General features: G+C 67.3%; 51 protein-coding genes (2 of these 51 only partly in view). 22 read left to right on the top strand and 29 right to left on the bottom strand.

Annotated features, from left to right (window positions below; translation table 11 throughout):
- Positions 1-1,087, top strand: partial view of a DUF4105 domain-containing protein gene (locus tag ACLD0W_RS14555; RefSeq protein WP_410308204.1) — the 3' portion only. The gene continues 728 nt to the left of window position 1, outside the view; 1,087 of the gene's 1,815 nt are visible here — the last part of the coding sequence; the start codon falls outside the window, past its left edge; its stop codon occupies positions 1,085-1,087.
- A gap of 42 nt (positions 1,088-1,129) precedes the next feature.
- Positions 1,130-2,092, top strand: coding sequence for an alpha/beta hydrolase (locus ACLD0W_RS14550; RefSeq protein ID WP_410308203.1), 963 nt, complete (start codon positions 1,130-1,132; stop codon positions 2,090-2,092).
- 15 nt (positions 2,093-2,107) lie between these two features.
- Here ACLD0W_RS14550 and tatC read toward each other — a convergent pair whose 3' ends face one another.
- From tatC to ACLD0W_RS14475, 15 genes are all read right to left on the bottom strand, one after another.
- The gene (gene tatC, locus ACLD0W_RS14545; RefSeq protein ID WP_410308202.1) at positions 2,108-2,893 is read right to left on the bottom strand and encodes a twin-arginine translocase subunit TatC; all 786 of its coding nucleotides are present in this window, start codon (positions 2,891-2,893) and stop codon (positions 2,108-2,110) included.
- On the bottom strand, positions 2,886-3,287 hold the full coding sequence (gene tatB, locus ACLD0W_RS14540) for a Sec-independent protein translocase protein TatB (RefSeq protein WP_410308201.1): 402 nt from the start codon (positions 3,285-3,287) through the stop codon (positions 2,886-2,888). The genes tatC and tatB overlap by 8 nt, the downstream gene beginning before the upstream one ends.
- 63 nt (positions 3,288-3,350) lie before the next feature.
- Complete coding sequence (gene tatA, locus ACLD0W_RS14535) at positions 3,351-3,584, bottom strand: Sec-independent protein translocase subunit TatA (RefSeq protein ID WP_410308200.1); 234 nt, start codon at positions 3,582-3,584, stop codon at positions 3,351-3,353.
- A gap of 2 nt (positions 3,585-3,586) precedes the next feature.
- Entirely contained in the window at positions 3,587-3,925 is a 339-nt protein-coding gene (locus ACLD0W_RS14530) for a phosphoribosyl-ATP diphosphatase (protein WP_138773008.1), read from the bottom strand.
- 84 nt (positions 3,926-4,009) lie between these two features.
- Positions 4,010-5,626: an AarF/UbiB family protein gene (locus ACLD0W_RS14525; RefSeq protein ID WP_410308199.1), complete on the bottom strand. Its 1,617-nt coding sequence runs from the start codon at positions 5,624-5,626 to the stop codon at positions 4,010-4,012.
- Positions 5,626-6,255: an SCP2 domain-containing protein gene (locus tag ACLD0W_RS14520; protein WP_410308198.1), complete on the bottom strand. Its 630-nt coding sequence runs from the start codon at positions 6,253-6,255 to the stop codon at positions 5,626-5,628. Before ACLD0W_RS14520 ends, ACLD0W_RS14525 begins: the two co-directional genes overlap by 1 nt.
- Positions 6,255-7,043, bottom strand: coding sequence for a bifunctional demethylmenaquinone methyltransferase/2-methoxy-6-polyprenyl-1,4-benzoquinol methylase UbiE (ubiE, locus tag ACLD0W_RS14515; RefSeq protein WP_410308361.1), 789 nt, complete (start codon positions 7,041-7,043; stop codon positions 6,255-6,257). The genes ACLD0W_RS14520 and ubiE overlap by 1 nt, the downstream gene beginning before the upstream one ends.
- A gap of 11 nt (positions 7,044-7,054) precedes the next feature.
- Positions 7,055-7,753, bottom strand: coding sequence for an FFLEELY motif protein (locus ACLD0W_RS14510; protein WP_410308197.1), 699 nt, complete (start codon positions 7,751-7,753; stop codon positions 7,055-7,057).
- 72 nt (positions 7,754-7,825) lie between these two features.
- Positions 7,826-9,175, bottom strand: a complete 1,350-nt coding sequence (hslU, locus tag ACLD0W_RS14505; RefSeq protein WP_410308196.1) for an ATP-dependent protease ATPase subunit HslU — start codon at positions 9,173-9,175, stop codon at positions 7,826-7,828.
- Positions 9,175-9,714, bottom strand: a complete 540-nt coding sequence (gene hslV, locus ACLD0W_RS14500; protein ID WP_204427715.1) for an ATP-dependent protease subunit HslV — start codon at positions 9,712-9,714, stop codon at positions 9,175-9,177. Before hslV ends, hslU begins: the two co-directional genes overlap by 1 nt.
- Positions 9,715-9,796: 82 nt before the next feature.
- Positions 9,797-10,447, bottom strand: coding sequence for an SPOR domain-containing protein (locus tag ACLD0W_RS14495; RefSeq protein ID WP_410308195.1), 651 nt, complete (start codon positions 10,445-10,447; stop codon positions 9,797-9,799).
- Positions 10,447-12,210: an arginine--tRNA ligase gene (argS, locus tag ACLD0W_RS14490; protein ID WP_410308194.1), complete on the bottom strand. Its 1,764-nt coding sequence runs from the start codon at positions 12,208-12,210 to the stop codon at positions 10,447-10,449. The genes ACLD0W_RS14495 and argS overlap by 1 nt, the downstream gene beginning before the upstream one ends.
- Positions 12,211-12,282: 72 nt before the next feature.
- A complete protein-coding gene (locus ACLD0W_RS14485; RefSeq protein ID WP_410308193.1) occupies positions 12,283-13,419 on the bottom strand; it encodes an HlyD family secretion protein in 1,137 nt (378 codons plus the stop codon).
- A 33-nt stretch (positions 13,420-13,452) separates the two neighbouring features.
- Entirely contained in the window at positions 13,453-15,009 is a 1,557-nt protein-coding gene (locus ACLD0W_RS14480; protein WP_410308192.1) for a DHA2 family efflux MFS transporter permease subunit, read from the bottom strand.
- Positions 15,010-15,118: 109 nt separating this feature from the next.
- On the bottom strand, positions 15,119-17,305 hold the full coding sequence (locus tag ACLD0W_RS14475; protein WP_410308191.1) for a primosomal protein N': 2,187 nt from the start codon (positions 17,303-17,305) through the stop codon (positions 15,119-15,121).
- Between the two features lie 128 nt (positions 17,306-17,433).
- Here ACLD0W_RS14475 and rpmE point away from each other — a divergent pair, with 128 nt between their 5' ends.
- Positions 17,434-17,655: a 50S ribosomal protein L31 gene (gene rpmE / locus ACLD0W_RS14470; RefSeq protein WP_410308190.1), complete on the top strand. Its 222-nt coding sequence runs from the start codon at positions 17,434-17,436 to the stop codon at positions 17,653-17,655.
- Between the two features lie 101 nt (positions 17,656-17,756).
- Complete coding sequence (locus tag ACLD0W_RS14465) at positions 17,757-19,031, top strand: malic enzyme-like NAD(P)-binding protein (protein WP_410308189.1); 1,275 nt, start codon at positions 17,757-17,759, stop codon at positions 19,029-19,031.
- Between the two features lie 93 nt (positions 19,032-19,124).
- Here the strand turns inward: ACLD0W_RS14465 and ACLD0W_RS14460 are convergent, their stop codons facing one another.
- On the bottom strand, positions 19,125-21,662 hold the full coding sequence (locus tag ACLD0W_RS14460; RefSeq protein WP_410308188.1) for a penicillin-binding protein 1A: 2,538 nt from the start codon (positions 21,660-21,662) through the stop codon (positions 19,125-19,127).
- Positions 21,663-21,859: 197 nt separating this feature from the next.
- On the opposite strand from ACLD0W_RS14460, the gene ACLD0W_RS14455 reads away from it, so the two are divergent.
- From ACLD0W_RS14455 to hemE, 11 genes are all read left to right on the top strand, one after another.
- Positions 21,860-22,927, top strand: a complete 1,068-nt coding sequence (locus ACLD0W_RS14455) for a pilus assembly protein PilM (RefSeq protein ID WP_410308187.1) — start codon at positions 21,860-21,862, stop codon at positions 22,925-22,927.
- A complete protein-coding gene (locus tag ACLD0W_RS14450; RefSeq protein WP_410308186.1) occupies positions 22,924-23,514 on the top strand; it encodes a PilN domain-containing protein in 591 nt (196 codons plus the stop codon). Before ACLD0W_RS14455 ends, ACLD0W_RS14450 begins: the two co-directional genes overlap by 4 nt.
- A complete protein-coding gene (locus ACLD0W_RS14445; RefSeq protein ID WP_410308185.1) occupies positions 23,511-24,191 on the top strand; it encodes a type 4a pilus biogenesis protein PilO in 681 nt (226 codons plus the stop codon). The genes ACLD0W_RS14450 and ACLD0W_RS14445 overlap by 4 nt, the downstream gene beginning before the upstream one ends.
- Positions 24,192-24,202: 11 nt before the next feature.
- Positions 24,203-24,739, top strand: a complete 537-nt coding sequence (locus tag ACLD0W_RS14440; protein ID WP_204427703.1) for a pilus assembly protein PilP — start codon at positions 24,203-24,205, stop codon at positions 24,737-24,739.
- A gap of 21 nt (positions 24,740-24,760) precedes the next feature.
- Complete coding sequence (gene pilQ, locus ACLD0W_RS14435) at positions 24,761-26,899, top strand: type IV pilus secretin PilQ (protein ID WP_410308184.1); 2,139 nt, start codon at positions 24,761-24,763, stop codon at positions 26,897-26,899.
- Entirely contained in the window at positions 26,896-27,429 is a 534-nt protein-coding gene (aroK, locus tag ACLD0W_RS14430; protein ID WP_410308183.1) for a shikimate kinase AroK, read from the top strand. The genes pilQ and aroK overlap by 4 nt, the downstream gene beginning before the upstream one ends.
- A gap of 33 nt (positions 27,430-27,462) precedes the next feature.
- A complete protein-coding gene (gene aroB / locus ACLD0W_RS14425; RefSeq protein WP_410308182.1) occupies positions 27,463-28,542 on the top strand; it encodes a 3-dehydroquinate synthase in 1,080 nt (359 codons plus the stop codon).
- Positions 28,532-30,025, top strand: coding sequence for an SPOR domain-containing protein (locus ACLD0W_RS14420; RefSeq protein WP_410308181.1), 1,494 nt, complete (start codon positions 28,532-28,534; stop codon positions 30,023-30,025). The genes aroB and ACLD0W_RS14420 overlap by 11 nt, the downstream gene beginning before the upstream one ends.
- Before the next feature lie 172 nt (positions 30,026-30,197).
- On the top strand, positions 30,198-34,661 hold the full coding sequence (gene gltB / locus ACLD0W_RS14415; protein WP_410308180.1) for a glutamate synthase large subunit: 4,464 nt from the start codon (positions 30,198-30,200) through the stop codon (positions 34,659-34,661).
- Between the two features lie 11 nt (positions 34,662-34,672).
- Positions 34,673-36,094 (top strand): FAD-dependent oxidoreductase, encoded by a 1,422-nt coding sequence (locus ACLD0W_RS14410; RefSeq protein WP_410308179.1) that lies wholly within the window; start codon positions 34,673-34,675, stop codon positions 36,092-36,094.
- 110 nt (positions 36,095-36,204) lie between these two features.
- A complete protein-coding gene (gene hemE, locus ACLD0W_RS14405; RefSeq protein WP_410308178.1) occupies positions 36,205-37,266 on the top strand; it encodes a uroporphyrinogen decarboxylase in 1,062 nt (353 codons plus the stop codon).
- A gap of 10 nt (positions 37,267-37,276) precedes the next feature.
- Here the strand turns inward: hemE and ACLD0W_RS14400 are convergent, their stop codons facing one another.
- The 5 genes from ACLD0W_RS14400 to ACLD0W_RS14380 form a co-directional block, all read right to left on the bottom strand.
- Positions 37,277-39,403 carry an IgaA/UmoB family intracellular growth attenuator gene (locus ACLD0W_RS14400; RefSeq protein ID WP_410308177.1) on the bottom strand — a complete coding sequence of 709 codons (2,127 nt, stop codon included), beginning with the start codon at positions 39,401-39,403 and terminating at the stop codon, positions 37,277-37,279.
- A gap of 347 nt (positions 39,404-39,750) precedes the next feature.
- Complete coding sequence (locus tag ACLD0W_RS14395) at positions 39,751-40,209, bottom strand: YiiD C-terminal domain-containing protein (protein ID WP_410308176.1); 459 nt, start codon at positions 40,207-40,209, stop codon at positions 39,751-39,753.
- Positions 40,210-40,224: 15 nt separating this feature from the next.
- Positions 40,225-40,875, bottom strand: a complete 651-nt coding sequence (locus ACLD0W_RS14390; RefSeq protein WP_410308175.1) for a hypothetical protein — start codon at positions 40,873-40,875, stop codon at positions 40,225-40,227.
- A complete protein-coding gene (locus tag ACLD0W_RS14385) occupies positions 40,875-41,216 on the bottom strand; it encodes a 4a-hydroxytetrahydrobiopterin dehydratase (RefSeq protein WP_410308174.1) in 342 nt (113 codons plus the stop codon). The genes ACLD0W_RS14390 and ACLD0W_RS14385 overlap by 1 nt, the downstream gene beginning before the upstream one ends.
- A 65-nt stretch (positions 41,217-41,281) precedes the next feature.
- Positions 41,282-42,544 carry an acyl-CoA dehydrogenase family protein gene (locus ACLD0W_RS14380; RefSeq protein WP_410308173.1) on the bottom strand — a complete coding sequence of 421 codons (1,263 nt, stop codon included), beginning with the start codon at positions 42,542-42,544 and terminating at the stop codon, positions 41,282-41,284.
- 107 nt (positions 42,545-42,651) lie between these two features.
- On the opposite strand from ACLD0W_RS14380, the gene ACLD0W_RS14375 reads away from it, so the two are divergent.
- Entirely contained in the window at positions 42,652-43,368 is a 717-nt protein-coding gene (locus tag ACLD0W_RS14375) for a 2-phosphosulfolactate phosphatase (protein ID WP_410308172.1), read from the top strand.
- A gap of 4 nt (positions 43,369-43,372) precedes the next feature.
- Here ACLD0W_RS14375 and ACLD0W_RS14370 read toward each other — a convergent pair whose 3' ends face one another.
- Positions 43,373-44,074 (bottom strand): phosphoribosyltransferase family protein, encoded by a 702-nt coding sequence (locus tag ACLD0W_RS14370; protein ID WP_410308171.1) that lies wholly within the window; start codon positions 44,072-44,074, stop codon positions 43,373-43,375.
- 85 nt (positions 44,075-44,159) lie between these two features.
- On the opposite strand from ACLD0W_RS14370, the gene bioB reads away from it, so the two are divergent.
- Genes bioB through bioD form a run of 5 tightly spaced genes read left to right on the top strand, consistent with a single transcriptional unit; the run spans position 44,160 to position 48,735 of the window.
- On the top strand, positions 44,160-45,329 hold the full coding sequence (gene bioB, locus ACLD0W_RS14365) for a biotin synthase BioB (protein WP_410308170.1): 1,170 nt from the start codon (positions 44,160-44,162) through the stop codon (positions 45,327-45,329).
- Between the two features lie 14 nt (positions 45,330-45,343).
- The gene (bioF, locus tag ACLD0W_RS14360; protein WP_410308169.1) at positions 45,344-46,501 is read left to right on the top strand and encodes an 8-amino-7-oxononanoate synthase; all 1,158 of its coding nucleotides are present in this window, start codon (positions 45,344-45,346) and stop codon (positions 46,499-46,501) included.
- On the top strand, positions 46,489-47,307 hold the full coding sequence (gene bioH, locus ACLD0W_RS14355; protein WP_410308168.1) for a pimeloyl-ACP methyl ester esterase BioH: 819 nt from the start codon (positions 46,489-46,491) through the stop codon (positions 47,305-47,307). Before bioF ends, bioH begins: the two co-directional genes overlap by 13 nt.
- Positions 47,270-48,097, top strand: coding sequence for a methyltransferase domain-containing protein (locus ACLD0W_RS14350; RefSeq protein WP_410308167.1), 828 nt, complete (start codon positions 47,270-47,272; stop codon positions 48,095-48,097). The genes bioH and ACLD0W_RS14350 overlap by 38 nt, the downstream gene beginning before the upstream one ends.
- The gene (gene bioD, locus ACLD0W_RS14345) at positions 48,094-48,735 is read left to right on the top strand and encodes a dethiobiotin synthase (RefSeq protein WP_410308166.1); all 642 of its coding nucleotides are present in this window, start codon (positions 48,094-48,096) and stop codon (positions 48,733-48,735) included. Before ACLD0W_RS14350 ends, bioD begins: the two co-directional genes overlap by 4 nt.
- A 99-nt stretch (positions 48,736-48,834) precedes the next feature.
- On the opposite strand, the gene ACLD0W_RS14340 is transcribed toward bioD, so the two are convergent.
- From ACLD0W_RS14340 to ACLD0W_RS14330, 3 genes are all read right to left on the bottom strand, one after another.
- The gene (locus ACLD0W_RS14340; protein WP_410308165.1) at positions 48,835-49,455 is read right to left on the bottom strand and encodes a YbhB/YbcL family Raf kinase inhibitor-like protein; all 621 of its coding nucleotides are present in this window, start codon (positions 49,453-49,455) and stop codon (positions 48,835-48,837) included.
- A gap of 28 nt (positions 49,456-49,483) precedes the next feature.
- On the bottom strand, positions 49,484-49,945 hold the full coding sequence (locus ACLD0W_RS14335; RefSeq protein WP_410308164.1) for a flavodoxin family protein: 462 nt from the start codon (positions 49,943-49,945) through the stop codon (positions 49,484-49,486).
- Positions 49,946-50,027: 82 nt separating this feature from the next.
- Positions 50,028-50,516 (bottom strand): Lrp/AsnC family transcriptional regulator, encoded by a 489-nt coding sequence (locus ACLD0W_RS14330; protein WP_410308163.1) that lies wholly within the window; start codon positions 50,514-50,516, stop codon positions 50,028-50,030.
- Between the two features lie 276 nt (positions 50,517-50,792).
- Here ACLD0W_RS14330 and ACLD0W_RS14325 point away from each other — a divergent pair, with 276 nt between their 5' ends.
- A complete protein-coding gene (locus ACLD0W_RS14325) occupies positions 50,793-52,478 on the top strand; it encodes a 2-isopropylmalate synthase (RefSeq protein ID WP_410308162.1) in 1,686 nt (561 codons plus the stop codon).
- A gap of 539 nt (positions 52,479-53,017) precedes the next feature.
- Here the strand turns inward: ACLD0W_RS14325 and ACLD0W_RS14320 are convergent.
- From ACLD0W_RS14320 to ACLD0W_RS14305, 4 genes are all read right to left on the bottom strand, one after another.
- Positions 53,018-53,719 (bottom strand): type 1 glutamine amidotransferase, encoded by a 702-nt coding sequence (locus ACLD0W_RS14320; RefSeq protein WP_410308161.1) that lies wholly within the window; start codon positions 53,717-53,719, stop codon positions 53,018-53,020.
- A gap of 21 nt (positions 53,720-53,740) precedes the next feature.
- Positions 53,741-54,802 carry an META domain-containing protein gene (locus ACLD0W_RS14315; protein ID WP_410308160.1) on the bottom strand — a complete coding sequence of 354 codons (1,062 nt, stop codon included), beginning with the start codon at positions 54,800-54,802 and terminating at the stop codon, positions 53,741-53,743.
- Between the two features lie 75 nt (positions 54,803-54,877).
- Complete coding sequence (mtgA, locus tag ACLD0W_RS14310; RefSeq protein WP_410308159.1) at positions 54,878-55,549, bottom strand: monofunctional biosynthetic peptidoglycan transglycosylase; 672 nt, start codon at positions 55,547-55,549, stop codon at positions 54,878-54,880.
- A 58-nt stretch (positions 55,550-55,607) separates the two neighbouring features.
- A protein-coding gene (locus ACLD0W_RS14305; protein WP_410308158.1) for a SulP family inorganic anion transporter crosses the window boundary here: on the bottom strand, positions 55,608-56,815 show its 3' portion. The gene runs 484 nt beyond the window's last position; 1,208 of the gene's 1,692 nt are visible here — the last part of the coding sequence; the start codon falls outside the window, past its right edge; its stop codon occupies positions 55,608-55,610.

Below are 56,815 nucleotides of genomic sequence, written 5' to 3'. Positions count from 1 at the left end.
GAACTGCTCGTTCCGCCTGCTGGAGCTGGTGGAGGTGGCGCGGCCGGGCAGCGGCCTGCTCGATGAGCTGCGGTTCGCCGAACTGCCGGTGAACACGGTGCGTGCCCTGGATCGGGAGGGCCTGGTCACCGAGCGACATTACCGGCCTTCCAAGGAGCAGGAGATGAAGGCGTTCAGCGACCGGCTGGATGACCGGGAACGGGCCCTGGCGCGGGCCCTGGCGGACGATCCTTCGGTGGCGGAGCAGGCGGACTTCCAGAGCTATGCGCCGGCGCGCCAGGCGCTGATGGCGCACACCGCTTACCGCTATGTGCGCTTCGTGAACCGCAAGGCGCAGCGTTCCGAGGACGTGGCCGGCCGCTCCTTCGCGTTGCTCAGCCTGATGAACCGGCTGCCGACGGTGGTGGACCCGACGCCGGCGGAGCGGGTGCCGCCGGAGCAGGGCCACGGTTCGCAGATGCTGGCGGCCGCCGGTGGGCAACGGGGCAGTGACGATTTTGGCGAGTTCACCTACCGGCTCACTTACCATGACCTGTTGGACAATAACCGGGGCTTTCTGTCCGGCGCGCAGATCCAGGGTCTGGGCATCACCCTGCGCAGGACCGAATCACAGGCCGTGGACCTGGAAGCCCTGGACGTGGTCAGCATTCGTTCCCTGGCACCCCGCGACCGCTTTTCCAAGCCGTTGAGCTGGTACGTGGAAGGGGGGCTGGAACGGGCCTGGGCCGGGCGCCGGCGCCTGGTGCGCTATGTGCAGGGCGGCGCCGGCGGCAGCTGGCGGCTGGGGAATCTGCAGCCCTATCTGCTGGCCAGCGCCCGGGCCGAGAATAACAGTGATTTCGCTCCGGTGATCACCACCGGTGGCGGCGCCGAGGCGGGAATCCTGTATCATGCCGGGCGCTGGCAGTGGCAGGCCGGCGGCGCCGGCCACTACTTCGCCAATGACGTCTACCGCCATCGGTCCACCCTGGCGGTGCAGTACGCACTCACCCGCCAGCAGGGTCTGCGCGCCGAAGTGGAGCGCGAAGGCTGGCGCGGCGACAGTGAAACCGAATTCAAACTGCAGTGGCGCTGGTATTACGACTGATTGCCGCTCCTACAGCAAATCAGCGGGGAAACGGGGACAGCATTGAAAGCTCTTGGGTTGATTCTCAGCGTCGTGTTGCTGGCGGTTCTGTCCGGCTGCAGCGGTCTGTTCTTCTATCCGGCCAAACCCTGGGTGCAGAACCCGGCCCGGCAGGGGCTGGCCTACGAGGATGTGGTGCTGATCCATCCGGACGGGCTGCGGCTGCACGGCTGGTGGCTGCCGGCCCAGGGGTTTGAACGGGGCACCGTCTACTTCCTGCACGGTAACGCGGAGAACATCAGCACCCATCTGATGAACGTGCACTGGCTGCCGGAACGGGGCTATAACGTTTTCCTGCTGGATTACCGGGGCTACGGTCTGTCCGAGGGCGACCCGGACCTGCCCGGCGCGCTGGCGGATGTGCAGCTCGGGCTCGATTGGTTGACCGCTTCCGGGCGCCTGGACGGCAAGCCGCTGGTGCTGTTCGGCCAGAGCCTGGGCGGTGCCCTGGGCACCGGCGTGCTGGCCCGGGACGACAACCGGGGGCGCGTGGATTGCGTGATGCTGGAGGCCAGCTTCGCCAGTTATCGTGGCATCGCCGACGACGTCATGCGGCGCAGCTGGCTGCTGTGGCCATTGCGCTGGATGGTGCTGCCGACGCTGCCGGAACGGGACCTGGACCCGGAGCGGCACATCGCCGCGCTGGCACCGCGTCCGCTGCTGATCCTGCACAGCCGGGAAGATCCGGTGATTCCGTTCCGTCAGGGGGAGGCCCTGTTCCAGGCCGCCGCCGAGCCTAAGACCTTCCAGGCGCTCAAGGGCGGGCACGGGCAAGGCACCCGCGACCCGGCGGTGCGTGACCGGTTGCTGGCGTTCATGGAGCAAAACGGCTGCATGGCCAGCGCGCCCTCCGCGCCGCTTCCGGTCACCCGGGCGCGACCGGCGCCGGTGTCCCGGGAGGCGGTGGAGGCCGATGAGCCGGCCGGCGAGATCGGCATCACGCCGGTGGGCGCCTACCGCTTCTGATCCTGTTAAGGCGGCTCAGTCGCCGTCGGCGCCGTCGGCGCCGTCGGTGGCCGGGTCGTCCTGTTCCCGCTGGCGCCGCTGCACGGCGCGGCCGAACAGCAGGCCGATCTCGAACAGCAGCCACATGGGCACCGCCAGCAGGGTCTGGCTGACGATGTCCGGCGGCGTCAGCAGCATGCCGATCACGAAACAACCCACCACCACATAGGCCCGCGAGGCGGACAGTTTCTCCACCGTGACCAGGCCGGTGGCCACCAGCAGCACGATGGCGATGGGCAATTCGAAGGCGAAGCCGAACGCCAGGAACAGGGCCAGCACGAAGTCCAGGTAGCTGCTGATGTCGGTGGTCACCGCCACCCCTTCCGGGGCCACCGTGGTGAAGAACTGGAACATCAGCGGGAACACCACGAAGTAGGCAAAGGCGGCGCCGGCGTAGAACAGCAGCACGCTGCTCACCAGCAGCGGCACCGCCAGCCGTTTCTCGTGCTTGTACAGCCCCGGGGCCACGAACGCCCAGGCCTGGTGCAGGATGAACGGCATGGCGCCGAAGATGCTCAGGTACAGGGTCAGTTTGAACGGCGCCAGGAACGGCGAGGCCACGCCGGTGGCGATCATCTGGGTGCCCACCGGCATGGCGTCCATCAAGGGCCGCGCCACCAGGGTGTACAGCTCCCGGGAAAAGTAGAACAGGCAGAGAAAGACCACCAGCACGGCGATCACCGCCTTGAGCAGGCGGTTGCGCAGTTCCAGCAGGTGGGAGATCAGCGTTTGCGGGGTATCCTCCCCGTGTTCCTCAGTCATTCGATTTCTTCTCGGACTCGGGGTGTTCCGCGCCGGGCGGTGGCTTATCGCCGGTGTCGTGTTCCAGGGTCTCGTGTTCCAGTGGCTCATGTTCCTGGGTCTGAGGCCGGCGGCGGGCGCGGGCCACTTCCTGTTCGGACAGCAGGTTGTCGCGGGCCTCGCGGATGCTGTCCTCGTCCAGCCCCATCTCGCGCATCTGGCTTTCCATGCGCTCACGCATGTCCTGGTTCAGCGCTTCGCGCTCCAGCTCGTTGCGCAGATGGTTGAAGGTGGAGCGGGCGCGGCCCATCCAGTAGCCCACCGTGCGGGCCGCCTTGGGCAGGCGCTCGGGGCCCAGCACCACCAGGCCGATCACGAAAATCAGCGTCAGCTCGGAAAAGCCGATATCAAACATGCGGCGGGACCCTCTTAATAAAACCGGGCTCAATAAAACCTGGCCGTGTCCGGCCGGGGTGCGTTATGCCTGATCCTTGTGCTTTTCCTGCTGTTCCCGGGTCTGTACTTCGCCGTCCTGGTCGTCGGCGATGCGCTTCTGATCCTGTTCCTTCTCGCCGTCCTTGACCGAGTCCTTGAAGCCTTTCACCGCGCCGCCCAGATCACTGCCGATGTTGCGCAGCTTCTTGGTGCCGAACAGCAGCACCACGATGGCCAGAACGATAAGCAATTGCCAGATACTGATACCGCCAAGCATAGTTACTCTCCTCGCGCTTTCCGCGCGGCTTTTTCATCGTGTCCGGACAGGCCGAAGCGTTGCTCCAGCCTGGCCAGAACCTGTTCCGGGCCGAGGCCCAGGTGGGCCAGCATGACCATGGAGTGGAACCACAGATCGGCGGTTTCGCCGATCAGGGCCTCCGGGTCGCCGCCGGCTTCGGTATCGCGGGCGGCGAGCAGGGTTTCCACCGCTTCCTCGCCGACCTTTTCGAGAATCTTGTTGAGGCCCTTGCCGTACAGGCTCGCCACGTAGGACGAGTCCGGGTCGGCCCCCTTGCGGGCTTCCAGGACCTGATGGAGCTGATTGAGGATATCGGACATGGGGGTCGGATTCACGGCGATTCGGGTTGCAATGATGGTGTCAGTCTAGCACCGGCGCCGGCGATACCCCAGCGGTGCCGGCGCCTATCGGCGCCAGGCCCAGATCAGCAGGACAGCGCCACCGGCGGCCAGCCAGGGCGCGGCGGCGGCGCCGGCGAACAGGGCGTCGCCGGCGGCCAGGCCGGCCAGGGCCAGGCCGCCCAGGCCACCCAGCAGGGTGTGGCGGTGGCGGCGCAGGCCGTCCTCGAAGCGGCGCGCGGTCTCGCGCTGCTGCTGGGGCTGGTGGCGCAGGTTCTCCAGGGCGTCGCGCAGCAGGTCCGGCATCTCCGGCAGCTGGGCGGTCCATTCAGGCAGGCGGTTGCGCAGCTTGCGGGCGGTGGCGGTGGGGCCGTATTCCTCCAGCATCCAGCGCTCCAGCAGCGGCCGGCCGGTGGTCCAGATGTCCAGCTGCGGGTAGATGCTGCGGCCCAGGCCCTCGATGTGCACCAGGGTCTTCATCAGCAGGATGTACTGCACCGGCGCTTCGATGTGGTAGGCGCGGGCCAGATCGAACAGCTTGAGGATCAGCGGCGCGAACTCCAGCGCCTCCAGGGAGGCGCCGCGCACCGGTTCGATCAGCTCGGTGACCGCCTGTTCGAAGCGGTGCCGGTCGATGGGGCCGCGTGCCCAGCCGGCACGGATCACCAGATCCACCAGGCCCGGGTAGTCCTCGCGCATCACCGCCAGCACCATGCGCCCGAGCACATTCAGGTCCTGCTTGGACAGGCGCCCGGCGATGGCGCAGTCCACCGCCATGTACTGGGGCGATTCCGGGTGCTCCGGATTGACGAAGATGTTGCCCGGGTGCATGTCGGCGTGGAAGAAATTGTGCCGGAACACCTGGGTGAAGAAGATTTCCACGCCGCGCTCGGCCAGCTGGCGGCGGTCGATGCCGGCGGCCTCGATGCGCGCCGTGTCGTTCACCGGGATGCCGTAGATGCGGTCGGAGACCATCACCCGCCGGGACGACAGGGTCAGGTGCACGGCGGGGATGTACAGCAGCGGGCTGAACAGGAAGTGGCGGCGCATGGTTTCGCTGTTGCGGGCTTCCCGCTCCAGGTCCAGCTCGGCGCGGATCACGTGCTGGTAGTCGCGCACCACCCGCACCGGGTGAAAGTAGCGGGCGTCGGCCCACAGCCGCTCCAGCAGGCGGGCGCCGAAGTCCATCACCTTCAGGTCCCGCTCCACCCGTTGCTCAATGCCCGGGCGCAGCACCTTGACCACCACCTCGCCGCCCTCGGCCAGGGTGGCCGGGTGCACCTGGGCCACCGAAGCGGAGGCCAGCGGGGTATCGTCGAATTCACTGAACACCTGATCGATGGGCGCCGGCAGAGCGGCTTCCACCAGGGCGCGGGCCTCGGCGCCGTCGAACGGCGCCACCTTGTCCTGCAGGCGCGCCAGGGCCTCGGTCCATTCCGGCGGCAGCATGTCGCGGCGGGTGGCCATCAGCTGGCCGAATTTGATGAAGATCGGGCCCAGCCGCTCCAGGGCCAGGCGCAGCCGGTCGCCGTCGCTCAGGTCGCCGGTGCCGCGCCAGCTGGAGGGGACCAGGTACTGCAGGCCCACCAGCAGCGGGCGGGCCGGGTGAGCGGGCAGCAGGGAAAACAGGCGGTAGCGGCAGGCCACGTGGACCACCACCAGCAAACGGATAACGGGAGGCATCAGGGGCGCGGGCTCCGCTGGGTCAGGTGTTGCACGCGGGCGTCCAGACGGTCCACGTCGCCGCGCAGTTCATCCACGTCCTGGTAGAACTCGTACAGGTCCCGGCGCAGCGCCAGCAGGCCGGCCTCGCTGCCCAGATAGTCGCCCACCTGGTCGCCGAGCCGGTCCAGGGTGGCGCGGGCCCAGCCGAACAGACGGCGGGCGCCCAGGTCCACCTGCTGGGCCAGTTCGCCGCCGATCAGGGGTTCCAGCAGGGCGCCCCAGTCCAGGCGCAGGTCGCCGGCCAGGTCGCGCAGATCCTGCAGCAGTTCCCGGTTGCCTTCCACCCGTACCGGGCCGCCGATCACGCCGGGCTGGCGGCGCCAGTCCATCAGCAGGGCGGCCAGATCCACCGGGTTGCCGGTGACGGTCACGTCCGGCTCGGCCTCGCTGCGCAGGTACAGTTCCACGCCGTCTTCCACGATCAGCGCGTAGAAGGCGGTGGCGGGCAGGGTCAGGCGCACCGCCAGCAGCCGGCCGGCGTGGCGATTGAGGCGCGCGGCGGTGGCCGGGTCGCCGCGCAGGGCGGCGTTGATAGCGCGCTCGGCGGTGGCGACGGCGGTGGTGGAGAGCAGGCCGGGCTGACGCATCAGAGTTTGAAACCCCGGTGCAGGGCGACGATGCCGCCGATCATGTTGAAGTACTCGGTGCGGCCGTAGCCGGCGTCGTCCATCATCGCCTTGAGGGTGTCCTGGTCCGGGTGCATGCGGATCGATTCGGCCAGGTACTGATAGCTCTGCGCGTCGTTGACCACCAGCTTGCCCAGGCGCGGCCAGACCGCGAAGGAATAGGTGTCGTAGGCCTTGCCGAGCAGCGGGTTGACCGGTTTGGAAAACTCCAGCACCAGCAGCCGGCCGCCGGGTTTGAGCACGCGCAGCATGGAGCGCAGGGCGGCGTCCTTGTCGGTGATGTTGCGCAGGCCGAAGGCGATGGTCACGCAGTCGAAGCTGTTGTCGGCGAACGGCAGGCATTCGCCGTTGACCTGGGCGACCCGGGTGTTATGGCCGCAGCCGGCGTCGATCAGACGGTCGCGACCCACCGCCAGCATGGCGTCGTTGATGTCCGCCAGCACCACCTCGCCGGTGTCGCCCACCAGCCGCGAGAATTTGATCGCCAGGTCGCCGGTGCCGCCGGCCAGGTCCAGCACCCGCTGGCCCGGGCGCACCCCGGCCAGTTCGATGGTCATGCGCTTGAGCACCCGATGGCTGCCCATGGAGATCAGGTCGTTCATGACGTCGTAGCGGGCGGCCACCGAGCGGAACACGCCGGCCACTTTCTGCTGCTTCTCCCGCCACGGCACCTGCTGGTAGCCGAAGTGGGTGACCTTGTCACTGCGGGTGTCGGCGCGGGTGGCGTCGGGTTGGTGCGGGTCGGTCATGTCGGGATCGGTCATGGAACGTCCTTGAAGGGAGCGGGGTGAGCGGCCAGAACCCGGTCCAGGATGACGGTCTCCCGGTGGGCCACCTGTTCCAGCAGCCGGCCCACGCTGGGCACCGGCTTCATCACCCGGAAACTGCGGTCCATGAAATCATACAGGTTCGTGAAGCCCGCCGCATGGGCGGGGCGGCGCACCAGCCGGAAGGTGGTTTGCAGGGTGCGCGAGCGCACATAGCGGTCGATATGGTGGCCCAGTCCGGCCACCAGCGCGAGCTGGCGGCGGCGTGCCGTTTCGTCGCCCGCCCGGTAGGCGACGATATAGTCCGCCTCGGCCAGGGGCTGGTCCAGGCGCCGGTCCAGGTCCCGCGCCAGCGCCTCATCCAGTTCCTGGGTGAGGATGGCGGCTTCCAGGGCGCTGGCGGAGGTCACCATCACCCGGTCGGGCAGCAGGCGCATGGCCTTGGGCAGGGCGCGGCGGATTTCCCGGGCCACCGGCGGCAGATCGCGACCCCCGTAGACGTCGTCCAGCAAAAAGCCGATGCCCGGCCGCAGGCGCGGGTCGTCGAACAGGTCCCGGTGGGTGGCCAGGAAACGGTCCCGCTGAAACGCGCGCAGCCGCGCCAGACGAGCCAGAAAGACGTCGTCGTCCTGGTGCTGTCGCAGCTGGAAAAAGCGGTTCAGGGAGTCTTGAAGATGTTCGCCGGCGCTCATGGGTCCTCCGGCGAGGGATGATAGCAGGAAACGTCATGTAGGAGCGGTCGAACGACCGCTCCTACGTGAACGTTAAAGAATGTACCGGCTCAAATCCTCGTCGTTGGCCAGTTCGCCGAGATAGCGGTCCACCGCTTCCGCGTCCAGCACCAGCGGCTTGTCGTGGTACTGGGTGGCCAGGTCGTCGGCGTCGTAGCTGATCTCTTCCAGCAGTTTTTCCAGCACCGTGTGCAGTCGGCGGGCGCCGATGTTCTCGGTGCGTTCGTTGACCTGCCAGGCCACCTCGGCGATGCGGCGGATGCACTCGCCGGTCAGCTCAAGTTTCAGGCCCTCGGTTTCCAGCAGGGCGCGGTACTGTTCGGTGAGCGAGCATTTCGGCTCGGTGAGAATGCGCTCGAAGTCATCCGGGGTGAGCGCGTCCAGCTCCACGCGGATCGGCAGGCGGCCCTGCAGCTCCGGGATCAGGTCGCTGGGCTTGGCCAGGTGGAAGGCACCGGAGGCGATGAACAGGATGTGGTCGGTGTGCACCATGCCGTACTTGGTGCTCACCGTGGAGCCCTCGATCAGCGGCAGCAGGTCGCGCTGCACGCCCTCCCGGGACACGTCGGTGCCGCCGGTCTCGGAGCGCTTGGCCACCTTGTCGATTTCATCGATAAAGACGATGCCGTGGTTTTCCACCAGGTCCACCGCCTGCGCCTTCAGTTCGTCCTCGTTGACGAAGCGGGCCGCTTCCTCGTCGCGCAGAATGCGCAGGGCGTCACGCACCTTGAGCTTCTGGGTTTTCTTGCGCCCGTTGTTGCCCATGCGCGAGAACATCTGCTGCAGCTGGCTGGTCATCTCTTCCATGCCCGGCGGGGCCATGATCTCCACGCCCTGGGGCTGGGCGGTGACCTCCACCTCGATTTCCTTGTCGTCCAGTTCGCCTTCGCGCAGTTTTTTGCGGAACACCTGGCGGGTGCTGGTCTCCCGGGATTCGGCCCAGTCCGAGTCCGCCTGGCCGCCGCGGGCGGCGGGCAGCAGGGCGTCCAGCACCCGTTCCTCGGCGGCGTCCTCGGCTTTGTCCCGGTTGCGGGCTATTTCCTTCTCGCGGAGCAGTTTCATCCCCACTTCCATCAGGTCGCGGATGATCGATTCCACGTCGCGGCCCACGTAGCCCACCTCGGTGAACTTGGTGGCCTCGATCTTCAGGAAGGGGGCGTCCGCCAGCTTGGCCAGGCGGCGGGCGATTTCGGTCTTGCCGACCCCGGTGGGGCCGATCATGAGAATGTTCTTGGGCGCCACTTCGGCACGCATTTCCGCCGGCAGCTGCATGCGGCGCCAGCGATTGCGCAGGGCCAGGGCCACCGCTTTCTTGGCGTCTTCCTGGCCGACGATGTGCCGGTTGAGTTCGCTGACGATCTCGCGGGGAGTCAGGGAAGCCACTATTCAAGCTCCTCGAAGGTGTGAGACTGGTTGGTATAGATGCAGATGTCGCCGGCGATTTTCAGGCTCTGGGCGACGATCTCGCGGGCCGGCATGTCGGTGTTGCGCAGCAGGGCCGAGGCCGCCGCCTGGGCAAAGGGTCCGCCGGAACCGATGGCGATCAGGCCGCCTTCCTCCGGCTCCACCACGTCGCCGTTGCCGGTGATGATCAGGGAGTTTTCCTTGTCGGCCACCGCCAGCAGGGCTTCCAGGCGGCGCAGGGCGCGGTCGGTGCGCCAGTCCTTGGCCAGTTCCACGGCGGCGCGCACCAGGTGGCCCTGGTGTTTTTCCAGCTGAGCTTCGAACCGTTCGAACAGGGTGAAAGCGTCGGCGGTGCCGCCGGCGAATCCGGCGATCACCTTGCCGTGGTAGAGGCGCCGCACCTTGCGGGCGTTGCCTTTCATGACTGTGTTGCCCAGGGTCACCTGGCCGTCGCCGCCGATCACGACATTGTTGCCGCGCCGCACGGAGACGATGGTGGTGCCGTGATATTGCTCCACGGAGGTCTCCTTATCCCGATTTGAACAGGTCCTGATTTGAACAGGATGTGCGGGTCGTGCCTCCGGAATTCAAGCGTGCCGGTTATTCCTTAAGCTGGATGGGCAGGGTTTCCACGCCGTTGGCGGCCAGCTTGTCCTGGGCGCGGTGCAGGGCGTTGATGTTGTTGTAGGGGCCGATCATGACCCGGTGCCAGGTGTCGCCGTTGTCCAACTTGACCGGCTGGATGCGCACCTCGTAGCCCTTGAGGATCAGCTCGGCCCGGCGGCGGTCGGCGTCACCCTGGCTGCGGAAACTGCCGGCCTGCAGCACGAAGCGCTTGTCGTTGCGGCCGGCCACCGGGGCGTCGTCGTCCTGCTGCTTCTGTTCGGAGGGCCGGGCCGGCTGCGCTTCCTTCACCGGACGGGACGGGCCGTCCTCGTCCTCACCTTTGGGGACGATCACTTCCATTTTCGGCAGCACCGCGTAGAAGTCGAACTTGGGCTGGTCGTCGTCCTTGCCCGCCTTCTGGTCGGAGTGTTCCTGGTCGCCGTTCCGGGCCGGCGGTTCGTCGGTGCCGGCGTTGCCGTTCGAGGCGCGGCCCTGTTCCATCTGCACCTGGGTCAGGTGCACCAGGAAGGCCACGAACAGGCCGGCGGCCAGACCGGTGAACAGCCAGACCCAGCCCGGGACCTGGCCACGGCTTTTCTTGCTCTGCCCACGGCTGGCACCGCGGCGGGGGGTATTCTTCGCCATTACATGCGCTCCAGGGGATCCAGGCCCAGCAGGGTCAGGCCGCGGCCCAGGGTGCGGGCGGTCAGCGCGGCCAGTTTGAGACGGCTGGTTTTCACCGCCTGGTCGTCGGCGGCGAGAATCGGGCAGTGTTCATAGAAGGCCGAGAACAGGCCGGCCAGGTCGAACAGGTAGGCGCACAGGAAGTGCGGCTGACCCTTGCTGGCCACCTGCTCCACCACCTCGCCGAACTGCACCAGACGGGCGGCCAGGGCCTGCTCCGCGTCCTGGTTCAGCTGGAAGGCGCCGTTCAGCTCGCCGACCCGGTCCAGGCTCAGCCCGGCCTTGCGGAACACGCTGACCACCCGGGTGTAGGCGTACAGCAGGTAGGGCGCGGTGTTGCCCTCGAAGCTGAGCATCTGGTTGAAATCGAAGATGTAATCGCTGGTGCGGTTCTTGCTCAGGTCGGCGTACTTGACCGCGCCGATGCCCACCGCCCGGGCGATGGTGCGCAGCTCGTCCTCGGCCAGATCGCCGTTCTTGGATTTGACCAGGTCGTAGGCGCGCTGCTCGGCTTCATCGAGCAGGTCGATCAGCTTCACGGTGCCGCCGTCGCGGGTCTTGAACGGGCGGCCATCGGCGCCGTTCATGGTGCCGAAGCCCATGTGCTCCATCTCCACATGAGCGTCCACGAAGCCGGCCTTGCGGGCGACGGTGAAGATCTGCTGGAAATGCAGGGCCTGGCGCTGGTCCACGAAATACAGCAGCCGGTCGCCGCCCAGGGCGCCGGCGCGATAACGCACCGCCGCCAGGTCGGTGGTGGCGTACAGATAGCCACCACCGGCCTTGCGCACGATCACCGGCAGCGGGTCGCCGTCCTTGTTGCTGAATTCGTCCAGGAACACGCACAGGGCGCCCTGGTCCTCGGTGAGCAGGCCGGCGGCGTCCAGGTCCGCCACCACCTTGGGCAGGTCGTCGTTGTAGGCGCTTTCGCCGCGCACGTCGTCCGGGCCCAGGCGCACGCCCAGGCGTTGGTAGACGGCGAAGCAATGGCTCAGCGACACCTGGTTGAACTCGCGCCACAGTTTCAGGCAGTAGTCGTCGCCGGACTGCAGCTCCACCACCAGGGCGCGGGCCCGGTCGGCGAAGTCGGCGGATTCGTCGAAACGCCGTTTGGCCGCCCGGTAGAAGTTTTCCAGGTCGGACAGCTCGCGGCTCAGGGCCTGGTCGCCGTCCTCGTCCTTACGCTCTTCCAGATAGGCCAGCAGCATGCCGAACTGGGTGCCCCAGTCGCCCACGTGATTCTGCGGCACCACCTTGTGGCCCAGGAAATCCAGGGTGCGCACCACCGCGTCGCCGATGATGGTGGAGCGCAGATGGCCCACGTGCATCTCCTTCGCCAGGTTGGGCGAGGAGTAGTCGATCACCACGGTCCGTGCCCGGGCCGGGCGCGGCACCGCCAGGTGCGGGTCCGCCAGGGCGGTCTCCAACTGGTCGGTGAGCCAGCTTTCCGCCTGGAAGAAATTGATGAAGCCGGGGCCGGCGATCTCGGTGCGCGCCACCGCCGGGTCCTCGGGCAGGGCCGCCACCAGCGCCTCGGCCAGGTCGCGGGGCTTGATGCCCGCCGGCTTGGCCAGCATCAGCGCGATGTTGGTGGCGAAGTCGCCGTGGCTTTTGTCCTTGGTGCGGTCGATCTGCACCGGTCGCCGGGCGTCGGCGGTCAGGGTGCCGTTGGCGGTCAGCGTCTCGAGCGCTTGCTCGATCAGGGCGACAAGACGGTCTTTCATGGTCTTCCGGGGCCGTGGATGGGCCGCCGATTGTACGGCAAAGCGGGCCGGAATGCCGCCCCCCGGGGCGGCTCAATCGCCGCTGATATCGATATCCACTTCCACCATCATGCCCGGGCCGATGCGGTCCACGGGGCCTTCGGTGAGAGCGATGCGCACCGGGATGCGCTGGGTGATCTTGGTGAAGTTGCCGGAGGGGTTGGGGTCGGGCAGCAGCGCGAACTGGCTGGTGGCGGCGCGGCCGACAATGCGCACCTCGCCAGCGAAATGCTGGTCCGGGTAGGCGTCCACGGTGATCGCCACCGGCTGGCCCGGGTGCAGTTCGCCGATGTCGGTTTCCTTGATATTGGCCTCCACCCACAGGTCGTCCGGGTCGTGCATCATCAGTAGCGGCTGGCCGGCGCTCACGTACTCGCCCTGATCCACCAGCGTTTTGTTGACCACCCCGGCGATCGGGCTGGGCACCTGCAGGTCGCGCATGCGCACCCGCTCCTCTTCCAGGTCGGCGCGGGCGCGGGCCAGCTCGTTCTCCGCCACCTTGATGCGCGAGCGCATCACCTCCGGCGGGGGCAGCGGTACCTGGACGCCGTTCAGAAAGCCCACATGGGCGTTGTTGGCCTGGGACTGGCTCACCGCCACTTCCTGCTTGGCGCGTTGGTACTCGGCGCGGGCGGTCTGGTAGGCGTAGTAGTCCTGGTCGCGGCGCTGCTTGGAGATGGAGCCTTTTTTGAACAGCGCCTCGGTGCGCTTGTAGTCTTCCCGGGCGCTGGTCAGGCGCGAGCCGGCCGCTTGCTCGGCGGCCTTGGCGGAGTCCAGTTCCTGGCCGGTGATGGTCAGGCCGCCCTGGAACTGCTGTTCGCCCAGCGCCAGCCGGGTGCGCTCATAGTCCACCTTGGCCTGTTGGGTGGCCACCTCGGCTTCCAGGGACGCCAGCCGCCGCTGCTCCGGCTCGCTGTACAGCCGGGCCACGGTGTCGCCCTGTTTGAGCCGGTCCCCCTCGGTGATGGCGAAATCGGTGACCCAGCCGTCCAGGCGGCTGCTGACGGTGACCTGGCTGGCCATGATGCGGGCGTCCTGGGCGCTCACATGGGTGAGCCGGTGGGCAATGGCGAACGCCATCCACACCAGGCACAGCAGCACCAGGATCGCCAGCAGGGCGAGCTTGAGCCGCCGCGATGGACGGCGCGGGGAGTCGGAGGAGGAGGTCATGGTGCGTTCCTTGATTCGGTCACGTGAATGAACTCAGCGGGCGCTGGCGGTGCCGCCCAGCCGGCTGAGCAGCAGCGAGGGAATCGCCACCACCACCAGGCTGGCCACCAGGATCCAGAAGCCGTCCTGGTAGGCCAGGATCGAGGCCCAGATGGCTTCCACCCGGCCCATCAGATGGCCGGCGACGGCGCCTTGCTGGGTGTCCGGCACGCCCAGTCGGCCGGCCAGTTCGGCGAGCTGCCCCAGTTGCTGTTGCGCCAGGCTGTTGCCGGCGTGCACCCCGGCGTTGAGGTGCTGGCCGTGGCTGGCGGTGCGGCGGTCGAGCAGGATCACCAGGGCGGCGGTGCCCATGGCGCCGCCCAGCTGCATGGCGAAATTGATGGCGCCGGAGCCGTGGCCGGTGAGCCGTGGCGGCAGCGCGGCGATGGCCTTGGACAGGGTCGGTGGCGGAAAGGCCGCCATGCCGATGGACAGCACCGCCATGGCCACCGCCAGGTAGGCGAAGCTGGTGTTCCAATCCATGTGCGTCATCAGCCAAACCGCCGCCAGGGTGCAGGCCAGCCCGGGCAGGGTGATCCAGTGCGGCGGGTAGCGGTCGCTGAGCCGGCCCACCATGGGCACCAGCACCGCCAGCACCGCGGTGGAGGGCAGGAAGATCTGACCGGCGGTGATCGGGCTGTAATGCAGGATCGACTGCACGAACTGCGGCAGCAGATACATGATGCCGTAGAAGGTGCCGCCGAACAGCAGCATGGCCAGGGTGCCGATCACGAAGGTGCGGTTCTCGAAAATGGCCAGATCCAGCAACGGATGGGCGGTGCGTTTCTGCCACACCACGAAGGTGACCGCGCACAACAGGCCGGTCAGCAGCAGGGCGGGCACATAGGGGTCGTCCCAGCCCCAGCGCTGGCCATTGGACAGGGCCGCCAGCACCGTGAACACGGCGGTGAACAGCAGCACCACGCCGGCCCAGTCGAACGGCGGGCGGGGGCCCTTCTGCTCGCGGGGTGGCAGGAAGAAAAAGCCCATCACCACCGCCGCCACGCAGATCGGCAAGGTAATGAAGAACACATAGCGCCAGGTGAAGTGCTCCACCAGCCAGCCGCCGATCACCGTGGCCAGGGTCAGCGGCAACCCCAGGCACATGCCGTACATGGCGGTGGCCATGCCCCGGTTCTGCGGTGGGTAGGCGGCGAACAGGGCTTCCATGGCCACCGGACGGATCAGGCCGGTCATGCCGCCCTGGATCACCCGGGCGGCGATCAGCATGCCCATGCTCTGGCCCAGACCGCCCAGGAAGGAGGCGGCGATGAACACCATCAGCAGCCCCATGAAGGTGGCGCGCTGGCCCACCGACGCCACCAGCCAGGGGGCGATCAGCAGCGACACCGTAGTGGACGCCAGAAAGCCGGTGGACAGCCACTGCACCTGGCTATCGCTCATGCCGAAGGCGCCCTTTATATAAGGAATGGCCACGTTGACGATGGTGATCGACATGCCCAGCGCCACCAGGCCGAGCATCACGGTGAGGGTTACCCAAAGGCGGTAGCGCGTGCCATAGCGGTCGAACAGGGCGTCGACCTGGCTCATGGAGATCTCCCGGCTGGAATTGGAAAGGCCGGTATTTTAGTCAAGTTATCTGACTTATTCCCATCGGAATTTTCTATCGGCGCTTTCTGCCCCGCGAGACCCGGGCGGGCTACAGCAGGTCGATGGGGTCCACGTCCAGGTGCCAGCGGCAGCGCCGGCCGGAGGGCAGTTCCCGGGCCAGCGCCATCAGGGCGTCGAGCACGCCATGCAGGGGCGGGCGCTGGGGGCTTTGCAGCAGCAGCTGGGCGCGGTAGCGGCCGGCACGCTTCTCCATCGGCGCCGGCACCGGGCCGAGTACCTGCACCTGGGGGTGGCCGGGCAGCCGTTGCGCGCATTCATCGAGAAACTGTATCGCCTGCTCCATGACCATGGCCTCGCAGCGCAGCAGCGCCAGGTGGCCGAACGGCGGCAGGCCGGCGCCGCGTCGCTCCTCCAGCAGGGCATCGGCGAGGGCGTGGTAGTCGCCGGCGGCGGCCAGCCGTACCAGGTGGTGGTCGCCGTGGCGGCTCTGCATCAGCACCCGGCCGGGGCGGTCCTGGCGACCGCTGCGGCCGGCCACCTGCAGCAACAACTGCGCGGCCTGCTCCGGGCCCCGGAAATCGGCGCTCAGAAAGCCGGCGTCCATGTTCATGATCACCGCCAGGCTGAGGCGCGGAAAATGGTGGCCCTTGGCCAGCATCTGGGTGCCCACCAGCACCGCCGGCTCGCCCTTCTGGATCTGCGCCAGCTTGGCGTCCAGGCTGCCCTTGCGGCGGGTGGTGTCGCGGTCGATGCGCACCACCGGCGCGTCACAGTGCTCGCTGAGCAGGGCTTCCAGTTTTTCCGTGCCGGCGCCGGCGTCGGCGAGGTTGGTGGAGCCGCACTGGCCACAGCGCTGCGGCACCCGGTGCTGGTGGCCGCAGTGGTGGCAGCGCAGTTGGTGCTCGCTGCGGTGCCAGGTCATCAGGCTGTCGCAGCGCGGGCATTCGTCCTGCCAGCCGCAGTCCCGGCACAGGATCACCGGCGCGAAGCCGCGCCGGTTGAGAAACACCAGCGCCTGCTCGCCCTTGGCCAGGGTCCGTTCGATGGCGGTCAGGGCGGTGGGCAGCAGCGGTCGGTCCGGGGTGGCGTCGCGGGCGTCCAGCAGTTCGATGGCCGGGGCCACCGCGCCGCCGGCCCGCTCGCGCAGACGCAGCCAATGGTAGCGGCCGGCGCGGGCCAGCTGCAGGGTCTCCAGGGCCGGTGTGGCGCTGCCGTGCACCACCGGCACCTCCAACTGCTGGGCGCGCCAGGTGGCCAGGTCGCGGGCGTGGTAGCGGAACCCGTCCTGCTGCTTCAGGGAGGCGTCGTGCGTTTCGTCGACGATGATCAGGCCGGGCCGCGCCAGCGGCGTGAACACCGCCGAGCGGGTGCCGATCAGGATGCGCGCCCGGCCGTCCCGGGCGGCCACCCAGGCGTCCAGCCGTTCCCGGTCGGTGAGGCCGGAGTGCAGCACCGTCACCGGCACCGAGAAGCGCTGACGGAAGCGGCGCAGGGTCTGCGGTGTCAGGCCGATCTCCGGCACCAGCACCAGCACCTGCTTGCCGGCGGCCAGCACCGGGGCCATGGCCTGCAAATACACCTCGGTCTTGCCGCTCCCGGTGACGCCGTCGAGCAGGAACGGCTGGAAACCTTCGGCGGCGGTGATCGCCTCGATGGCGGCGCGCTGCTCGCCGCTGGCGCGCAGGGCCGGCTCGGCGCGCACCGTGTCGGCCTCCGCCGGTGCCGCCTGCGCCACCTCCACCCGTTCCACCCATTGCTTGTCGCGCAGGGCCTGCAGCGCCGGCCGCGACACCGACAGGGCCTCCAGCATGGCCGGGGTGAGCCCGCGCGGGTGTTCGCCGAGTACCTGCAGGGCCTGCAACTGACGGGGGGCCCGCGCCAGCCGCTCCGGCGCCACGTGGTGGCCCCGGTCGGTGAGGCGCCAGCGCACCTCGCCACCGGCGCGGGCCGGCTGGCCCTGGCGCAGCAACGCCGGCAGCACGAAGTTGAGCACCTCGCCGAGGGGGTGGTGGTAGTAGCGGGCGGCGCGCTCGCACAGGCTATAAAGGAAGGGGTCGATCACCGGCTCGTCGTCGAGCACCCGTTTGATGGGCTTGAGCTGTTTGCGGTCGCTGGGTTCCAGGCCGTGCACCACGCCCACCAGGGTGCGGCGGCCGAACGGCACTTCCACCCGACAGCCGCGTTCCGGCGGCGGGGTGTCCGCCGGCAGGCGGTAGTCGAAGCAGCCGGGCAGGGGCACCGGCAGGGCGACCTGTACAACGGAGGGAGAAGGCACGGGGAGCGTCCGGTTATCTCTTGCGCATCGGTGTCAAGCTGTTATGATTCGCCTTCACTTTTGCCCGGCGCAAGCCAGTGTGGTGCCCGACGAGAGGCTCGGGTGGCGACACCAGAAGGAGCTTTGCTATGAAACCAGAGATTCATCCCGATTACCAGAACGTCACCGTGACCTGCAGTTGCGGTAACGTGATCGAAACCCGTTCCACCCGTGGCGGCAGCCTCGAAGTGGACGTGTGCTCCGCCTGCCATCCTTTCTATACCGGCAAGCAGAAGCAGGCGGACAGCGGTGGCCAGATCGATAAGTTCAAACAGCGCTTCGGCATGATGCGCTCAGGCAAGAACAAGTAAATACTACAAGCTCTGAGTCTTGCCTGTGAAAAGCACCCGCCAGGGTGCTTTTTGCTTTTCAAAGTGTGTTTTTTGTCATTGAGTGTTTGTGGAGACCCCCCATGTCCGAGGATCTGAAAAAGGCGGCCCTGGAATACCACGCCAAACCGCGTCCGGGGAAGATCAGCGTTGAGGTGACCAAGCCGGCGGCGACCAGCCGTGACCTCAGCCTGGCGTACAGCCCCGGGGTGGCGGAACCGGTGCGCGAGATCGCGCGCGAACCGGAGCTGGCCTACCGGTTCACATCCAAGGGCAATCTGGTGGCGGTGATCAGTGATGGCAGCGCCATCCTGGGTCTCGGCAATCTGGGGGCCCTGGCCTCCAAGCCGGTGATGGAAGGCAAGGGCATCCTGTTCAAGCTGTTCGCCGGCATCGATGTGTTCGACATCGAGGTGGACGCCGAGGACCCGCAGGCGTTCATCGACACCGTGATGCGTATTCACCGCACCTTTGGCGGCATCAATCTGGAAGACATCCGCGCGCCGGAATGCTTCGAGATCGAGCGCGTGCTCAAGGAGCAGTGCGATGTGCCGGTGTTCCACGATGACCAGCACGGCACCGCCATCGTGGTCGGCGCCGGCCTGCTCAACGCCCTGGAGATCCAGGGCAAGCGCATCCAGGACATCAAGGTGGTGTGCGTGGGCGCCGGCGCCGCCGGTGTCGCCTCCGTGCGGCTGCTGATCGAAATGGGCGCGCGCAAGGAGAACATCCTGGTGCTGGATCGCAAGGGCGTGATCCACAGCCGCCGTGACGACCTGAATCAGTACAAGGCGGCGCTGGCCAACGACACCGACAAGCGTACCCTGGACGACGCCGTGGACGGCGCGGACGTGTTCATCGGTGTGTCCGGCCCGGACATGCTGACCTCGGAGATGGTCAAGAAGATGGCGCCGAAGCCGATCATCTTCGCGCTGGCCAACCCGGACCCGGAGATCCGCCCGGAAGTGGCCAAAGCCGCCCGTGCCGACGCCATCATCGCCACCGGTCGCTCGGACTACCCGAACCAGGTCAACAACGTGCTGTGTTTCCCGTACATGTTCCGCGGCGCCCTGGACGTGCGCTCCACGTCCATCAACGAGGAAATGAAGATCGCCGCCGTGCACGCCATCGCCGAGCTGGTGCGTGAAGCGCCGCCCAAGGCAGTGCTGGACGCCTACGGCGGCGGCGAGCTGAAATTCGGCGCCGAGTACATCATTCCCAAGCCCAACGACCCGCGTCTGCTGGGCCGGGTATCGGCGGCGGTGGCCAAAGCGGCGGTGGACTCCGGTGTGGCGCGCAAGGGTTACCCGTCCCACTATCCGCTGAACTCGCTGAGCGAGATTTTCCCGGAGCTTTGAAGCGCTGGTTCCGCGAGTACCACGAAAAAGGCCGGCATTCGCCGGCCTTTTTTTGTTCGCGGCCGAAGCCGCGCAGGGCCCGGGCCCTGCGCCTCAGAAAATCTGCTCCGGGGTGCGGCCGTCGTTGCTGTGCGGCGACTCCAGCTCCGGCACATTGTCCTCGCGGAAGTACTCGAAGATCGCGTTCGGGTTGTCCGGCCGGGCCTGCAGGCCGCTTTCCGGGTCGATGCGCGCCGACACGATGCCCGGCGGTTGCGGCGGGTACTGCTCCTCCACGCCGTCCAGGGCCTTGCCCATGTAGTCGATCCAGATCGGCAGGGCGGCGCGTCCGCCGTATTCGCCCCAGCCCAGGGTGGCGGGGCTGTCGAAGCCTACCCAGACAGTGGCCACCAGGGCCGGCGAGAAGCCGGAGAACCAGGCGTCCACCTGATCGTTGGTGGTGCCGGTCTTGCCGTGCAGGTCGCCCCGGCCCAGCCGCCGGGCGTCGCGACCGGTGCCGCGTTCCACCACGTCGTGCAGGATGCTGTTCATCAACCAGATGATGTTCTCGTCTTCCACCCGGGGCGCCTTCACCGGCGGCGGCTGGATCGGTTTGCCGTCCTCGTCGGTGTCCGGGGTGCTGGCCGCCACCGCGTCGTCGTCCTCGACCACCGCGCAGGGCGCTTCGCATTTTTCCACCCGGGGCGCCTTCCACAGCACCTTGCCGTTCTTATCCTCGATGCGCTCCAGGAAGTAAGGCGTCACCCGGTAGCCGCCGTTGGCGAAGATGGCATAGGCGCCGGCCAGCTCCAGGGGCGTCAGGGAGGCGCTGCCCAGGGCCAGGGACAGGTCCCGCTGGAAGCGCTCGGTGGGCAGGCCGAAATGATTGAGGGTGTTCATGGTCTGGCCGATGCCCACCTGGCGCAGAATACGAATCGACACCAGGTTGAGCGATCGGTAGAGCGCTTCGCGCAGCCGGGTGGGGCCGTAGAAGCGCTCGCTGGCGCCGGTGGGACGCCAGGCTTCATCCAGCTCGCTGCTGTCGAACACCACAGGCGCGTCGTTGATGATGGTGGCCGGGGTGAAGCCGTTTTCCAGGGCGGCGGTGTACACGAATGGCTTGAACGCCGAGCCCACCTGACGGCGCGCCTGGGTGGCGCGGTTGAACTTGGACGCATAGAAACTGTAGCCGCCCTGCAGGGCCTGCACGGCGCCGGTGTCCGGGTCCAGGGAGACGATGGCGGACTGGGCGCGGGGCAGCTGGGCCAGGCGCCAGTGGGTGTCCTCGTTGTCGCCCACCGGGCGCACGTGGATCACGTCGCCCACCTTGAGGATGTCGTCGGCGCGGTTCGGCGCCTCGCCCATGTAGCCTTTATTAAGAGCGGGGCGGGCCCATTTCAGATCGTCCCATTCGAGCACCGCCTGATTGCCGTCCGCCAGCAGCACCGCCACCTGGCGTTCGCGCAGGGCGGTGACCACGGCGGTGTGCAGCGGGCCGTAGGCGGGCTGGTCGCGGAAGCGTTCCACCCAGGCCGCCCGGTCGCCGTCCAGTTCGTCACTGTCGTCCGGTTCGGTGGCCTTGGCCAGTTCCGGTTCCGGCTGGTCCTGGGCCGGTGCCGCTTCGGTGTCCTGGGGGCGGGGCCAGCCCGGGTCCGGCAGGTCGTCGGTGTCGATGTGGGCCAGCGGGCCCCGGTAGCCGTGGCGTTCGTCGTAGGCGTGCAGGCCCTGGCGCAGGGCGGTGACGGCGGCATTCTGCCGTTCGCTGTTCAGGGTGGTATAGATGCGCACCCCTTCGGTGTACACGTCCTTGTCCACCAGGTCCTGGGCGGCGATGCGCGCGATCTCGCCCATATAGGCCCCTTCCACCTCCGGGCTGGCGGCGTGGTAGCGGGCGGTGACCGGCGCCAGGCGGGCGGTTTCCATCCGTTCCTTGCTGATGGCGCCGGTTTCCTCCATGCGGAACAGAATCCAGTTGCGGCGCAGTCGCGCGCGCTCCGGATTGGTGATCGGGTTGTAGGCGGAGGGCGCCTTGGGCAGGCCGGCGATCATCGCCAGCTGCGGCAGGGTCAACTCGCCGATGGGCTTGCCGTAGTAGACCTGGGCGGCGGCTTCGGCGCCGTAGGCACGGTGGCCCAGATAGATCTTGTTCAGGTACAGCTCAAGGATCTCTTCCTTACTGAGGATGCGCTCGATCTGGATCGCCAGCACGATCTCGTTGAACTTGCGCAGGAAGCGCTGTTCCCGGTCGAGGAAGAAGTTGCGCGCCACCTGCATGGTGATGGTGGAGCCGCCGGAGCGGATCTCCTGGTAGCGCACCAGTTCCAGGGCCGCCCGCAGCAGACCCTTGGGATCCACCCCCGGGTGCTCGAAGAAGCGCTCGTCCTCGGCGGCCAGCACCGCCTTGACGAACAGCGGCGGGATCTCGTCGTAGGTGATCGGCTCGCGGCGCTTTTCGCCGTACTCGGCGATCAGCTTGCCGTCGGCGGTGTAGATGCGCAGCGGAATCTGATACTCCACTTCGCGAATGGCCACGGCCGCGGGCAGCTGCGGGGCGAGGTAAAGATAGCAGGCGGCGAGGATCAGCAGGGCACCGGTGATGGCGGCGAGGGCGAGGAGCGCGAGGGCTCGGATCCAGGAGGCGGTCAAGTGCATATTGTTGCAATAGCTCTGACGATCAGAAGAAAGGGCTAGCAGACCCGTGAAGCAGGTCATTATACGGTGGAAAGGTTGTTGTGATCTAATATCCGTTCTGTTATTACTAATTTCTAAAGTGGTTGAGCATAAAAGCCACGTAACTACATATTTTTGAAGCAAAAAAGCCTCTATAAAAAACACACGGGACGACGACTGTGCTGCCTTTTCTCAGAAAAAAGGCCCAGACACTGCTGGGGATCGATATCAGTTCCACCGCCGTCAAATTGCTGGAGCTGTCCAGGACGGGGGGCCGCTACAAGGTGGAGAGCTATGGGGTGGAACCCCTGCCCGCCAACGCGGTGGTGGAGAAGAACGTCAGCGATGTGGAGGGGGTCGGCGATGTGATCGCGCGACTGGTGGGGCGTGCCCGCCCGGGGGTGAAAACCGCCGCGGTGGCGGTGCCCGGCTCCGCCACCATCACCAAGCTGATCGAAATGGACGCCTCGCTCAGCGAGGACGACCTGGAAAACCAACTGCGGGTGGAGGCGGACCAGTACATCCCTTTCCCCCTCGATGAAGTGCGCATGGACTTCCAGGTGCTGGGCCCGGTGCAGGACAACGCCGAGCGGGTCGAGGTGCTGGTGGTGGCGTCGCGTACCGAAAACGTGGAAATGCGCGCCGACGCCCTGGAAATCGGCGGCCTGCAGCCGAAGGTGGTGGACGTGGAAGCCTACGCCATGGAGCGCACCTTCCAGATGATCCTGCCGACCCTGCCCAACGCCGGCGAGCTGGATACGGTGGCGGTGTTCGACATCGGCGCCACCATGACCACCCTCAACGTCTTCCATCAGACCCGCAGTGTCTATACCCGCGAGCAGCTGTTCGGCGGCAAGCAGCTGACCGAGGAAATCCAGCGCCGCTACGGCATCTCCATGGAAGAGGCGGGGCTCGCCAAGAAGACCGGTGAATTGCCGGAGGACTACGAAAGCGAGGTGCTGTTTCCGTTCAAGGAATCCATCGTTCAGCAGATCAACCGCTCGCTGCAGTTCTTCTACGGCTCCACCCAGTTCAATGAAGTGGACTACATCCTGCTGGCGGGGGGCTCCGCGTCGATTCCGGGGCTGCCGGAGCTGATCCAGGACAAGGTGGGAACCGGGTGCTCCCTGGCCGATCCGTTCGCCGACATGGCGCTGGCCAACAAGGTCAACGCCCGCGCGCTGGCGAACGACGCCGCGGCGCTGATGATCGCCTGCGGCCTGGCGCTGAGGAGCTTCGAACAATGACCACCACCATTAACCTGCTCCCGTGGCGCGAGGAACGGCGCAAACAGAAGAAACAGGAATTCCTGGCCGGGCTGATTTTCGCCGCCATCGTCGCCGGGCTGATTTTCTGGCTCTGGAAAGGGGCGGTGGAAAGCCAGATCGCCGACCAGCAGAGCCGCAACAACCATATTCAGAGCGCCATCGCCAAGCTCGACACCCAGATCAAGGAAATCAAGGAACTGCAGCGCCGCCGCGACGAACTGGTGGCGCGCATGAAGGTGATTCAGGAACTGCAGGGCAACCGCCCCACCATCGTCTATGTGTTCGACCAGATGGTGCGCACCCTGCCGGACGGCGTCTATTACACCCTGGTGGAGCGCAGCGGCGATACCTACACCATCGAAGGGGTGGCGGAATCCAACAACCGCATTTCCCGGCTGATGCGCAACCTGGACGCCTCCGACTGGTTCGTCGAACCCAATCTGCTCAATGTGCGCGCTCTGGAATCCAGCCGTGGCAGTGACGGCGAGGCCCAGGCCAACGCCTTCCTGCTTACCGTCAAACAGGGCTCGCCGGGCGGCGACGACGAACAGGAGGGCGGCAAATGAAAGCGTCCGAACTGAAGAATCTGGATGTGCGCGAGCTGATCGACGAGCTCAACAGCCTGGATTTCGAGAACGTGGGCGGCTGGCCGCTGCCGGTGAAAATCGGCGCCGCCATCCTGGTGTTCGGGGCGATCCTTTTGCTCGGCTATTTCCTGGCCATCAAGGATCTGAACGCGCGCCATGGGCAACTGGAGCGGGAGGAGACCTCGCTGCTCGAGAGCTACGAGAAGAAAGCCTTTCAGGCCCACAACCTGGAACAGTACCGCCAGCAACTGGTGGAAATGGAGGCCAGCTTCGAGACCCTGAAAAGCCAGCTGCCCCGCGACACCGAGGTGCCGGGTCTGCTCGAGGACATCACCCACACCGGCCTGGGCAGCGGCCTGGAGTTCGAGACCATCGAGCTCAAGGACGAGGTCAAGAAGGAGTTCTACGCCGAGTTGCCCATCGATATCCGGGTGATCGGCGATTACCACGGCTTCGGCTCGTTCGTGTCCGGGGTGGCGGCGCTGCCACGGATCGTCACGCTCCATGATTTCAAGATCGCGCCGCTGAAGAGCGACAACAAGGAGCCCGGGGGGCTGCTGGACATGGCCATCACGGCCAAGACCTACCGCTACGCGGAAGGCGGGGACGGCAGCGATGGCAATAAGAAGCAGGCCGGGAAGAAGGGTCGCTCCTGAGGGGAACACAGATGAGAGCACGAAACGCCATCGCGCGGGGGATCATGGTGGTGACGGTAACGGCCCTGCTCGGCGGTTGCGGCGGCGGCGCCAATCTCGGCCAGCTGGACGCCCGGTTGGAAGAGATCAAGGCGCGGCCCCGTGGCCGCATCGAGCCGCCGCCGGAATTCAAGCCGATCGCCACCTACAGTTACGCGGCGCACAAGCTGCGCCCGCCGTTCAGCCCGCCGCAGGACCAGAAACTGCTGGAAGTGCCGGAGGGGCGGGCGGTGGAGCCGGATCTCAGCCGGCCCAAGGAATACCTGGAAGGGTTCAGCCTCGACTCGCTGGCCATGGTGGGTACCATCACCCGGCCGGGGAACCCGCTGGAGGCGCTGATCGCCGACCCTTCCGGGGCGGTCACCCGGGTGCGGGTGGGCAGCCATATGGGCAAGAACTATGGGCGCGTGGTGGATGTGGGCGCCGGCCAGCTCGGGCTGGTGGAAATCGTGCCGGATGGACAAGGGGGTTGGGTGGAACGCTCCCGGAATATTACGCTTGCTGACTAACTGCTGCTGGGGATGCCAGTTATGAGTTTCTTTACTTCGAAAACAACAAGCGCAGCGCCCCGGCATTGGTTCGCGGCGTTGCTGGTTCTGGTCGGGGTGAGCCTGCTTTCCCCGGTGCGGGCGGCGACGCTCACCGACCTGCAGGCCAATACCCTGCCCGGCGATGGCGTGGAAGTGCGTCTCGATTTCCAGGGCGGCGCGCCACAGGTGCAGGGCTACAGCATCGAGCGTCCGGCGCGCATCGCCCTGGACCTGCTGAACACCGACAGCGCCTTGGGCATCAAGCGCCATAATCTCGGCGCCGGCAACACGCGCAGCGTCACCGTGGTGGAAGCCAAGGACCGTACCCGGCTGATCTTCAATATGGAGCAGCTGACCGGCTACCAAACCCGGGTGGAGGGCCGGCAGCTGGTGATCACCCTGGGCGGCGGCCAGAGCACGCCGCGCATGGACCCGGCCAGCCCCTCGCCGATGGTGGCCAGCGAAGCGGCGATCAGCGACATCGATTTTCGTCGCGGCGGCGACGGCGAGGGCCGGGTGATGATCAACCTGTCCAAGGCCTCCATGCCGGTGGACGTGAGCGAGGAGGGCGGCAAGATCATCGCCCGCTTCGTGGGCGCCGAGATCGCCGATGACCTGGTGCGTCGGCTGGACGTGACCGACTTCGCCACGCCGGTGAAGTTCGTTGACACCCGCCGCACCGACGGCGGCACCGTGGTCACCATCGAGCCCCAGGGCACCTGGGAGTACCTGGCCTACCAGGCGGACAATCTGTTCAGCATCAATATCAAGCCGCTGACGCCGGCGGAGAAGGAGCGCCAGCGCCGGGAAGCGTTCAAGTACGACGGCGAGAAGCTGTCCCTGAACTTCCAGGACATCGAAGTGCGCTCGGTGCTGCAGTTGATCGCCGACTTCACCGACCTGAACCTGGTGGCCTCGGACACCGTGTCCGGCCGCATCACCCTGCGTCTGCAGAGCGTGCCCTGGGACCAGGCCCTGGATCTGATCCTCAAAACCAAGGGGCTGGACAAGCGCCAGGTGGGCAATGTGCTGCTGGTGGCGCCGGCGGACGAGATCGCCGCCCGCGAGAAGCAGGAATTGGAAGCGCAGAAGCAGCTGGCCTCGCTGGCGCCCCTGCGCACCGAATACATCAGCATCAACTACGCCCGCGCCGAACAGTTGCAGGGGCTGATCACCGCCCAGGGCGGCAGCGACGGTTCCTCCCTGGTCAGCGAACGCGGCTCGGTGACCGTGGATCAGCGCACCAACACCCTGATCGTGCAGGACACCACCGCCCGCCTGGAGGACATCCGTGACCTGATCCAGCGGCTCGACGTGCCGGTCCAGCAGGTGCTGATCGAGGCCCGGGTGGTGGTGGCCAGCACCAACGTGGCCGATGAATTCGGCGTGCGCTGGGGCGGCCTGGGCTGGACCGACAGCCTCTACAGCGACGGCGAGTCCTGGGCCGTATCCGGGCGCCACACCTCCCTGCGCCAGCTGCATTACGCCAATATCGACCGCGACGACGACGGCTCCCTGGGTGAATTCGAGGAGTTCGACGAAGAGCAGAACAACGACCTGATCGTCGACATGGGCGTGGAATCCACCGACGCCACCCGCTTCTCCATCGGTTTCACCTCGCTGGACTCCGGGCTGCTGGAACTGGAACTGTCGGCGCTGGAATCCGAGGGCCACGGTGAACTGGTGGCCACGCCCAAGGTGCTCACCGCCGACCAGCAGCCGGCGGTGATCGCTTCCGGTCAGCAGGTGCCCTTCAACGTGGCCACCGCCTCCGGCGCCACCGCGGTGGAATTCATCGAGGCGGAGCTGCGTCTGGAAGTGACGCCGCAGGTGACCCCGGAAGGCGACGTGATCATGCAGCTCAAGGTCAACAACGACTCCCTGGGCACCAACCTGGACAACCCGGCCATCAACACCAACCGGGTGGAAACCACGGTGCTGGTCAATGACGGGGAAACCGTGGTTCTGGGCGGTATTTTCCAGCAGGAAACGGTAAACTCCGTGATCAAAACGCCTTTCCTGGGTGACATTCCCTGGCTGGGTGCCCTGTTCCGCAAGAAGGTGAACCGTGATAACAAGCAGGAACTGCTGATCTTTATCACGCCTCGCCTGGTGAAAGACGCAATGGTCAGTCGGTGAATGAAAAGGAATTAACCTCTCTCTTTCTGGTGGGGCCCATGGGTGCCGGCAAAAGCACCCTGGGTCGCCACCTGGCTCAGGTCCTGGACCGCCCCTTCTACGATTCCGACCGGGTTATCGAGGAAAAAACCGGTGCCGATATCCCGTGGATCTTCGACGTGGAAGGCGAGGACGGCTTTCGCCGTCGCGAGCGGGATGTGATCGACGAACTCACCGCCCTGGACGGCATCGTGCTGGCCACCGGCGGCGGCGCCGTGCTCAATGACGAAAACCGTCGCCATCTGCATGAGCGCGGTTGCGTGATCTATCTGTGGACGCCGGTGGAGCTGCAACTGGCGCGCACCCGCAACGACCGCAACCGTCCCCTGTTGCAGACCGGCGATCCGGAGCGCAAGCTGCAGGCGTTGCTGGAGAAGCGCGATCCGCTTTATCGGGACGTGGCGCACGCCGTGGTCTCCACCGCTTCCGGTAATCTGAAGAAGGTCACCGATCAGGTGCTCGGTTGTCTGGCCGAACACGCCAACCGATAATGCCGATCCTTCCCACCGGCGATTCGAGACACTATGCACAAGCTTGATGTGGCGCTGGGCGAGCGCAGTTACCCCATTCATATCGGTCGTGGTCTGCTCGACGGCGACCTGATCCGCCAGGCGGTGCGCGGCAACCAGGTGATGGTGGTCAGCAACGAGACCATCGCGCCGCTGTACCTGGAACGGGTCACCGCAGGGCTCGGCGATCTGCAGTGCGACACCCTGGTTTTGCCCGACGGCGAAAGCCACAAGACCCTGGCCACCCTGGAAACGATTTTCGACGCCCTGATGGCGAACCGGCATTCGCGCACCACCACCCTGGTGGCGCTGGGTGGTGGCGTGGTCGGCGATATGGTGGGCTTCGCCGCCGCCTGCTATCAGCGCGGCGTGGATTTCATCCAGGTGCCCACCACCTTGCTGGCCCAGGTGGATTCCTCGGTGGGCGGCAAGACCGCCGTTAACCACCCCCGTGGCAAGAACATGATCGGCGCCTTCCACCAGCCCCGCGCCGTGGTGATCGACACCGCCGTGCTGGATACCCTGCCGGATCGCGAGTTCGCCGCCGGTATGGCGGAGGTGATCAAGTACGGCCTGATCCGCGATCCGGCTTTTTTCGACTGGCTGATCGAGCACCAGCCCGCCCTGGCCGCCCGCCAGGAAGTGCCGCTGGCGGAGGCCATCCTGCGCAGCTGCCGCAACAAGGCCGAGGTGGTGGCCGCCGACGAAACCGAGCAGGGCAACCGGGCGCTGCTCAACCTGGGGCACACCTTCGGCCATGCCATGGAAACCTTCACCGGCTACCGGGACTGGCTGCACGGCGAGGCGGTGGCCGCCGGCACGGTGATGGCGGCGCGCATGTCCGAGGAACTGGGCTGGCTGGGCGCCGGCGACCGCCAGCGGGTGGTCGACAGCCTGGCCGCCTGGGCGCTGCCGGTGAGCGCGCCGCCGGGCATGACCCGGGCGGATTTCACTGATCTGATGGCTTTGGACAAGAAAGTCCAGAACGGCCGCCTGCGGCTGGTGCTGCTGAACCAAATCGGCGACGCTTTGGTCACAGGCGAATACGATCCGAATGCATTGACGCGAACGCTCGAGGCCTTTTGTGAGAGATGAGGACTTTTTCTACGAGGGCGCCGAGCGCGGCGACCTGCTCGACGCGCTGAACGGCCACGCCCACGAAAGCGCCACGGTGGTGTTGGAAGGGGAAGCCGGCAGCGGGGTGTCCACCCTGCTGGGCATGCTGTCCATGGCCCTGGTCGGTGACTACGAACTGATCCGCCTGGACGGCGCCGAGGAGCCCGGTGCCAACGCCGTGGTCGACGCCATGCTGGTGCACTTCGGCATCGAGCGGGCGGAACTGGCCGATACCCTCAAACAGGCCCTGGCCCACAGCCGACTGGTGGTGGTGGTGGACAACACCGAGAGCATGCCGGAGGCGGCGCTGGCCACCATGGCCTCGCTCAAGGAGAAGCTGGGGCAGCGTCTGGCCTATGTGTTCGGCGGCGCGCCCGGCAGTGCCGAAGCGGTCCGCGCCGGCGGCCTGGAAGTGGCCGATACGCTCAGCCTGCCGCCCCTGGACGGCGACGACGTGATCGCCCTGGCCGACGATTTCCACGCCCTGTCCCTGGATCGGGAAGACGCTGACGAGATCCTGGCCCGCAGCCAGGGGCGCCTGGGAACGGTGCTTCATCTGCTGGACGAGCGCGCCGACGAGGCCGCCCCGGTGGCCCGCAAGCCGGTGCCCTGGCGCCATGGTCTGGCGGTGGGCGCTTTGGTGCTGGTGGTGCTGGTGCTGTGGCTGGCCAGCGGCGACGACGAGGCGGAGCGCACCGACAAGGTGGTGAACCTGGAACTGCCCCAGGGGCCGGCCGGCACCGTGGACGCGGCGCCGGCGGAAACGCCGGAGCAAAGCCTGGCGCCGCGCACCGGCGAGGACGGCCGCGACTACGGCCTGGTGTCGGATCCGGAAAGCAGCCGCAATGCCCTGGCGGAATTCCACGACAACGCCGCGGATTTCGAGCAGGCGGAAGCCCGCCGCGACGAGCAGGAGGCGGTGTCCACCGCCGGCGGCGCCCCGGTGCCGCCCGCGGAACCGGACGCCGCGCCGGCGAAGAGCGAGCCCCCGGCGCCGACCGCCTCGTCCGATAAGCCGGCGTCCGCGCCTTCCCGGCCCGCCGACGCCTCCACCGGCAATTCCGCCAGCGGCAATTCCGCCACCGGCACTGTTTCCACCGACGCCGCTTCGTCCGACGACGACCGGACGGTGCGTGCCGGCCAGCCGGAACTGTCCGGCCTGGATGCGCGCCTGGGCTACCGCCAGGAAGACTGGCTGGCCACCCGGGGCGACGATCAGTGGTTCCTGCAATTGGTGGCCACCGGCCGCGAGGACGGCGCCCGCGCGGTGCTTGACCGGATCGGCCGCGAGGGTGCCTACTACCGCACGGAAAGAGGCGGAGAGCAGGTCTATCTGGTGCTGGCGGGCCCGTATTCCAGTCGCGAGGCGGCGCTCAAGGCGCGCGAATCGCTGCCGGAAACGCTGCGTGGCGGCGGCCCCTTCCCCCGGGACATGGGGGCAATCCGTAAGGAATTGCGCTGAACGTCGCCGAAACGGACCGCTTCGCGGCCTGACCTGTCCGGGTCGGGCCTTCGCGACGTTTGTCGCCTCCGGGCTCAGCGTGTAGAATGCCTATCCCTTTTTTGCCGTCGCTGTCTTTTCGACGCCCGTACCGCCTTCTGTAAGTCTCTGAATTTCAAGAGGATTGGTTTTGATGCAGCAGAATTCCAAGCTGGTGCAGGGGCTCTATGAGCCCGGAGATTTCCGGGACAATTGCGGCTTTGGTCTGATCTCCCATATGGAGGGCCAGGCCAGCCACGAGCTCCTGCAAACCGCCATCGAAGCGCTCACCTGCATGACCCACCGGGGCGGCATCAATGCCGACGGAAAAACCGGTGACGGCTGCGGGCTGTTGCTGAAAAAACCCGACTCCTTCTTCCGCAAGGTGGCGGATGAAGTGGGCGTGGAACTGCCGGATACCTACGGCGTGGGCATGATTTTCACCCACCCGGAGGCGGAACGCGCCTGTGCCCAGAAAGCGATCGTCGAGGAGCAGCTCCAGGCCCAGGGCCTGAACGTGCTGGGCTGGCGCGACGTGCCCACGGACCCGTCCTGTCTGGGTGAGCTGGCCAAGCAATCCCTGCCGGGCTTCGTGCAGGTGCTGGTATCCGCCGACGACGGCTCCGAGCAGGAGCTCAACCGCCGGCTGTTCTACGCCCGCCGCCACGCCGAAAAGCGCATCGAGAACGACGGCTACTTCTATGTCTGTTCCCTGTCCGCCTCGGTGGTGTCCTATAAGGGTCTGATGATGCCGGTGGATCTGCCGGCGTTCTTCCCGGACCTGGGCGACGCGTCCATGGAAACCGCCATCGTGGTGTTCCACCAGCGCTTCTCCACCAACACGTCGCCGCAGTGGCCGCTGGCGCAGCCGTTCCGCTACCTGGCGCACAACGGTGAAATCAACACCATCCAGGGCAACCGCAACTGGGCGCTGGCCCGTCAGAACAAGTTCGACAACGAACTGCTGCCGGACCTGGCGGACCTGAGCCCGCTGGTCAATCGCAGCGGCTCCGACTCTTCCAGCATGGACAACATGCTGGAAGTGCTGCTCGCCGGGGGCATGGATCTGTTCCGCGCGGTGCGCATGATGGTGCCGCCGGCCTGGCAGAACGTGGACACCATGGACGCGGACCTGCGCGCCTTCTACGAATATAACTCCATGCACATGGAGCCGTGGGACGGCCCCGCCGGTCTGGTGATGACCGACGGCCGCTACGCGGTGTGCATGCTGGACCGCAACGGGCTGCGCCCGGCCCGCTGGGTGATCACCAAGAACGGCTTCATCACGCTGTCGTCCGAGATCGGTGTGTACAGCTATCAGCCCGAGGACGTGGTCGCCAAGGGCCGGGTCGGACCCGGCCAGATTCTGGCGGTGGACATCGAGAAGGGCGAGCTGCTGCACACCCGCGACATCGACGACCGGCTCAAGGTGCGCCACCCCTACCGGAAGTGGCTGAAGGAAAACGCCCTGCGCATCGAGGCCAATTACGACCACGAGGTGGAGCGCACCGACGACATCGATCCGCAGGATCTGCTGAGCTATCAGAAGTTCTTCCAGATCAGCTTCGAGGAGCGCGATCAGGTGATCCGCCCGCTGGCGGAATCCGGCCAGGAAGCCACCGGCTCGATGGGCGACGACACCCCCATGGCGGTGCTCAGCCAGCGCCAGCGGCCGTTGTACGATTACTTCCGGCAGCAGTTCGCCCAGGTCACCAACCCGCCCATCGATCCGCTCCGCGAAGCCATCGTGATGAGCCTGGAAACCTGCGTGGGCGCCGAGCGCAACGTGTTCGAGGAAACCTCCGACCACGCCGACCGGGCGATCCTGGCCACGCCGGTGCTGTCGCACTCCAAGTTCACCAATCTGCTCAAGATCGAACGCCCGGGTTACGGCCATGAGCGTTTGAGCCTGCACTACGGGCCGGACACCGGCCTGGAGCAGGCGGTGCGCGATCTGTGCGCGGCGGCGGAGAAAGCCGTGGCCGCCGGCAAGGTGATCCTGGTGCTGTCCGACCACGGCATCGCCCAGGACCAGCTCACCATCCACGCCCTGATGGCCACCGGCGCGGTGCACCACCACCTGACCGCCAAGGGCCTGCGCAGCGACGCCAACATCATCGTGGAAACCGCCACCGCGCGGGATTCCCATCACTTCGCGGTGCTGTTCGGGTTCGGCGCCACCGCCGTCTACCCGTACCTGGCCTACGACGTGATCGCCGATATGGTGAAGAGCGGCGAGCTGCTCGGTGACCCGGTGGAACTGCAGAAAAACTTCCGCAAGGGCATCAACAAGGGCCTGATGAAGATCCTCTCCAAAATGGGGATCTCCACCATCACCTCCTATCGCGGCGCCCAGCTGTTCGAAGCCATCGGCGTGGCCAGCGACGTGGTGGACCTGTGCTTCCGCGGCGTGCAGAGCCGCATCGAAGGCGCCACCTACGAGGACTTCGAGAACGACCAGAAGATCATCGCCAAGGACGCCTGGAAGCAGCGCAAGCCGGTGGACGCCGGCGGCGTGCTCAAGTACATCCACGGCAAGGAATACCACGCCTTCAATCCGGATGTGGTGCACGCCATTCATCGTGCCACCCAGAACGACGATTACGAGGCGTACAAGGAATTCGCGGCGCTGGTCAACGAGCGGCCGGTGGCGACCCTGCGGGACCTGCTGCGGCTGCGCCCGGACGTGACCGCCATCGACCTGGATCAGGTCGAGCCCATCGAAACCATCCTGCCGCGCTTCGACTCCGCGGGCATGTCCCTGGGCGCGCTCAGCCCGGAAGCCCACGAGGCCATCGCCACCGCCATGAACCGGCTGGGCGGGCGCTCCAACTCCGGCGAGGGCGGTGAGGATCCGGCCCGCTACGGCACCGAGCGGGTTTCCAAGATCAAACAGATCGCCTCCGGCCGCTTCGGCGTGACCCCGCATTACCTGGTCAACGCGGAAGTGCTGCAGATCAAGATCGCCCAGGGCGCCAAGCCCGGCGAGGGCGGCCAGCTGCCCGGCGGTAAGGTCAACGCGCTGATCGCCCGGCTGCGTCACTCGGTGCCCGGCGTCACCCTGATTTCACCGCCGCCGCACCACGACATCTATTCCATCGAGGACCTGGCCCAGCTGATCTTCGACCTCAAGCAGGTCAATCCGGCGGCCCAGGTATCGGTGAAACTGGTGTCCGAGCCCGGCGTGGGCACGGTGGCCTCCGGCGTGGCCAAGGCCTATGCCGACCTGATCACCATCTCCGGTTACGACGGCGGCACCGCGGCCAGCCCGCTGACCTCGATCCGCTATGCCGGTTCGCCCTGGGAGCTGGGCCTGTCCGAGGCGCACCAGGCGCTGCGCGCCAACGACCTGCGCGACAAGATCCGCCTGCAGACCGACGGCGGCCTGAAGACCGGCCTGGACGTGGTCAAGGCGGCCATTCTCGGCGCCGAGTCGTTCGGTTTCGGCACCGTGCCGATGATCGTGCTGGGCTGTAAGTACCTGCGCATCTGTCACCTGAACAACTGCGCCACCGGCGTGGCCACCCAGCGTGACGACCTGCGCCAGGATCACTTTATCGGCGCCCCGGACATGCTGATCAACTACTTCACCTTCGTGGCGCGGGAAGTGCGCGAGCTGCTCGCCGCCCTGGGTGTGAAGAGCCTGCCGGACCTGATCGGTCGCACCGATCTGCTGGAGCGCATTGAAGGCACTACCGACAAGCACAAGCGTCTCGACCTGACGCCGATGCTGCGCAACGATCACATCCCGGCGGACAAGCCCACCCACTGCCAGGTGGAACGCAACGAGCCGTTCGACAAGGGCGTGCTCAACGCCAAGATGGTGGAAGAGATGCGCACCGCCGTGGAGAACAAGTCCGGCGGTTCCTTCCACTACACCATCACCAACTGCGACCGTTCCGTGGGCGCCACGGTGTCCGGCGAGATCGCCAAACACCACGGCAACCTGGGCATGGAAAGCGCCCCGATCCGCGTGCGCTTCACCGGCACCGCCGGGCAGAGCTTCGGCGTGTTCAACGCCGGCGGCCTGCATCTGTACCTGGAAGGTGACGCCAACGACTACGTGGGCAAGGGCATGGCCGGCGGCAAGGTGGTGATCCGCCCGCCCAAGGGCAGCCCGTTCAAGACCCAGGACACCGCCATCGTCGGTAACACCTGTCTGTACGGCGCCACCGGCGGCAAGCTGTTCGCCTCCGGCACCGCCGGCGAGCGCTTCGGCGTGCGCAACTCCGGCGTGCACGCCGTGGTGGAAGGCGCCGGCGATCACTGCTGCGAGTACATGACCGGCGGCTGTGTCACCGTGCTGGGCCGCACCGGCCACAACTTTGGCGCCGGCATGACCGGTGGCTTCGCCTACGTGCTCGACGAGGACAACGATTTCTTCGACCGGGTCAACCCGGAACTGATCGAGCTGCATCGCATCAGCTCCGAGTCCACCGAATCCCATCGCAGCCATCTGCGCCATGTGATTCACGAGTTCGTGGAAGAGACCGGCAGCGAGTGGGGCCAGCACATTCTGGATAATTTCGATGCCATGAGCCGCAAGTTCTGGCTGGTCAAACCCAAGGCGGCCAGTCTGGAAGACCTGCTCAAGAGCACGCGCGCCAATCCGGCATAACGGGGAAGAACATGGCTGAACGTTTGAACAATCACTTTCAGTTCCTGGATGTTCCGCGGGTCGATCCCAAGAAAAAGGACATCGAGGAGCGCAAGGAACGCTACGAGGAAATCTACTACCCGTTCGAAACCCGGGAAGTGGAGCATCAGGCGCATCGTTGTCTGCACTGCGGCAACCCGTACTGCGAGTGGAAGTGCCCGGTGCACAACTACATCCCCAACTGGCTGAAGCTGATCAGCGAGGGGAACCTGATGGAAGCGGTGGAGCTGGCGCACCAGACCAACTCCCTGCCGGAAGTGTGCGGCCGTGTGTGCCCGCAGGACCGTCTCTGCGAAGGCGCCTGCACCCTGAACGACGGCTTCGGCGCGGTGACCATCGGCGCCACCGAGAAGTACATCGCCGACACCGCCCTGGCCATGGGCTGGCGTCCGGACATGTCCAAGGTGGTGTGGACCGACAAGAAAGTGGCGGTGATCGGCGCCGGCCCGGCGGGTATCGGCTGCGCCGACGTGCTGGTGCGCAACGGCGTCAAGCCGGTGGTGTTCGACCGCTACCCGGAAATCGGCGGCCTGCTGACCTTCGGCATTCCCGAGTTCAAGCTGGAAAAGCCGGTGATGACCAAGCGCCGGGAAGTGTTCGAGGGCATGGGCATCGAGTTCCGCCTCAACACCGAGGTGGGCAAGGACGTGACCATCGATGAATTGCTCGAGGAATTCGACGCGGTGTTCATGGGCATGGGCACCTACACCTACATGAAGGGCGGCTTCCCCGGCGAGGACCTGGACGGCGTGCACGAGGCGCTGCCGTTCCTGGTGGCCAATGCCAACCGTAACCTGGGCTTCGAGAAAGACGAAGCGGACTTCATCGACGTCAGCGGCAAGCGCGTGGTGGTGCTGGGCGGTGGTGACACCGCCATGGACTGCAACCGCACCTCCATCCGCCAGCAGGCGGAGAGCGTGGTGTGCGCCTACCGCCGTGACGAGGAAAACATGCCCGGCTCCCGCCGCGAGGTGGCCAACGCCAAGGAAGAGGGCGTGCAGTTCCTGTTCAACCGTCAGCCCATCGAAGTGGTCGGCGAGAACGGCAAGGTGGTCGGCGTGAAAGTGGTCGAGACCAAGCTCGGCGAGCCGGACAACAACGGCCGCAGCCGCCCGGAACCGATCCCCGGCAGCGAGGAAGTGCTGCCCGCCGACGTGGTGATCGTGGCCTTCGGTTTCCGCCCCAGCCCGGCGGACTGGTTCGACGGCAAGAACATCACCACCGACGACTCCGGCCGGGTCACCGCCCTGGAGAAGCAGGCGTTCCCGTTCCAGACCAGCAACGAGAAAATCTTCGCCGGCGGCGACATGGTGCGCGGCTCGGACCTGGTGGTGACCGCCATCTGGGAAGGCCGCGAGGCCGCCAAGGGCATTCTCGATTACCTGGACGTCTAGGCGCCTCGAACGGGCCTGAACACGACGCTCAAGGGCCTGCGAAAGCAGGCCCTTTTTCTATATGATGCGGTGGTTGTCCGTCGCATGAACGTGTTTCCCAAGGAATTCCCATGACCCACGCCCCGCTTCAGAACGACCGCTTCCTGAAAGCCCTGGCCCGTGAACCGGTGGATCGCACCCCGGTGTGGATGATGCGCCAGGCCGGCCGTTACCTGCCCGAGTACCGCGCCACCCGCGAGAAGGCCGGTTCCTTCATGGATCTGTGTCGCAACGCGGAGCTGGCCTGCGAGGTCACCCTGCAGCCCCTGGAGCGCTACCCGCTGGACGCGGCGATCCTGTTCTCGGATATTCTCACCATCCCGGATGCCATGGGCCTGGGGCTGTATTTCGAGCCCGGGGAAGGGCCGAAATTCCGCAAGACCGTGCGCACTGAAGAGGACATCGCGGCGCTGCCGGTGCCGGACGCGGAGCGCGACCTGGATTACGTGATGCGCGCGGTGAGCACCATCCGCCGGGAGCTCAACGGCCGGGTGCCGCTGATCGGTTTTTCCGGCAGCCCCTGGACGCTGGCCACCTATATGGTGGAAGGCGGCCCCAGCAAGGACTTCCGTCACCTCAAGGGCATGGTCTATGGCCGCCCGGAGCTGGCCCACGCCCTGCTCGACAAGCTGGCCCGGGCGGTTACCGACTACCTGAACGCGCAGATCCGCCACGGCGCCCAGGCGGTGCAGATCTTCGACACCTGGGGCGGCGCCCTGTCCGCGGAAGCCTACCCGGAGTTCTCCCTGGGCTACATGAAGCGCATCGTGGACGGGCTGATCCGCGACCATGAAGGCCGCAAGGTGCCGGTGATCCTGTTCACCAAGAACGGCGGGCTGTGGCTGGAAACCATGGCGGACAGCGGCTGCGACGCCCTGGGCCTGGACTGGACCATCAATATCGGTGAGGCCCGCCGCCGGGTGGGCGACCGGGTGGCCCTGCAGGGCAACCTGGACCCGGCGGTGCTGTACGCGCCGCCGGCGGCGATCCGCGCCGAGGTAAAGCGCATCCTCGACGACTTCGGCGATCACCCGGGCCACATCTTCAATCTCGGCCATGGCATCACGCCGGAAGTGGACCCGGAACACGCCCGCGCCTTTATCGAGGCGGTGGTGGAGTTGGGGAGCCGCTAGAGCCTCCCTGTTAGCCGCCGTATTCCTGTTCCAGAGCCCGGCGCCGGCGCCCCGCGGCCAGATAGCCGCGCAGCGCCAGCACGCCGTGCACCAGCAGCAACGCCACGGCGGCGACCACCCACAGCAACCGCGCCAGGGCCGGCCCGCCCCTGTCCACCCGCTCCGGGTCCAGCAGCCACAGCGGCGCGCCGTCCGCGCCTTGGTCATGGCGCACCAGCACCCCGTCCAGTTTGAAGGCCCGCCGGCCGCCGTCGCCGGCCAGGGCCCGCAGGGTTTCCCAGTGCCGGCCCGCCGGGTCCCGTGGCGGGAGAGGAATCAGGTCGGTGCCGTCCACGGCGCCGATCACCACGCCGCCTTTTTGTTGTGCGGCCAGGGCTTCGGCCAGCTGCGCGGTGAGCGGCCGCAGGCGCTGTTCCGCCACCCGCGCCATGGCGTCGCTCAGGTTGTCCAGGCGCCCCTGCAGGGCCACCGCTTCCCGGTGCTGTGCGTCGTCCTCTTCGGCCAGCCGCCGGCGCAGGGTGGCCCAGTCCTGTTCCTCCGGCGCCGCCGGAAAATAGAGGGTGGCGAGCGCCCGGCGCCGCAGCTCGGCGCAGGCCCGCTCGTCGTCGTTCGGGCAGGCCTCGTCGATGGACGCCAGCACCGCCCGCGCGTTGCTCACCACCAGCGGCCGGCGGTCACCGGTGCCGCCGCCACGCATCATCGCCATCACCTCCAGGGAACGTTCCCGGCGGGTTTCCAGCAGGTCGCCGCTGAGCAGCGAGCGGGTCAGCGGGTCCACCTCCAGATCCGGCGGGGTGAGCGTATCCCCGCCCCAGCGCACCCGGTCGCAGCGCACCCGGGCCGGATCGGCGGCCACCTGGCAGCGGCCCTCGCCGTTCACGATCAGGCGGCGCCCCAGGGCCGGCGGCGTCGCCGTCAGTGACGCCGGTTCGTCCACCGGTAAGGGCCCGGCACCGGCCAGCCACTGGCCGGTCTGGGCCGCGTCCAGCAGCGGCCGGGCCGGACCCAGCAGGGCGGCGGCCAGCGCCACCAGCCCCACCAGGGCCAGGGACAGATGGCGGCCCCAGTACACCGGCGGATGGCGCCGCTGTTCCTCGTCCACGGAAAAACGGCGCCCCGGGGTATTGGCCTCCGAATAGTCCACCACCGAGTAGTCGTCCACGCGCAGGCCCAGATCCAGCCGCTGGTCCTGTTCCAGCTTGATGTGCGGGCGCCAGTGGTCAGGCAGGGAGAACGGAAACTTGTCGCCGAGAACCGGCGCCACCGACACCGTGCCCTGTTGTTCGTCCACCGCCACCGGCATCAGGTTCAGATAACCGGTCACCCGGTTCACCTTGCCCGCCGGGCCCGGGCGCCGGCGCCGCCAAAACAACCACAGGCCCAGGGCCGCGCCGGCCAGGGCGAGCGCCGCCCAGAGGCCCTGCCACAGGCCGCTCTGGCGGCTGGCGGCGAGCGCCACGGCGATCAAGGCCAGCGACCAGCACAATCCGGACAGCAGCCCCAGGCCACGCCCCTGGCGGGCCTCGATCTCCGCCGGGGTCTCGTCCCGCTGGTGCAGGATCTCCACCCGGTGGCGGTCCCCGGTGGCCGGGTCCCTGGCTGCGTCCTGGTCGTCGTCGTCCAGGGTCACGTCCTGCAGATGACCGGACTCGCCACGCTGCCATTGGTCGCGGGCGGTTTCACGGCGCTGTTCGCGTTCGGCGCCCTCCAGCAGTTCGAAGCCGTTGAGCCGCACCACCACCGCCAGCTTGTCGGCGAACACCACCTCGGCCTGGTTGTCCTGGTCCAGAAAGTGCTCGGCGTCGAACGGCAGGATCACCTCCACGCCGCCGATCATGTGATGCCAGGTCTGGTTGCCCTGGTTGCTGATGCCATGGCGGCGGTAGGGGCCGCTCAGCGGAAACACCTCTTCGCTGTGCAGGCGTATCGGCTTGCCGGGCCGGTCCGGCCGGAACAGAAAGGGCGTCAGGGCCTGGCGCTCGTCCAGGGACAGGCGCCGCAGCGGCTGGGCACGACCGCGCAGCTCCGCCAGTTGCCGGGCGCTTTCGCGCTTGCGGGCGGAATACATCAGGGCGGAATACAGGGAGGTGAGGATCACCACCAGCAGCAGAATGACTTTCAGGGTCAGCAGGACCATGCCCGGCTCCTTGGGAAACAAGCGGGCATGCTAACGTATCCTGGCGGAGCGGGAAGCGCGGGGGCGGAAGAGGGTGATGCGGTTCACTTCCCCGGTGGGAGCGGCCCCAAATGAAAAGCGCGGCCCGAAGGCCGCGCAAGATTTCCAGAGACTCTCATATCACTCGAAATCGCACCCGTTGGCGTCCCGCCTCAAGGTGCGATTACAGGCTAGACCCGCTTGCCGTGAAGTGTCAAGTTTCGCTTTGCATCGACGGCAAACTTTTTGTTAAGGATCAGTAATTAACGGCGTAAATGGGGTCTGTCCCCTTTGCGTAAAGAACAATGACCTTTGTGTCACGGCGGGTCTCAAGCGCCGATCAGACGCAGTTGATAGATGTTGTGGCTGAGGGCCACCACCTCGCCGCGGGCGTCCTTGAGTTCCGTGTCCCACTCGAAGTCGCACTTGCCGTTGGCTTCCGTTTCGGCCTGGATGCGCTGGATCTCCGCTTCGGACAGTCGGGCTTCCACGGTGATGTCGGTGGTGGCCGGCCGGCGGAAACGGATGCGCATGTCCTTGACGATGGGGTAGAAGCGCCGCACGTCGAACGAGGACATATAGATCACGCCACCGGGCAGCTCGGCCAGGGTGTAGAGCGCGCCAGCGTACATGATGCCCACATGGTTCAGATTGGGTGCCAGCGGCATCATCATGCGGCAATAGCCGCGGTCCACGTCCAGGGTGCGGGCGCCGCAGCGTTCCACGAACGGAAAGGTGCGGTCCGAGGCCGCTTTGATTTGTTCTTTTTCGGTTTCGCTCAAGGCCATGGGGGTCTCCCGCCGTTATCGGTGCGGCTCGGTGCGCGCCACCGGAAAGTGCATATGAAAGTCCGGCAGGGCCAGGGCGCCTCGGGAACGGCCCGCCTGCAGGGTTGGAAAGTGCTCGCCGTCACCGCGCGCCTCGCGCAGCCGGGCCAGGCCCAGCCGCCCGCGCACCGACGGGGTGTAGAGAAAGCGCTGGCCGTCGCGGATCTGGCCCAGGGTGCGCCAGCCCGCCGGCAGCAGGCCGCCGGGAAAGGGCAGGGCCGGGCCCAGCCGGTCCAGGGTCAGGGCGGCGATTTCCCGGTCCCGGTAATGCACCGCCACCTGTTCGCGGCGGCCACGGCGCCGCCAGTCGAAGCGGGCCACCCGCTTGTCCAGGCCCCAGTTGCGGTTGCCGTTGTCGGCGCTGTCCTGGCTGGACACATAAATACGACCGATGCTCCAGCGCAGCCGGCCATCGGGAAACCGGAACGGGCCGGGCATGAACAACAGTTCCTGGTAGGGGCCCACCTCGGAGCGCCGGTAATCCACCAGCATCACCAGGGCCGGCCCGCGCACCGGCTCGCCCAGCTCCGGGGCGGCGCCGCCCTGCTGGTGGCGCAGCGACGCGGGCAGCGCCAGGGCGGCCACCAAGGCGCGGCCGCGCAGTTGCCAGGGGGCCGGCGCGTCCATCAGCGGTGCTCGTACAGGCGGTCGGTCTTGGCCGCGCAGATAAAATCGTTGCGGTGCAGGCCGCCGATCTTGTGCGTCCACCAGGTCACCGTGACCTTGCCGTATTCGGTGAGCAGGGCCGGGTGGTGGCCTTCGTCCTCGGCCAGGTCGCCCACCCGGTTGGTGAAGGCCAGGGCCTCGGCGAAGTTCTTGAACGAAAACTGCCGTTGCAGCCGTTCCTCGCCGTTCTCCTCGATCTGCTTCCAGTCGGGAATCTGCGGGCGCAGTTCACGGGCTTCCTGCTCGGTGATGCGCGGCGCGTCCGCGCGGCAGGCTTCGCAGTTTTGCTGTTGCAGGGTCATGGCACATCCTCCTTGTTGGCGACAAGGTTCAGGCTACAAGTTTCCGGCGGCCAGCTCCAAGCGGCTCAATCCCGGCCGATCAGATCCCGGGCGATGGCGATGATCTGCATCTCGTCGGTGCCGGCGTAGATCTGCAGAATCTTGGCGTCGCGCATCAGCTGCTCCACCCGGGACTCGCGCATGTAGCCGTAGCCGCCGTGGATCTGCACCGCCTCGGTGGACACCTCCATGGCCGCCTGGGCGGCGTACAGCTTCATCGCCGACGCTTCCGCCAGGGTCATCTGTTTGCCGGCGGCGGTCATCTCGATATAGCGGAACACCATGTTCTGCAGGTTGGCGCGGGCCACTTCCATCTTCGCCAGCTTGAGCTGGATCAGCTGGTTGTCGCCGATCGGCCGGCCGAACTGCACCCGGTCCCGGGCGTAGCCGGTGCACAGCTCCAGGGCCCGTTCCACCATGCCCAGGGCCATGGCCGCCACGCCGGCGCGCTCCTGCATGAAAGTGGCCTTGGCGCCGGAGCGGCCATAGGCGGTTTCACTGCCGCCCAGCAGCCGGTCCGCGCCCACTTTCAGATCGCTGAAGAACAGTTCACCGGTGGGTGAGCTGCCGATGCCCATCTTCTTGAACGGCTTGGACTGCTCCAACCCTTCCATGCCGCTGTCGAGAATAAAGGACACGATCTTGCGGTCCCGGGGCGCCACGCCTTCCTCGTCCAGCTTGCAGATCAGAATGATGGTGTCGGCGAACGGGCCGTTGGTGATCCAGGTCTTGCTGCCATTGATCACATAGTCGCCGTTGCCGTCGCGACGCGCCAGGGTTTTCATCTGGCCGAAGGCGTCGGAGCCGGAGTTGGGCTCCGAGATCGCCCAGGCGCCCACCTTTTCCAGGGTCAGCAACGGCAGGGCCCAGCGTTCCTTCTGTTCCAGGGTGCCCTTGCTCATGATGGCGCCGCCGGCCAGGCCCATGGACACGCCCATGGCGGTGACCAGGCCCTGGGCGTGGCGGCTCAGCTCGATGATCGGGATCATGGTCATGGCGGCTTGTTCGCCGGAACCGCCGCTTTCCTCGCGGTCGCCCCGGTCAGCGGCGGTCTCGCCGGCCTTCTCGCGAGCGATACGCTTTTCAAAACTCTGCGTGGCCATTACGTCCATGCCGAAGGTTTTGATCATCTTGCGCAGGATGTCGTAGGGCGGCACGCCGTTGTATTCGATGTCGTCCAGATTGGGCACCACTTCCCTGGCCACGAAATCGCGCACCATCTTCTGGATCATCTGTTGTTGTTCGTTCCATTCGATCATCACGGTCACCGGGTCGATTGACGATGCCACGACGCTAGCAGGCCCTTCCGCGGGCGTCATTGATCGGGTTTGACCGGGCCCTTGATGGGATCGGTCAGTGCCACCGCCGTTTTCAGGGGGCGGCGCCATCCTTCATAATGACCGCTTCGTTCAGCAACCCGGCCGCGCGCATGCAGATCAAGATCGCCCAGGGGCACAACCCGCCTCACAATGTTGACGGCATCACCGTGGTGATCGACGTGATTCGCGCTTTCACCACCAGCCACGAGGCGTTTCTAGGTGGCGCCAGCCACATCTATCCGGTGTCCACCGCCGACGATGCCTTCGAGCTGCGCCGTGATTACCCGGAGGGGCTGCTGGTGGGCGAGATCGAAGCGTTGCCCATCGAGGGTTTCGACTACGGCAACTCGCCCTGGGAAATCCGCCATACCGACGTCCGTGACCGTTACCTGATCATGCGCACCACCAACGGCGTGGCCGCCACCCTGCGCGCCCGGGACAGCCGCCAGGTGCTGGTGGCGGCGCTGGTCAACGCCCGCGCCACCGCCCGCTATATTCTCGAACAGGCACCGCCCACCGTGGTGCTGGTGGCCTCCCACCCCACCGGCGACGAGGACGTGGCCTGCGCCGAATACATGAAAACGCTGCTGGGCGGCGAGGGCATTTCCCTGGAAGAGGCGCGGGAGCGCACCCTCAATGCCTTCGCGGCGCGCAAGTTTCTGGATGGCCGCCATCCCCGTCTGCGCCCCCAGGACATCGAGATGGCCGCTTCCGATGCCGGCGACGGGGGGCTGGTGATGGGCGTCAGCTACGAGCCGGTGCCGCGCATCGACGTGGTGCCGGCGGCGGGTTAGACCTCTAGCCTCCGGCGTCCAGCGTCCTGGCCAGCGCCCACACCCGTACTTCCTCGGCGCCGGCCTCGCGCAGCGCGTGGGCGGCGGCGCGCGCGCTGGCGCCGGTGGTGATCACGTCGTCCACCAGCAGCACCCGCCGTCCCCGGCTGGCGGGCAGCGCCAGGAAGGCGTGGCGCAGGCTGCGCACCCGCCAGGCCCGGCTGCGGCCCTGCTGGGGCCGGGTGGCCCGCCGGCGCCGCAGCAGCGGCACCATGGGCCTGTGCCAATGGGGCGCCAGCGCCGTCGCCAGCCGCTCCGCCTGATCGAAACCGCGCAGCCAGCGGCGCCGCCAATGGGCGGGCAGCGGGCACAGCAGATCCGCCTCCGGCCAGGGCAACGGTGCCGCCTTGGCCAGCGCTTCCAGGGCGCGCTCCACCGGCAGGCGTCCGTGGTGTTTGTAGGCATTGATCAGCCGGTCCAGGGGGAAGCGGTAGGCCCAGGCGCAATAGCCGGCGCTGAAGCCCGGCGGCTGGCGCAGGCAGCGCCCGCACAGATCGCCGGGCGCCAACCCCGGCGCCGGCAGGGCGCAGCGGCAAAGCGGGCCGTCCAGGGCGCAGTGAAGGTCCAGTTCCCGGCGGCAATGCCGGCACAGCCCGGTGTCGTCTGGCCGGGCGCAGAGCACGCAGCGGCCACGCAGTACTTCGCGGTGGGTCTGGTTAAAAAACATCCATCCGTAAACCTTTGAAAGGGTTCTCAAGTTGACAGGTCCCGGCGGCCTGCTAGGCTTTGGGCAACCGTTCGGAGAGACCATCATGCCTGTAGCCGCCGCCACGCCCCGTAAGCCATCCGCCATCAATGCCGTACGCCATGACTGGCATCGGGGTGAGATCGAAGCCCTGTTCACCTTGCCCTTCAACGATCTGCTGTTCCGTGCCGCCCAGGTACACCGGGAGCATTTCGACCCCAACGCGGTGCAGGTGAGCACCCTGCTGTCGATCAAGACCGGCGCCTGCCCGGAAGACTGCAAGTACTGCTCCCAGTCCGGGCACTACAACACCGAGCTGGAAAAAGAGAAGCTGCTGGAAGTGGCGCGGGTGGTGGAAGAAGCCCGCGCCGCCCGCGAAAAGGGCGCCTCGCGCTTCTGCATGGGCGCCGCCTGGCGCAGCCCGCGCGCCAAGGACATGCCCTATGTGCTGGACATGGTGCGCCAGGTAAAGGCGCTGGGCATGGAAACCTGCATGACCCTGGGCATGCTCGACGAGGGCCAGGCGAAGGATCTGGCCGAGGCCGGCCTGGACTACTACAACCACAACCTGGATACCTCGCCGGAGTACTACGGCCAGGTGATCACCACCCGCACCTACGGCGACCGCCTCACCACCCTGGCCAATGTGCGCGACGCCGGCATGAAGGTGTGCTGCGGTGGCATCGTCGGCATGGGCGAGAACCGGGACGACCGGGTGGGCCTGCTGCAGCAGCTCGCCAATCTGCCGCACCACCCGGAATCCGTGCCCATCAATATGCTGGTCAAGATCGAGGGCACGCCGCTGGCGGAGGTGGACGATCTGGACCCGTTCGAGTTCGTGCGCACCGTGGCGGTGGCCCGCATTCTGATGCCGGAATCCTATGTGCGGCTGTCCGCCGGCCGCCAGGAGATGAACGATGAGGCCCAGGCCCTGTGCTTCCTGGCCGGCGCCAACTCAATTTTCTACGGCGAGCGTCTGCTGACCACCGACAACCCGGAAGCCAACCACGACAAGCAGCTGTTCGAGCGCCTCGGCATCCATCCGCTGGACCCGCGCCACGAGGCCTCCGACGAGGCCCACGAGGAGGCCCTGCGCCAGCAGGTGGCCGAGCAGGAAGCGGCGGACAACGGCCTCTACCGGGATGCCATGGCCTACCAAGCCGACGGCAAGCGCGCCGCCAAGCACGTGCTCGACAAGGACACCGGCCGCCCGGCCCAGCGGCCGGTGGACGCCTGACCCGGAGCGCTCCGTTGGGCTTTGATCTCAAGGCGCGTCTGGACGAACGGCGCGCCCGGCAGCGTTATCGCCGCCCCCAGGTGATGGACGCCCCCAGCGGCCGCACCACCCGGGTGGACGGTCGCGAGGTGCTGAATTTCTGTTCCAACGATTATCTCGGGCTGGCCAATGACGCCCAGGTGATCGCCGCCTTCCGCGACGCCGCTCTGCGCTGGGGCGTGGGCAGCGGCGCTTCTCACCTGGTGTGCGGCCATCAGCGTCCGCACCAGGACCTGGAAGAGGCGCTGGCCGATTACACCGGCCGCCAGCGGGCGCTGCTGTTCTCCACCGGCTACATGGCCAATCTGGGCGCGCTCACCGCGCTGGTGGGCCCCGGCGATGCCGTGTTTCAGGACCGCCTCAACCACGCTTCGCTGCTCGACGCCGGCCAGCTCAGCGGCGCCCGTTCCCGGCGCTTCGCCCACAACGACGCCGAGGCTCTGGCCGGGCAACTGGCGCGCAGCCCGGCGCCGCGCAAGCTGGTGGTCACCGACGGCGTGTTCAGCATGGACGGTGACCAGGCGCCCCTGGCCGACTATCTGCACGCCTGCGAGGCCGAGGACGCCTGGCTGATGGTGGACGACGCCCATGGCCTGGGCGTGCTCGATGGCGAGGGCCGGGGCACCCTGTTCGCCCAGGGCGTCAATGACCGGGTGCCGGTGTACATGGGCACCCTGGGCAAGGCCCTGGGCACCGCCGGCGCCTTCGTGGCCGGCTCCGAGGCGCTGATCGAGACACTCACTCAGTTCGCCCGTACCTACGTCTACACCACCGCCATGCCGGCGGCGGTGGCCGCCGCCACCCTGGTGAGTCTGGAGAAGGCGCGCCGGGAAGGCTGGCGGCGGGACAAGCTGGGGGCGCTGATCGCCCGCTTCCGGCGCGGCGCCGCCGCGCTCGGCTATGAGCTGATGGCCTCGGACACCCCGATCCAGCCGATTCGGGTCGGCGGCGACGGCGAGGCCCTGGCGCTGAGCCGGGCGCTGGCGGAGCGGGGCCTGCGCGTCACCGCCATCCGCCCGCCCACGGTGCCGGAAGGCCAGGCGCGCCTGCGGGTGACCCTGTCCGCCGCCCACGAAGAGGCGGACGTGGATGTTCTGCTGAACGCTCTGGAGGCCGCCAAGTGCCCAAGCTGATGCCCTTTCACAACACCTACCGATGCACCGGCCGGGCCGATAAGGACGCCGGCGACATCGTGCTGCTGCACGGCTGGGGCCTGCACGCCATCGTCTTCGACGACATCGTGCCGGCGCTGCTGGAGCACTTCCGGGTCACGGTGATCGACCTGCCGGGCATGGGTCAGAGCCCGCTGCCCAACGACGACTACACCCTGGATTTCCTGGCCGAGCAGGTGGCGGCGGTGATGCCCGAGCGGGCCCATCTGCTGGGCTGGTCCCTGGGCGGCCTGGTGGCCCTGCGCCTCGGCCTGACCCGGCCGGAGCGGGTGCAATCCATCGTCACCGTGGCCACCACGCCGCGCTTCACCGCCACCGACGACTGGCCGGCGGCGATGAAGCCGGACATCCTCGATGCCTTCGAGCAGATGTGCCGGGAGGACTACGAAGGCACCCTGGTGCGTTTTCTCGCGCTCAACTGCAAGGGCGCCGAGTCCATGCGCCAGGACGTGGCCCGCCTCAAGGAGATTCTGTATTTCTGTGGCTTGCCGGCCCACCGTGCCCTGCGCGAAGGGCTGGCGATCCTGCGCGACACCGACCTGCGCGGCGACCTGGCGCGGCTGGAGCCGCCGCTGCGCATGATCTTCGGCGAGCGCGACCACATCGTGCCGGCGGCGGCGATGGCCGCCGTCGAGCCGCTGCTCAACGGGCGCGGCGATACGGCACTGATCGAGCAGGTCGCCCATGTGCCGTTCCTGTCCGCCCCCGACACCTTCAACCGGGCCGTCCATGACTTCCATCGCCAGCACCGCTTCCTGGATGAATAAGCAGGCGGTGGGCGAGCGTTTCGGGCGCGCCGCCGCCAGCTACGACGCCCACGCCGGCCTGCAGCTGGCCTGCGCCCGCAGTTTGCTGGAGATGGCGCCGGCGGAGCTGGTGGGCGAGCGCGCCCTGGACCTGGGCTGCGCCACCGCGCCCCTGGCCCGCGCCCAGCAGGCGCGCTGGCCCGCCAGCCGCTGGCTGGGGGTGGACCTGTCGCCGGCCATGCTCGGCGAGGCGGTGGCGCGGGGCCGTGTCGGGCCGCGCTTCCGGCCCCTGTGCGCGGACGCGGAGCGCCTGCCCCTGGCGGACGCCGGCCAGGCGCTGGTGTTCTCCAGCTTCGCCCTGCAATGGTGTCTGCCGGAGCGGGTGGGCGCGGAACTGGCGCGGGTACTGATGCCCGGCGGGTCGCTGCTGCTGGCGGTGCCGCTGGCCGGCTCCCTGCACGAAATGACCGAGAGCTGGGCGGCGGCGGACCGCCGCCCGCACGTCAATCGCCTGCCGGCGGAGGACCACTGGCGGCGTGCCCTGGGCGGCGCCGGCCTGGCGCTTCAGCAGGTCCAGCGTCTCGCCTTCACCGAACATTACCCGGATGTGAAAAGCCTGGTGCGTGCCTTCAAGGCCACCGGCGTGGACCATATCCAGGGCGGCGCCACCGGCCTCACCGGCAAAGGCGCCTGGCGCGCCATGAGCGACGCCTACGAAACGCGCCGGCAACCGGCGGGCCTGCCACTCACCTGGCAGGTACTGTTCGTGCACGCCCTGCGCCGACCCGGGTTCAAGGAGACCCCCGCATGAGTGACCGTCCACCCCTGCCCGTGCTCAAGGGCGTGTTCTTTATCACCGGCACCGATACCGAGGTGGGCAAGACCTGGGTCAGTTGCCGGCTGCTGGAGCGGGCCCGGGATGCGGGCCTGCGCTGCTATGGCCTGAAGCCGGTGGCCGCCGGCTGCGAGCGCACCGCCGCAGGCCCGCGCAACGAGGACGCGCTCAACCTGATGGCGGCCTCCTCGGTGGCGTTGCCCTACGAGGTGGTGAACCCGGTGGCCCTGGACGCGGCCATCGCGCCGCACATCGCCGCCCAGCGGGAAAACCGCCGTATCACCCTGGCCCAGCTGGCCGGCTACGTGCGCGGCGCCCTCAACAGCCACCCGGCGGACCTGGTGCTGGTGGAGGGCGCCGGCGGCTGGCGGGTGCCGCTCAATGATCGGGAAATGCTGTCCGGCCTGGCGGTGGAGTTGAACCTGCCGGTGATCCAGGTGGTGGGCATGAAGCTCGGCTGCATCAACCACGCACTGCTCACCGCCGAGGCGATCCAGGCCGACGGGTTGCACTACACGGGGACGGTGGCCAATTGCTTCGGCGAGATGGACGTGCGGGAAGAGAATCTGCTGACGCTGCGGCAGCATCTGCCGGGGGCGTTTACGGTGGTTTGAGCGGCGCCACCGGGCCCGCCGGACGCTGTAGGAGCGGCTTCAGCCGCGATTGGGCTTGCTCGCGGCTGAAGCCGCTCCTACAGGGAGGGGCATCGGACCTTAGACGTTGGCGTTGAGCGTATAGGTGCCGGTGACGCTGGCGCGGTCGAGAATGTGGCCTTCCATGGCCTTCATCACGTCGCCGCCACGGAAGTCGCCGTCCAGGCCCAGGCTGGGCACGTCCAGGGCGTAGACGGTGAAGGTGTAGTGGTGCAGGCGCTCGTCGTTCCAGGGCGGGCAGGGACCGTCGTAGCCGCCGTAGACGCCTTTCATGTCCGGGTCGCCGGCCATGAAGTCGGTGTAATCGTTGGCGCCGCGCACGCCTTTTTTCACCCGGCCGGTGCTCTTGCCGCGCGGCGTCACGCCGTCGGAGTCCTCGCCCTCGGCGATCTCGCGCACCTCGGCGGGGATGTCCACCAGCAGCCAGTGGTAGAAATCCACCCGGGGCATTTCCTCCGCCAGGGTTTTGCCTTCCTGGTTGACGTTGCTGGCGTCGGACGGCACGTCCGGGTCCACCACCACCACGGCGAAGCCGCGGGTGCCGTCCGGCACGCCGTCCCACGCCACCCGGGGGTTGCGGTTGTCGCTCAGGGCCATGTGGTCCTGGGCGTGGGGTACCGCGAACGCGAACTGGCCGGGAATCGGTTGGCCTTCGGAAATGCCTTCCACGGTGATACGCATGGTGTCCTCCTGAATCGGTGATTGAATCCTAAAGAATGCCGGCGTCGAGGCCGGCGGCCATGTACAGCCCCAGCTCCTCCACCTGATCGACGAACGTCTCCTGCCAGTCGCCCCGGCAGATCAGCGGGTCCCGGGCCCAGTTCCAGCGCAGGCCGGTGGCGATGGACTCCACCGCCCGGCGGGTGCCGGTGCCGTCCTGGCCAGCGCGCACGTACAACGCGCAGGGCAGGCCCTGCTGGTGGTCGATCACGGCGTAGTAGCTGCGGTCGAAGAAGTCCTTCAGGGCGCCGCTCATGTAGCCCAGATTTTCAGTGGTGCCGAGCAGAATGCCGTGGCAGCCCAGCACGTCCTCCGGGCCAGCCTCCAGGGGCGGCTTCCACACCGCCTCCACCGCCTCGATGTCGTCATGGCGGGCGCCGCGCAGCGCCGCCTCCGCCAGACGGCGGGTGTTGGGGGAGGGGGCATGGGCGACGATCAGCAAACGCTTCATGGGTTCAGGGTAGCAGGGGGAATGAGGAAAGGGGCAAGTTAAAAGTTGAAAGTTAAAAGGGCGGCGACTTTCAACTTTCAACTCAATCTATGTACGTCAACGGCAACGCCGAGGTGTCGATCACCCGCCGCATCACGAAACTGGAACGCACCCCGCTGACGCCTTCGATGCGGGTGATCTTGTTGAGCAGAAACTGCTGGTACTGGTCGATGTCCGGCACCACCACCTTGAGCAGATAATCCGCCTCCTGGCCGGTGACCAGATAGCACTGCTGCACCTGCGGGTACTCGGCCACCGTGGCCTCGAAGTTGGCGAAGCGCTCCGGGGTGTGGCGGTCCATGCTGATCTGAATCATGGCGGTCAGGTCCAGCCCCAGCCGGCGCGGGTCCAGCACCGTTTCCCGGCGCAGGATGACGCCGGCCTCCTCCAGCTTCTGCACCCGCCGCGAACAGGGCGAGGGCGACAGGCCGACCTGCTCCGCCAACTGCTGGTTGGTGAGGCCGCCGTCGCGCTGCAGGGCGTCGAGAATACGCACGTCGGTGCGGTCGAGTTTCGCGAGTTTTTTCTCCATGGCGCAACGAATCCCCGATATGGAGTTGATGTAAGGTGGAATGTTGCTGACGGTGGCGAAATAAGAGGAAAAAAGCAAGCACATTGTCGGTGCGGGCTCCTAGACTGGTTCCTGTGCCGCGAGACGATCACAAGTCGCCTCGCGGTCGGTCGGGTTCCCGCCTTACCGGGCGGGAACCGGGACCGATTTTCCGGCGCCACGCCGCGCCACCCCGGTGATCCCGGAAGCGGCTCAACGCCAGGCCAACCCGGCAAACGACATAAACTGGAGCAACCCATGAGTTTCGATCATCGCAAGTACGCGCCTTTCCCCACCATCGATAAACCGGACCGCCAGTGGCCGTCCAAGCGCATCGAGAAAGCCCCCCTATGGGCGGCGGTGGACCTGCGCGACGGCAACCAGGCGCTGATCAAGCCCATGTCGGTGGCTCAGAAGAAACGCTTCTTCAAGCTGCTGGTGGAGCTCGGTTACAAGGAAATCGAAGTCGGTTTCCCGTCCGCCAGCCAGATCGACTACGACTTCTGCCGCGCCCTCATCGAGGAAGACCTGGTGCCCGACGACGTGCACATCCAGGTGCTCAGCCAGGCCCGCCAGGAGTTGATCGAGCGCACCTTCGAGTCCCTCAAGGGCGCAAAAAAAGCCGTGGTGCACATCTACAACGCCACCTCGCCCACCTTCCGCGAGCAGGTGTTCAACGTGGACAAGGAGGGCTGCAAGGCGATCGCCGTGAAGTCCGCCGAGTGGGTCCGTGACGCCGCCGCCAAACAGCCCGACACCGAATGGTCGTTCCAGTATTCCCCGGAGACCTTCAGTGCCACCGAGACCGATTTCGCCATCGAGGTGATCGACGCGGTCAACGAAGTGTGGCGTCCGGACCAGGGCCAGCGGGTGATCATCAACCTGCCGGCCACGGTGGAAGTGAGCACGCCGAACGTGTTCGCCGACCAGGTGGAGCTGGTGCACGAGAACATTCGCTACCGTGAGCACGTGCTGATCAGCGTGCACACCCACGACGACCGGGGCTGTGGCGTGGCCGCCGCGGAGCTGGCGGTGATGGCCGGCGCCGACCGGGTGGAAGGCACCCTGCTCGGCAACGGTGAGCGCACCGGCAATATGGATCTGGTGACCGCCGGCATGAACCTGTATGCCCAGGGCATCGACCCGGAAATCGACTTCTCGCGCATGAAGGAAATCCGTGCGCTGGTGGAAGAGATCACCGAGATCGATACCCACCCGCGCCATCCCTACGCGGGGGATCTGGTGTTCACCGCCTTCTCCGGCAGCCACCAGGACGCGATCCGCAAATGCCTGGCGCGCTACAAGCCCGGTGATGTGTGGCGGGTGGCCTACCTGCCCATCGACCCGCACGATCTGGGCCGCCGCTACGAGGAGGTGGTGCGCATCAACTCCCAGTCCGGCAAGGGCGGCGTGGCCCACGTGCTGGAGCGCGACTTCGGCATCAGCCTGCCGCGCTGGTTGCAGCAGGAGCTGGCCATGGTGGTGCAGCAGGACGCCGAGGAAGACGGCGGCGAGATCACCGGTGAGCGGATTCACCGCCGCTTCAACGGCGATTACCTGAACGTGCCGGCCGGCTGGATGCTGCGCTCCTACGACCTGCACCGGGCCGACGATGGCGTGCGGGCCCGTATCAGCATCGGCGATGAGGCCGGCGCCACGGTGGAGATCGAAGGTCGCGGCGAAGGCGCCATGGGCGCCCTGGTGGACGCACTCAACCGCCGCCACGGCTGGCAGATCCGGGTGGAGGCGTTCGACGAGTACTCCCTGGGCGACAACACCGAGGCCAACGCCATGGCCTGTGTGCGGGTGCAGGTGGGTGAGCAGGTGCAGAGCGCGGTGGCCCTGGCCGCCGACACCACCGCCGCCGCGTTGCAGGCGATCCTGTCCGCCGCCGGCCGGGTGGCGGCCTCCGAAGCCGAACAGCCGGCCCGCGCCCGGGCCTGACCGGAACGGCCCCCGGGCCACGAAAAAGCCCGCCCTTCGAAAGAGGGGCGGGCTTTTTTTGTCCATCGCGCTTTGGCGGGAAATCTATACGGTAGGTCTCCATCCGGGACGCGGATCTGTGTGGGGGCCTTCCGGGAACGCCGCGAGTACGTCCCTGTAGGCTCCCTGTCAAACGTCCTGTTTGACAGGGTCCCGGAAGGCCCCCACACAGCTCCGCTTCGAGGTAGCGGAACCGTTACGGGTTCCAACAACGATGAACCGGGGTGGTGGAGGGGGCGGCTCCGTAGAGCTCATCTTTGAGCTGGCAGGCGCCGATTTTCGCTCCGCTAAACGCCTGAAGCGACCGTGGCGCCGAGGATCACTGCACAGCGGCTCAGGGCGCGACGCCCTTCCGGGACCCTTGAGAACAGGACGTTCGAAAGGGAGCCTACAGGGACGTACTTGCGGCGTTCCCGGAAGGGCGTCGCGCCCTGAGTCGCGCCCCGGCTGGAGCGGGACTTCCCGCCAAAGCGCTATGAACCTTTGTATGTGCCGGTGAATCAGCCACGATCAGGCAGAAACACTTCCAACACCCGGTTCAGGCGCCGGCGGGCGTCGTCGAACAGGGGCGGGTGCGCCAGCATCTCCGCCTCGCTCTGCACCCAGGGTCCGCCGTCGCGCAATTCGTCGGCGCATTCGTCGCACAGGGCGCGCACGTTGTCCGGCGCCAGTTCCAGGTGAAACTGCAGCCCCAGCACCCGCTCGCCGTAACGGAACGCCTGGTTCTCGCAGCCCCAGCTGCGCGCCAGATGGACGGCCCCGTCCGGGATCGCGAAGGTATCGCCGTGCCAGTGCAACACCGGAACGCCATCGTCGAACACGGCGCCGATCGGGTCGGCGCGCCCGGCCTCGGTGCTCTGCACCGGGAACCAGCCGATTTCCCGTTGCGGGTTACGGGTCACCGGGGCGCCCAGCACCCGGGCGATGATCTGCGCGCCCAGGCACACGCCCAGTATCCTGTGGTCCCGCTCCAGGCAGGCGGCGATCAGCCGTTTCTCGCCGTCCAGCCAGGGGTAGCGGTGTTCGTCGTCGGCGCCCATCGGGCCGCCCATCACGATCAAGGCGTCGAACTGGTCCGGGGCCGGCAGCGGGTCACCGTGATAAAGCCGCGACCCGCTGACCGTGTGGCCCTGGCGTTCCAGCCAGCCGGCCATGGTTCCCAGCTTTTCGAATGGCACATGGGACAGATAGTGGACGCGCATAGGGGGCTTCCCGGGGCAGGCTTAATACAGGTATTCCGCCCGCAGCACCGCCAGCAGGCCGTCCTCGCCGTCGTAGAGGTTGAGGCGTTGACCTTCCACCTGGAAGCGCTGGGTGCGATTCAGCACGGCCATGAACGCCTCGGCCACGTTGTCGCTGGCGCAGGCCATTTCCGTGCTGGTCAGATTCTCCAGAGTAAGCCGCTGCCCCTCGCTTTGGTAGCGCCCGCTGAGGGTGTTGCAGCCGGTGTTGCCTTTCACTTCACCTTGCTGGCCGTGGAACACCAGATGGGCCTGGCGGTTCTGGCCCTCCGGCGCCGGCACCGGGCGGCCTTCCACCTGCAGCAGCTTCCAGTAGGTATCGGCCAGGTCGGCGTTGGCGCTGGCCGGGCTCAGCGGCAGTGTCACCGGGCGCTGGCCGTTATCCAGCACGCGCAGGGGCGCGGGCATGGCGAACAGGGTGGCGCCGTCGGCGAGCACCCGGGCGTCCAGACCGTAGCGGTGGTCGGCGGCCACCCGGCTCTGGTCGAAATAGAGCCGGAACGGCTGGGCCAGGTCGCCCTCCAGGGCCAGGCGGGTCAGGCGCTGGGCCAGCGGCGCGCTGTCGCCGCCGGACAGGTCGCGCAGGGTCAGCACCACCACGCCGGTGTCCGGGATGGCGGCGTCCTCCGGCAGAATCAGCCGCCCTTCCACGGTGCCGATGTCGGTGGCGTCGCGGCGGTATTCGCCGGCGAACGGGGAATCGCCCTCCAGGGTCAGGGTCGGGTTGTCCAGGGCCGCGGTCAGGGTCTGGTCGACGATCAGGCCGCCGTCCTCCAGATAGTGCAGGGCCAGTTCACCCTGGTCGGTCTTTTCCCAGCGCAGGCCACGGCGGGGCCCGCCATTGACCAGATACAGCTGGCCATCGTCCTCCAGCACCAGGGCGTTCAGGTCGCTGTCGCCGGCCGGGCGCCAGATGCCGGCCAGACCTTCGCGGACCTGGGTGGCGGGGGCCTCGGCGGGGACTTCCGCCGATTGCTCCGGGGAAGAGGGGGGCGAGGCCGGGTCGTCGCAGGCGCTGAGCAAAAACACAAGGGGGACGAGCAACCGGAACGGTCTCATACGGGGGTCTCCAGAATTTCACAGGGCCACGGAACACAGAGTCCCGCGCGCCCGACAAGTTCAAGGCGAGGGGATACGCACCAGCGGCAGCTGCTCCTGGATCCAGAGCGTGCGTTGCTGCACGTAGTCGGTGGTACCGCGCACGTCGTAATAGCTGGGGCGGGGCAGCAGCACCGCCATCTGCGCCGCCTGGGCCGGTGACAGCTGGTCGGCGTCGACGCCGAAATAGTGCCGCGCGGCGGCCTGGGCGCCGAACACCCGGTTGCCCCACTGGGCGGTGTTCAGATACAGCTCCAGGATGCGCTGCTTGGACAGGGACAGCTCCAGCATCACCGCGATCAGGGCTTCCTGAATCTTGCGGGTATAGGTTTTTTCCGAGCTCAGGAACAGGTTCTTGGCCAGTTGCTGGGTGATGGTGGAGCCGCCGGCTACCGGCCGCCCCGCTTCCTCGTTGCGCTCCATGGCATGGCGGATGCCGCGCCAGTCGAAGCCGGAGTGCTCCACGAAGCGGGCGTCCTCGGAGATCAGCACCGCGCGCTTCAGGTCGTCGGCGATGTGCTCGTAATCGCGCCATTGGTAGCTCACCTGACCATGGGCGCGGGCGCGCTCCATGAAGGCGGTGTCCTTCGGGTTCTGGCCGCGCAGTTGCAGCACCAGACCCAGGTACCAGAGCTGGGACGCCAGGGCGGCGATCACCAGCAAGCCCAGTACGGAAAGAAAAAATCGCTTCATGCGGCGGATCGTATCCTGCTTCTCGGAGTACCGATTCTCTCCAAAACCGGCGCCCTTGTCAGGTGGGCGTGGCCATTGTCTCGCCCAGAGCCTCGATGGCGTCACGGTTGTTGACGAACAGATTGGCTTCGCCGAACCGTTCCAGCAGGCCGGTGTGCGCCATTACGTCGCGCACTTGCTTCTTCACGCCGGAGAAGGCCAGCCGCACGCCCCGGTCGTGCAGGTCGGCCTGCAGCCGCTCCAGGGTATCGGCGCCGGTGGCGTCCATGGCGTTCATGGCGGAGGCGCAGATCAGCACCACCCGCAGCTCCGGCTCGTCGCGCAGCCGTTCACGGATAAAGCGGTCCAGCAGCGGCGCGGTCAGGTAGGTGAGCGAGGCGTCCAGGCGCAGCGCCAGCACCCCCGGCGCGATCGGCGGCAGGTTGTGCAGGCGCCGGTCGCGCAGGGTGCCGGCGGCGTGCAGGCCCAGCTCGATCAGGCGCGGATGGGCGCGGCGATAGAGGAAGAACAGCATCGCCAGCACGAAGCCGGTGAACACGCCCCAGTGCAGGTAGGGCACCGACACCAGGGTGACCACGAAGGTGGCGATGCCCACCACGCCGTCGTCCACCGACGCCCGCCACAGCCGCACGAAGGCGGACGGGCTGATCAGATTGAACACCGGCACCATGATGATGGCGGCCAGGATGGCGCGGGGCAGATGTTGCAGATAGCCGGTCAGGAACAGCAGGCAGAGCACCGTGCAGACCGCCGCGAACAGCGCCGACCAGCCGCTGGTGGCGCCCACGTAGCGGTTCAGGGCGGTGCGCGAGAACGAGCCGCTGACCGGGAAGGCGCCGCTCAGGCCACTGGCCACCTTGGCCAGGCCCTGGCCCACCAGCTCCTGGTTCTGATCCCACAGGCGGCCGTCCGGCGAGGGCAGGGAGCGGGCGCTGGACATGGCTTCGGTGAAGCTGATCAGGGCGATGATCAGCGCCGCCGGCAGCAGCGCCCGGTGCTGTTCCAGGGTCAGGGCATCGGGCCATTGCAGCAGTGGCAGGCCGGCGGGCACCTGGCCGGCCACCGCGCCGCCGAGGGCGGCGTAGCCCAGGGTGGCGCTGATCGCGATGCCGAGCACGCACACCACCAGCACCCCGGGCAGCTTCGGCCACAGCCGCCGCTGGACGAACAGCAGCAGCATGGCGCCGGGGCCGAACGCCAGGGTCCACAGCCAGGTCAGGTCCGGGTGGGCGAGATGGTGGGTCAGCGAGTCCAGGGCCGCGCCCC

Origin of the sequence: Alloalcanivorax sp. C16-1, assembly GCF_046507805.1 — a bacterium.
GTDB lineage: Bacteria > Pseudomonadota > Gammaproteobacteria > Pseudomonadales > Alcanivoracaceae > Alloalcanivorax.
Note: the sequence above shows the minus strand (reverse complement) of the source record. Positions and strands in the feature narration are given on the sequence as shown.

What these genes read in the sequence shown, in the direction of transcription:
- tatC (WP_410308202.1), bottom strand. Translation starts at nt 2,893, where the DNA reads ATGACTGAGGAACACGGGGAGGATACCCCGCAAACGCTGATCTCCCAC.
- tatB (WP_410308201.1), bottom strand. Translation starts at nt 3,287, where the DNA reads ATGTTTGATATCGGCTTTTCCGAGCTGACGCTGATTTTCGTGATCGGC.
- tatA (WP_410308200.1), bottom strand. Translation starts at nt 3,584, where the DNA reads ATGCTTGGCGGTATCAGTATCTGGCAATTGCTTATCGTTCTGGCCATC.
- ACLD0W_RS14530 (WP_138773008.1), bottom strand. Translation starts at nt 3,925, where the DNA reads ATGTCCGATATCCTCAATCAGCTCCATCAGGTCCTGGAAGCCCGCAAG.
- ACLD0W_RS14525 (WP_410308199.1), bottom strand. Translation starts at nt 5,626, where the DNA reads ATGCCTCCCGTTATCCGTTTGCTGGTGGTGGTCCACGTGGCCTGCCGC.
- ACLD0W_RS14520 (WP_410308198.1), bottom strand. Translation starts at nt 6,255, where the DNA reads ATGCGTCAGCCCGGCCTGCTCTCCACCACCGCCGTCGCCACCGCCGAG.
- ubiE (WP_410308361.1), bottom strand. Translation starts at nt 7,043, where the DNA reads ATGACCGACCCGCACCAACCCGACGCCACCCGCGCCGACACCCGCAGT.
- ACLD0W_RS14510 (WP_410308197.1), bottom strand. Translation starts at nt 7,753, where the DNA reads ATGAGCGCCGGCGAACATCTTCAAGACTCCCTGAACCGCTTTTTCCAG.
- ACLD0W_RS14495 (WP_410308195.1), bottom strand. Translation starts at nt 10,447, where the DNA reads ATGGCGAAGAATACCCCCCGCCGCGGTGCCAGCCGTGGGCAGAGCAAG.
- argS (WP_410308194.1), bottom strand. Translation starts at nt 12,210, where the DNA reads ATGAAAGACCGTCTTGTCGCCCTGATCGAGCAAGCGCTCGAGACGCTG.
- ACLD0W_RS14485 (WP_410308193.1), bottom strand. Translation starts at nt 13,419, where the DNA reads ATGACCTCCTCCTCCGACTCCCCGCGCCGTCCATCGCGGCGGCTCAAG.
- ACLD0W_RS14480 (WP_410308192.1), bottom strand. Translation starts at nt 15,009, where the DNA reads ATGAGCCAGGTCGACGCCCTGTTCGACCGCTATGGCACGCGCTACCGC.
- rpmE (WP_410308190.1), top strand. Translation starts at nt 17,434, where the DNA reads ATGAAACCAGAGATTCATCCCGATTACCAGAACGTCACCGTGACCTGC.
- ACLD0W_RS14465 (WP_410308189.1), top strand. Translation starts at nt 17,757, where the DNA reads ATGTCCGAGGATCTGAAAAAGGCGGCCCTGGAATACCACGCCAAACCG.
- ACLD0W_RS14460 (WP_410308188.1), bottom strand. Translation starts at nt 21,662, where the DNA reads ATGCACTTGACCGCCTCCTGGATCCGAGCCCTCGCGCTCCTCGCCCTC.
- ACLD0W_RS14450 (WP_410308186.1), top strand. Translation starts at nt 22,924, where the DNA reads ATGACCACCACCATTAACCTGCTCCCGTGGCGCGAGGAACGGCGCAAA.
- ACLD0W_RS14445 (WP_410308185.1), top strand. Translation starts at nt 23,511, where the DNA reads ATGAAAGCGTCCGAACTGAAGAATCTGGATGTGCGCGAGCTGATCGAC.
- ACLD0W_RS14440 (WP_204427703.1), top strand. Translation starts at nt 24,203, where the DNA reads ATGAGAGCACGAAACGCCATCGCGCGGGGGATCATGGTGGTGACGGTA.
- pilQ (WP_410308184.1), top strand. Translation starts at nt 24,761, where the DNA reads ATGAGTTTCTTTACTTCGAAAACAACAAGCGCAGCGCCCCGGCATTGG.
- aroB (WP_410308182.1), top strand. Translation starts at nt 27,463, where the DNA reads ATGCACAAGCTTGATGTGGCGCTGGGCGAGCGCAGTTACCCCATTCAT.
- gltB (WP_410308180.1), top strand. Translation starts at nt 30,198, where the DNA reads ATGCAGCAGAATTCCAAGCTGGTGCAGGGGCTCTATGAGCCCGGAGAT.
- ACLD0W_RS14410 (WP_410308179.1), top strand. Translation starts at nt 34,673, where the DNA reads ATGGCTGAACGTTTGAACAATCACTTTCAGTTCCTGGATGTTCCGCGG.
- hemE (WP_410308178.1), top strand. Translation starts at nt 36,205, where the DNA reads ATGACCCACGCCCCGCTTCAGAACGACCGCTTCCTGAAAGCCCTGGCC.
- ACLD0W_RS14400 (WP_410308177.1), bottom strand. Translation starts at nt 39,403, where the DNA reads ATGGTCCTGCTGACCCTGAAAGTCATTCTGCTGCTGGTGGTGATCCTC.
- ACLD0W_RS14395 (WP_410308176.1), bottom strand. Translation starts at nt 40,209, where the DNA reads ATGGCCTTGAGCGAAACCGAAAAAGAACAAATCAAAGCGGCCTCGGAC.
- ACLD0W_RS14390 (WP_410308175.1), bottom strand. Translation starts at nt 40,875, where the DNA reads ATGGACGCGCCGGCCCCCTGGCAACTGCGCGGCCGCGCCTTGGTGGCC.
- ACLD0W_RS14385 (WP_410308174.1), bottom strand. Translation starts at nt 41,216, where the DNA reads ATGACCCTGCAACAGCAAAACTGCGAAGCCTGCCGCGCGGACGCGCCG.
- ACLD0W_RS14375 (WP_410308172.1), top strand. Translation starts at nt 42,652, where the DNA reads ATGACCGCTTCGTTCAGCAACCCGGCCGCGCGCATGCAGATCAAGATC.
- ACLD0W_RS14370 (WP_410308171.1), bottom strand. Translation starts at nt 44,074, where the DNA reads ATGTTTTTTAACCAGACCCACCGCGAAGTACTGCGTGGCCGCTGCGTG.
- bioB (WP_410308170.1), top strand. Translation starts at nt 44,160, where the DNA reads ATGCCTGTAGCCGCCGCCACGCCCCGTAAGCCATCCGCCATCAATGCC.
- ACLD0W_RS14350 (WP_410308167.1), top strand. Translation starts at nt 47,270, where the DNA reads ATGACTTCCATCGCCAGCACCGCTTCCTGGATGAATAAGCAGGCGGTG.
- bioD (WP_410308166.1), top strand. Translation starts at nt 48,094, where the DNA reads ATGAGTGACCGTCCACCCCTGCCCGTGCTCAAGGGCGTGTTCTTTATC.
- ACLD0W_RS14340 (WP_410308165.1), bottom strand. Translation starts at nt 49,455, where the DNA reads ATGCGTATCACCGTGGAAGGCATTTCCGAAGGCCAACCGATTCCCGGC.
- ACLD0W_RS14335 (WP_410308164.1), bottom strand. Translation starts at nt 49,945, where the DNA reads ATGAAGCGTTTGCTGATCGTCGCCCATGCCCCCTCCCCCAACACCCGC.
- ACLD0W_RS14330 (WP_410308163.1), bottom strand. Translation starts at nt 50,516, where the DNA reads ATGGAGAAAAAACTCGCGAAACTCGACCGCACCGACGTGCGTATTCTC.
- ACLD0W_RS14325 (WP_410308162.1), top strand. Translation starts at nt 50,793, where the DNA reads ATGAGTTTCGATCATCGCAAGTACGCGCCTTTCCCCACCATCGATAAA.
- ACLD0W_RS14320 (WP_410308161.1), bottom strand. Translation starts at nt 53,719, where the DNA reads ATGCGCGTCCACTATCTGTCCCATGTGCCATTCGAAAAGCTGGGAACC.
- mtgA (WP_410308159.1), bottom strand. Translation starts at nt 55,549, where the DNA reads ATGAAGCGATTTTTTCTTTCCGTACTGGGCTTGCTGGTGATCGCCGCC.